Origin of the sequence: Brevibacillus nitrificans (assembly GCF_003710965.1) — a bacterium.
Classification (GTDB): domain Bacteria; phylum Bacillota; class Bacilli; order Brevibacillales; family Brevibacillaceae; genus Brevibacillus; species Brevibacillus centrosporus.
Window position 1 is genome coordinate 1 of sequence record NZ_RHHU01000017.1, and the last position, 57,671, is coordinate 57,671.

Genomic DNA, 57,671 nt, shown 5'->3' on the forward strand with positions numbered 1-57,671 from the left:
GATGAGGTTGATAGGTTCGGTGTGGAAGCGTGGTAACACGTGGAGCTGACGAATACTAATCGGTCGAGGACTTATCCACACACTCTTAGCAAACATGCAGATTCAGTTTTGAAGGCACGAACTAGAAAAGCTGCATTCGCGATTACTCCATTTGGCGAGTAATGACGAATGCAGCTTTTTGGCATTGTCGAAAAAAGAAAATAGACTGAATATTGACAAAAATAGTGGGCGCGTGTATTTTTTGAGTAGGAAATCGTTTTCCTAATTAAGGGAAAGAGAGTGAACGATCATAGCAGTTACCATTAAAGACATCGCGCAGCTAGCAAACGTATCGATCGCAACTGTCTCTAGAGTTTTGAATAATTCCAAGCCTGTTCGCCCCGAGCTGAGGGAAAAAGTGATGAAAGCAGTAGAGGAGACTTCTTTTCAACCCAACGCCATAGCGAGAAGTCTGGTAAACAAAGAAACCCGGATCATCGGCGTCATGATTCCTGATATATCCAATAGCTTCTATTCCAACCTCATTTACGGGATCGACAGTGTCATCAGCGAATACGATTACAGCATGTTTTTGGCGATCTCTGATGAAGCCGTCGAAAAGGAATTGAAGTACTTGCGGCTATTCAAGGAAAAGCAGATTGATGGCGTGATCCTGGCAAGCATTCACTTTCTCGAAGGCCATATCCAGCACTTGCATGAAATGGAGGTTCCTATGGTCGTAACCGGCCATGATTTGCACGGCTATCAGGTTCCTACCGTAAACGTGAACAATGTGCAAGCCGCCTATGACGCTACAGCCTATTTGATTTCTCAGGGGCATCGACGCATCGCCTGTGTATCGGGGCCGCTTTGGGATCCGCCATGTGGGCTGGACAGGATGGGAGGATACCGGAAAGCGATGAGGACACATGGCTTGAACGTTCCCGATGGCTTTGCGGTGGAGGGCGACTTTACACCCAAGAGTGCCTACGAAGCGGTCAAAAAAATCTTTGAAGAAAATGAGCATGAGAATGAGCTCCCGACAGCTATTTTTGTCGCTACCGATCTCATGGCAGTCGGTGTCTTGAACTATTTGCACGACGCGGGAATACGCGTACCGGACGATGTGTCTGTCATGGGCTTTGACAATCTGGAAATGGCCTCATTGGCAAGACCGATGCTGACAACCATTCACAACGATCCTTATATGTACGGTCGCGCCGCAGGGGAAAAACTGCTGAAGCAGCTGCGCAATGAGCCATTTGAGCGATTGAGCACGGTTCCGCACGATCTCGTGATCCGGCAAAGTGTGAGGGCCATTCGATGAAAACAGCATCAAGAAAAAGAACATAGATAGTGTGCATGTCAAGAAAAGGGGTGAAGAAGTGTGAAGCTTGGAGTATTTACGGTGTTATTCGGTGAAAAGTCGTTTGAGGAAATGCTGGACCACGTGCAAGCGGCAGGCTTGGAAGCAGTAGAAATCGGAACAGGCGGATATCCCGGAGATGCCCATTGCAATGTGGAGGAGCTGCTGGACAACCCGGAGAAGGTTCGTGCCTACAAAAAAGCAGTTGAAGATCGCGGCTTGATCATCAGTGCGCTCAGCTGCCACGGCAATCCATTGACTCCCGACAAGAAGTTCGCGCGTGAGTCCCATGAGACGTTTGTCCAAACTGTGAGGCTGGCAGAGCAGCTCGAGGTCCCCGTCGTCAATTGCTTTTCGGGTACGGCTGGCGATCATGAAGGAGCTGTCTATCCAAACTGGCCCGTGGCACCTTGGCCGAATGAATACCGGGATGTTTTGACCTGGCAATGGGAAAACAAACTGATCCCTTACTGGAAGGAATGGGCTGCGTACGCCGTTTCCCATCACGTAAAAGTAGCGTTGGAGCTGCATGGAGGCTTCTTGGTCCATACGCCGGGGACGCTGCTCAAGCTTCGTGAACAGGCAGGGGAAGGAATTGGCGCGAATTTCGATCCCAGTCACATGTGGTGGCAAGGCATTGATCCAGTAGCGGCAATCAAGATTTTGGGGAAAGAAAAAGCGATCTACCATTTCCATGCGAAGGATACGTACATTGATCAGGACAAAGTCAACATGTACGGACTGACCGACATGAACTCCTACGCCAATTTGAATGAACGCGCCTGGTACTTCCGCACGGTAGGCTACGGGCACGATCAGCAAACGTGGGCCCATATGATGAGCGCTTTGCGGATGAACGGCTATGATTACGTAGTCAGTATCGAACACGAGGATGCGCTCATGTCGATTGAAGAAGGCTTCCAGCGAGCGGTTCACAATCTGAAACAGGTCATTTTGCGAGAGCCCGTAAACAATCTGTGGTGGGTATAGGAGGCTGGGCATGACAAACACAAAAAAATGGAAGATTGGGATCATTGGAGCGGGCGGGATCTCAGAGGCACATCTCGAAGCGATCAAGGATGAGCCCAGGGCAGAGGTAGTGGCGATCGCAGACGTATCGCGGGAAGTAGCATCAAACCGGGCAGCTCGGCATACGATTCCACAAGTCTATACGGATTACAGGGAGCTGCTGAAAAATCCAGAGGTGAATGCAGTCGTCATCTGCGTTCCCAATTACTTGCACGCGGAAACGGCTATGGAAGCCCTGGCAGCAGGAAAACACACGCTGTGCGAAAAGCCGATGGCGATGAACGTCGCACAAGCCGAAGAAATGATCCAAGCAGCAGGGCAGGCAGGCAAGATCCTGATGGTAGCGCAGAACAACCGTTTTCGCAGCGATGCGCAGTACGTCAAAAATCTGCTGATGGAAGGCAAGCTGGGACAGGTCTATCACGCGAAGACAGGCTGGGTCAGGCGAAACGGAATTCCTGGCTGGGGCAGCTGGTTTACCCAAAAAGAGCTGGCAGGGGGCGGACCGCTGATCGACATTGGGGTACATATGCTGGACCTGACCCTGTGGCTGCTCGGTCATCCAAAACCGGTGTCGGTTCTCGGGCAGACCTACGCACAGTTCGGACCAAATAAGAAGGGCCTGTCAGAGTGGGGACGGCGTGACGAGAAGGGTACCTTTGACGTAGAAGACATGGCAGTGGCGATGATTACGTTCGAAAACGGTTTGACTCTCACATTGGAAGCGAGCTGGGCTTCTCATATTGAAAAGGAAAACGTTTTCCTCAATCTGTACGGGCAAGCAGGGGGAACATTGCTCAACCTGATGGAGGACCGGCTCACCTTGTATCAGGATTGGAACGGGACAGCGGCTACCACCGAGATTGTACCAAAGCGGGAAAAAGAACGAGTAAAGCTGTTTCAAAACTTTATCGACTCCTTGGAAGGTTCCGCAACTCCTCTTTGCACACCGGAGCAAGCGCTGTACATCAATCGCTTGATCGAGGCGATTTACGCATCTGCTGCGACGGGTGAGGCAATCCGATTGTAAAGCTGTGATGAGGAACTCCTCCAGGGGGGGGGCCTCGTAAAAATCGAATAAGGGGGTCCATAATAATGAAATTATTGAAAGGGCTTACATCTGTTGGTCTGACCTTCTCCATGCTTTTATCTTTAGCCGCGTGTTCAAGCGCTCCACAGCAATCCGCACCTACAGCAGCTCCCCAGCAGCCAGCCGCACAAACACCAGCACCTGCTGAAACGCCCAAGACCGAGCCTGCACCTGCAGCTGAAAAAGTCAAGCTGGTCTACGCTCGCGGAAAGGATTCCACCGATTCTACGAAGAAGCTGGTAGAGGCCTTTACTGCCGCACATCCCGAGATTGAAGTAGAAATCCGCGAAATGCCGTCTGACACCGGACAAAGCCATGATCAATACGTCACGATGTTCAGTGCGCAGTCTTCCGAGATAGACGTGTTTGACCTCGATGTAATCTGGCCGGCGGAATTCGCTCAAGCGGGCTACCTCCTTCCTCTGGATCGACTCATGGAGCAGGATCAAATCGATACAGGCAAATACATTAAAGGTGCCATGGACGCTGGAAACTTCGGTGGACAGCAGTGGACCATGCCGAAATTCATCGACGCCGGTCTCCTCTTCTATCGCAAGGATATGGTAAAAGAAGCACCGAAGACCTGGGACGACCTGATTGCTCAAGCAAAAGCTTTAAATGGCAAAGATGGGTTCAAGTTCGGGTATCTGATGCAAGCCAAGCAGTATGAAGGGCTCGTATGTAACTTCGTCGAGTTCAGCGCTGCGTACGGTGGCAAAATTCTCGATGAACAAGGCAACGTCGCCGTAAACAATCCGGGAACGATCAAGGGCCTGCAAAAAATGATGGAAATCGTAAAGTCTGACTTTGTCCCCAAAAATATCACCACGTTTACAGAAACAGAATCGCATACCACATTCCTCGAGGGCCAATCTCCGTTCGTTCGCAACTGGCCGTATCAATTCGCCATGGCACAGGATCAAACACAATCCAAAATCGTAGACAAAGTAGCAATCGCTCCACTGCCGGCTGGTGATGCTGGTTCCGCAGCAGCGCTCGGCGGCTGGATGGGCGGGATCAACAAATTCACCAAGCATCCAAAAGAAGCGTGGGAATTCCTGAAGTTCATGACAGGTCCAGAAGGTCAAAAAATATCGGCAGTTCACGGTGGACTCGCTCCAACCTATCTGCCCGCATACGATGAAGCCGACGTCCAAAAAGCAAGCCCATTGTTTGCAAACAAAGACTTCGTCGACGGCGTAAGCGCAGCGGTATCTCGACCAACCACCCCGATCTATCCAAAAATTTCGGAAGTCATCCAGATCGAGGTATCGAAAGCACTCGCAGGTCAGCAAACGGCTGAGCAAGCTGCGAAGAACATGGAAACCCAAATGAACGCGTTGATGAAAAAATAACGGAAAATCGTAAGGGAGGGGGTTGCTCCCGGGAGGCAAGTGGTGCTTTCCCGGGAGTCCTCTATCTTCGAAACGGCGTACACAATCATGACAACGGCGAAAAAGAGGGTGAACGGATGAAGCAAACGTCCCTTTCGGAAAAGCAGATGGGCTATTTATTGATACTACCCGCCATCGTGATCATTCTCATCATTGCTATCTGGCCCGTCATGCGTTCTTTTTGGATTAGCCTGCATGATATTCGACTGAATGATCCGACCAAAACAGAGGTGCACACCTCGTATGGATTGGATATGGAGAGATACGTCAACACCTTGCCCAATTTGCTGCGCTATTTGAAAAAGGAAGCGGACACGGCGCAGGGAGCTGCCAAGGAACAGCTGCTGACCCTGCGACAGCAGGCAGAACAAATGAATGCGACACTGCAGCAAACGGGTGAAATCGCCGCACGATACGAGAAAATTGATCAGCTGCTGCTAGAGTTCAAGCCTGTCCCAAACGAGCTGAAGTACGTAGAGCTTACGAGTGAGCAGATGGAATCGATCCAGTCTACACTCGCAGTGATCGGGACGACCCTCGGCGAAATGGGGAAGCAAAAACAGCTGAGCAAGCCAGAGGGAGCCACGGGAGTCGTACAGGGAATCTCGTCATCCGTCATCGAACCCAATTATGTAGGCTTTGCCTACTACAAAAAGTTCCTGACAGATAGCAGGATGTGGGGAGCCTTGTATAACACGCTGTTTTTTACCGTAGTCTCGGTAGCGATTGAGCTGGTACTCGGACTGTGGATTGCACTGTTGATCAACAAACAGTTCGCGGGGCGCGGGCTGGTTCGGGCGACGGTTCTCATTCCCTGGGCGATCCCAACTGTGATTTCTGCGATGATGTGGAAGTATTTATACGATGGACAAAATGGAATTGTCGCGCATCTCTTTGAAGTGACAGGGCTGGTGTCAAACATGGGTGTGCTCTTGACGACAAAAGCAGGAGCGATGTTCTCCGTTATTTTAGCGGATGTCTGGAAAACGACACCATTCATGGCGCTGCTGCTGTTTGCCGGACTGCAAACGATTCCCCATAGTCTCTATGAGGCGGCACAGGTAGACGGAGCCAGCCGCGTTCAGCAGTTTTTCCGGATTACGCTGCCGATGCTCAAGTCGACACTGCTTGTTTCCTTGCTGTTTCGCACGCTCGATGCCTTCCGGGTTTTTGACTTGATCTACGCTTTGACAGGAGGCGGCCCGGCCAATTCGACCGAAACCATATCGATCCTGGCGTACAAAACGATGTTTGCCCAAATGAGCTTTGGCGAAGGCTCGGCACTCGCCATCATCGTGTTTTTATGTGTGGCGCTGATCTCCATTGGCTATATCAAAATCCTGGGAGCAGACCTCTTGGGCGAAAGCGGCGGAAGATAAGGAGGGAGGAAGGTATGCAGAAAAAGGCGGGTCCGTTGTTCTATATCTTTTTGGTCCTTTTTATCTTTATTGTGATGTTTCCGTTTTTATGGATTCTCATCGCCGCTTTGAAGCCGCCAAGTGAGCTGTTTGGAGAGAGGGCCTTTCAGTTTATCATTTTGAACCCCAGCTTTGACAATTTTGTCAGGGTATTCACAGAGCGGCCGTTTGCGAGGTATCTGTGGAACTCGACAGTTGTGGCGACACTGACAACCTTGTACTCCATTACGATTGCTTCCTTCGCGGCGTATGCGATCGCATGGCTGTCGTTTCGCGGCAAAACGATCATCCTCGGAATCGTGCTTGCTGTCTCGATGTTTCCGCAAATCGCTACGATTTCTCCCATTTTCATGTTCATGCAATCGATGGGACTGACGAACAGCTATCTCGGTTTGATTATCCCGTATACGACCTTTGCGCTGCCGCTGGCGATCTGGAATCTGACGATCTTTTTCCGCAAAATTCCCGTGGACTTAGGGGAGGCTGCCAAAGTAGACGGCGCTAGCATTTGGCAGACCATGACCAGGGTGTTCTTTCCGCTGGCGATGCCCGGCGTATTTACGACAGCGATTCTCGTCTTTATCGCGGCGTGGAATGAGTTCTTGTTTGCTCTGACGCTCAATACGCAGGAAGCGATGAAGACAGTTCCGGTGGGGATCGTGATGTTCCAAGGGATGTTTACCATTCCATGGGGGGAAATCTCTGCAGCGTCGATCATCGTGACTGTGCCTTTGGTCATCATGGTACTGATTTTCCAACGGCGGATTATTTCTGGTTTAACTTCGGGTGCAGTGAAAGAGTGAGACGCTATTGTGCTTTGAATCCATCCAGCATCAGGCGAAGCGATGCGGTAGCCTCGATGAGAGCTTGCTGCTGGTCGGGCATCTGGGCTATCCAGAGTGCCGCCTCATTCATGGCGCCAGAGAGAAGATGAGTGAGAGCGGGGATCGACACAGGTTTGAGGCCGCCTTGCTCGTCGATGAGCAGCAGCTGCTCGTGCAGCAACCGCATGGAATGTTCCTGGTCCATCTGGCGCCAGCTTTCCCAGCCCAATACGGATGGGCCATCGATGAGCAAAATTCGCCTATTGGGAGTTTCGACCGCAGCGGAAACAAAGGCGCGACACCCCAGAACCAACTGCTCCCATCGATCTTCGCTGTGTGCTGCTTCAGATTCCACCTGTTGTGCGATTTCTGCTTGCACCATGGCAAGTACCGCATGAAACAGACCTTCCTTGTTGCCAAAATGATGGTAAAGCGCTCCCCGAGTCAATCCAGCCTCCTGAACCATTTCCTCCGTGGAAGCCTCGGCATACCCATGCGCGGAAAAATGTACTCTGGCTACTTCCGTCAGCTTGCGGATGGTCGCCTTTTTTTGTTCTTCTTTTGATCGTTTCATGATGAATTCTCCTTGTTTGTTCCCAGCGGGTCAATCGTTCTCCACGTATTGGCGAAGGAATGCTTCCGAGGGGGGGATGACGGTGATGACATCGATTAAGACCCCATTCGGATCGGACGTGATGAAGTGGCGCTGTCCGAAAGCTTCGTCGCGGATGTCCAGGTGCAGAGGAAGCCCTGATTGGACAATCAGACGCTCGTATTCCGCATCTACATTATCCACCTCAAAATTGAGGATGAGACCTTGCGTGGTTTTGCGGTACCCATCAGGAATGGTAGCGTGTGACGCATCCAAGATGGCTAACTCAAAGGAGTGCTCCGTCTGGTCGTTTTTCAGACTCACGTACCAATCCGATTCAAACGCAGGCACAAAGCCAAAATAGCCCGTGTAAAAGCGGGAGCTGTCAGCAACCTGTTCTGTCAAAATGACAGGGTATGAACTGGATATCTGCATATCAATCACTCCTTATATGGTAGATGGTACCAATTTAACATACAAACAGTATGTATGTGAATAGCCAATTGCAAAAACACAAAAAAAGAAGAGGGGACACAGCAAAGGCTGAATCCCCTCTTCCAAGCGAAGGCGTGCTATGGAGCAACTGGAGCCAGCGCCAGCTTTTCAACAAGAGCGCGGCCCTCATCAATTTCCGGATGAAACTGGATCGTGGCTCGTTGCCGTACGGCCTTTACATCCCGAATAGCGTCCGCCAGCGGGGAGGGGTCAGTCAAGGCATCGCGGGCATGCGCCATGGAGAGTCCCGCGACGTTCCCCTGCGCCATCGCGACCTTGGCACTTTCGACTCCGGTTATATTTCCAGCTACGAAAAGACCAGGCAATGCCGTTTGCATCTGTTCGTTGTGGATCGGAACGTGACCACCAAGGGAAGGCACGTAGGCAAAGGGACAGCCTGCGACCGCAGCCAGTTCGGCGAGTGGGCTCAATCCACCTGCGATACAGACGAAATCAGCAGGTATCATCTGTTCCGTTCCGGCGATGGGCTGACCGTCCGGGGTTATCTGCGCGATCCGTACCCCTTCGACTTGAGTTGTCCCAACGATTTCCAGAGCAGCTATGCGCAGCTGAATGGGAATGTCCCACATAGTGAAGCCGCGGGAAGGATAAAGCCGAACAGCCAAGCTCTGCATCCAATGGCTGTGCATGAACCGACTCCCCCAGCGAATCAAAGGGGACGGAGCCAGATGAGCGACTCGCAGCAGGGCATGCATGACTTCTTCCGGGACTCCAGCATTTCCGGTGATGGATGAAGCGGGAGGGAGAATCATCCGATCGATCTGGATCCCGGCGAGCTGCAGCTCTCGAGCAATGGCCACGGAGAGAATGTTGACCCCGATCACGACTCCGCGCTCGCCTACACGCACGCGCTGCACATTGGTCATGACTTGGGCAGCGCCGATGGACATGACGCCTGGCAAAGTCCACCCAGGTACAGGAACGGCCGTTTCAGAAGCCCCGGTTGCGATCAGCAGCAGGGGTGCTTTCATTTCCCCGGCAGTGGTAGAGACACTCCAACCGTCGGGTGTTCGGGATACATCGTAGACGGATACCCCGCAGCGTATATCGACGCCGAGTGCACGCGCCTCCCGATCCAGCCGCAGAGCTTCCTCGACGCCATTCCACCAGGTGCCATCCGGTTCCTGATGCAGCTGACCGAGTAGCCGTCCACCGGCTCGGTAAAATTCATCGATGACGACTACGGACAAATCTTGTTTGGCGCAGGCAATGGCAGCAGATAAGCCGGCAGGTCCAGCACCAATGATGAGAGCATCGATCATGAGGGATGCCCTCCTTTTTTCAGTGGAGTAGGCAGCACGGTCCCGGCACTGACCTGCATCCCGTCCTTCACTAAGGTCATACAAGCGCGGACAGTGGGAACACCATCGACGTGCACCCGGCATTCGTAGCAATGACCGATATTACAGTAAATCCCCCGAGGGGTCCCTTTTTCTTCGTGCACACGCAGCGTACGGACACCTGCGGCAAGCAGCGCGGCCGCGATGGTCTCCCCTTCGTAGGCAGTGTAAGGGTCTCCATTAAAGGTAAAATGCAAGAGTTCCCCAGGCGTCAAGGTGCCCAGGACGGGATGCTGAACAATTCGCTGACTCATTTATTTCGACCTCCCATGAGTTGAAAAGACAGGGGGCGTACGGGCGGCTGATATCCGAGCGGTACGGTATGAGAGGGTGTTTGGCCCGTTACTTTCTCGATTACCTGATCTACCAGCACCCGGCAGGTCCGACCTCCACAGCAGCCCATCCCGGCGCGAGTTCGCAGCTTTAACTCCCGGGCACTGCACTGATAGGCTTCGGCTGTCTCTATAAGCTCAGCCAAGGATACTTCTTCACAACGACAGACAATCAGCTGGTGTGCGTCCATGATGCTGTCCTCCTTTCGATCTTGTGCGAATGAAAATGCAAGTGTCATGCCATCTTGGGGAGAGAAGGTGCAGGGAGAAGGAAAATACGGGAGCAGAGAGAATGCCTAAAAAAGAGGTGCTGGCATAATGCTTGCTAGATCAGACAATGAAAGAGACTGCCTGAAAAACAGGCATGAGAGGGATGACGTAGATGGAGAAATTGAAGAAGCTTCGCCAGCAGTTCGAGGCAGCTGGAATCGACGGAATGCTGGTGACCAACGGACAAAATCGGCGTTATTTGACCAATTTTACAGGGACGTATGGCGTTGTTCTCATTTCACAGGATCAAGCGAAGCTGCTGACGGACTTCCGCTATACTGCACAGGCACGAGCCCAGGCAGCGGATTTCGGAATCGTGTTTCTGGCTGCAAAGGAATCCGTGTACAGTGAAGTTGCTCGTATTGCGGAAGAAATGGGGATTGCCAAGCTCGGCTTTGAAGAAGACAATCTGACCTATTCGCTGCATCGCAAATATGCAGAGGCGGTAAAAGGTGAGCTGGTTGCGACAGCTGGTGTGATCGAAGGCCTGCGAATGATCAAGACGACCGAGGAATTAGGGAAAATCCGTACGGCAGCGCAGATTGCAGATGCGGCATTTGCCCATATCACGAGCTTCCTTCGCCCGGGGATCACGGAGCTGGATGTGTCCAATGAGCTGGAAATGTTCATGCGTAAACAAGGAGCATCCGGCTCTGCTTTTGATATGATCATCGCCTCGGGGCATCGCTCGGCACTGCCGCATGGAGTAGCGAGCGAGAAAGTGATCCAGTCAGGGGATATGGTCACGATGGACTTCGGAGCTTTGTACCAGGGCTATCGTTCCGACATTACCCGTACCGTGGCGGTTGGCCATCCCTCCGATCAGCTGAAGGAATTTATCAAATTGTCTTGGAAGCTCGGAATCGTGCGGTAGCAGGGATTCGTCCTGGGATTTCCGGAAAAGAAGCGGATGCATTTGCTCGCGACTTTATTGCCGAAAAAGGCTACGGAGAGCGTTTTGGTCACGGGATGGGGCACGGTGTGGGCCTCGATATTCACGAGGAGCCATTCATGTCAACGAGATGTACGGCCATCCTCCAACCGGGCATGGTACTGACCGTAGAACCGGGAATCTATCTTCCGGAAATAGGCGGCGTAAGAATCGAGGATGATCTCGTGGTGACAGAGGTAGGCAACGAGGTTCTCACACATTCGCCCCGTGATTTGATCGTTTTGTAATACGAAAAGTTGGAGAGGACCCTCGGCTGGGAAAGAGCAGTCGGGGGTTTTTGCTTTAGTTAAACTGTACTGTCTAATAATCTGAGCAATAGACACGCTCGTGTATAAAAAATTAGACACAGCCAATCTTGTGGTGCTAGCACGCGCTTACCTGCGAGGCCGTTGGCATATCTCTTGCATTTTCTGTAAATTGCAAAAGTTTTGCCTAATTCAGAATAGAGGGGTTGATCGTGTGAAAAAAAGTTTATTCGCTCTCATCAGCAGTGTAGCGATGCTGGGTACAGCGCTGGCAGGATGTGGGGGAGGGCAGCAAGCATCCCAGCCTGCTGATTCAGGACAAACGCAAACACAGCCACAGGGAGGTTCACAGCCTGCACCAGCGGAAAAGCCAAAAGCCGAGCAGGTTTTGCGCTGGAATCTTCACTCCGAGCCACCGTCAGCAGATCCGGGCTTAGCGGAGGATACGACTTCAGCAGCCGTCACCAAAGCGCTTTTCGATGGACTGACGAGGATTGGTCCCGAAGGCAAACCGGTAGAGGCAGTTGCCGAAAAGATCGATGTCTCGGAAGATCTGAAAACATACACGTTTACCTTACGAGAGTCGAAGTGGAGCAACGGAGAGCCGGTGACCGCACATGACTTTGAGTACGCCTGGAAGCGAGCATTGGATCCGAAAACGGCTTCCAACTATGCCTATCAGCTCTACTACATCAAGAATGCGGAAAAAGCCAACAAGGGTGAAGGAAGCCTGGAGGATGTCGGTGTAAAAGCAGTTGATGACAAGACCTTGAAGGTAGAATTGGCAAATCCCACGCCATTTTTCTTGGAGCTGACTGCCTTCCAAACATATTTCCCGGTAAATAAAAAGCTCATTGAATCAAACCCGAATTGGGCGGGGGATGCCAAAACGCATTTGGGCAACGGTCCATTCAAGCTGGAGACCTGGGATCACAAAAGCAAGATGGTGATGGTCAAAAACGAGAATTACTGGGACAAAGACAATGTCAAACTGGACAAAATCAATTTCTCGATGGTAGAGGATGAAAACACAGAGCTGTCCATGTTTGAAAATGGAGAAATCGACTGGGCGGGATCGCCACTCAGTGCATTGCCAAAAGATGCGATGCCGGCTTTAAAAGACAGTGGCAAGCTGCAGGTGAAGCCAGTAGGCGCTACCTATTGGTATAAGTTCAACGTAGAGCAACCACCTTTTAATAACGTTAAAATTCGTAAAGCCTTTGCCTACTCTATCAATCGGCAAACACTGATCGATAACGTTCTGCAGGCAAATGAACAGCCTGCGATGGCAGCCGTTCCTCCAACGATGGCGCTCAATCAGGGCGGCTACTTCAAGGACAACGATCAAGAGACAGCCAAGCAGCTGCTGGACGAAGGGTTAAAAGAGCTGGGAATGACCAAGCTGCCCCCCATCACGCTCATCTACAACACCTCAGAAGGTCACAAAAAGATCGCAGAAGCCATCCAGGATCAGTGGCGGAAAAACCTCGGCGCCGACGTGAAGCTGGAAAACCAGGAGTGGAAGGTCTACCTCGAGACGATGCATGAAGGAAACTACCAGGTCGGCCGTCTCGGCTGGTCAGGTGACTTTAACGATCCGATCAACTTCCTGGAGCTGTTCAAGGATAAGAATGGCGGAAATAACGATACGCGCTGGGAAAATCCGAAGTTTAAGGAGCTCCTGAATCAGTCAGCGACGGAAGGAGATCTAGAAAAGCGCAAAGCCATTTTGGGAGAAGCCGAGAAGCTCATGATGGAGGAAATGCCGATCATGCCGATTTACTTCTACACGCACACATGGGTGAAAAACGACAAGGTCAAAGGAGTCTATCAGGACGGGCTGGGCGCGATCGATTGGAAATGGGCATACATCGAATAATATTCAATCGGGGGTATGGGTATGAGAAATTGGGCAAGCGTGATTACGGCTGCGTTATTGACTCTATCGCTGGGTGTGGCAGGGTGTGCGAACCAAGGGCAGTCATCCGGTGCGTCTGGCGGGGATGACATATTGGTTGGGGTGCTGCTGCCTGTGACAGGAAACAATGCCACAGACGGAAAAGACATGCAAAATGCCATCGAAATGGCTGTCAAAAAGATCAATGATGGCGGCGGCGTGCTCGGCAAGAAATTGAAAATCGAAGTGGCAGATGACGGCTGCGATCCGCAGATGGCAACTACAGCGGCAAACAAGCTCGTGTCGCAAAATGTGGTTGCGGTTGTGGGGGGGTATTGCTCCGGTGCGACACTGCCTTCCTCTGGTGTCTTTAAAAATGCCAATATTCCGATGATTGTTCCTGCCGCCAACTCCGCAAAATTACCTGCACAAGGCTACGACACCCTGTTTTTAATCAACGGCTTGACTCCCGACCAAGCACAAACGGCTGCCGATTACATGGCTGCAGGTCAGGCGAAAAAGGTCGCACTGGTTCATGACAATTCGGCCTACGCCAAAGATCTCGCCGATTTCGCCAAAGCAGCTGTGGAAAAGTCGGGAGGAACTGTTGTCGCCTATGAAGCCATTAACCCCGAAGAAAAAGATTTCAGCGCCCTCGCTACCAAATTGAAAGGGATGGCCCCCGATGCTACCTACTTCACTGGCTATTATGCAGCAGGTGGCTTGATGGTGAAGCAGTTCAAGCAAAAAGGCGTCTCTGGACTGTTCATGGTCGGTGACGGTTCTTTTAGCGAAGATATCATCAAAATAGCAGGAGCCGATCAAGCGGAAGGGCTGCTCATCACCGCAACGCCGACGGCGGAGTTCATCCCGGGCGCAGAAGCCTTCACGACAGAGTACAAGCAAACGTATAGCAACCTGGCACCCGGACCCTTCTCCGCTCTCAGCTACAACGCGGTCAATCTGCTCGCAGATGCATTGAAACGTGCAAACTCTACGGACCATGATGCGCTTAAAAAGGCCATAAAAGAGACGAAAGACTTTCAAGCGCTCGGCCAAACCATTTCCTTCAACGCGCAGAATACGCTGGATACCTCCAATTTCGCGGTTTTGAAAGTGGCAGGCGGCAAGTTCACCTTGGCCAAATAACGGAAAGGGAAGGTGGACAAATGGATATGCTGGTTCAAACGTTGGCAGACGGCTTGGTAATCGGTGCCTTCTACAGCTTAATCGCCTTGGGCTACACAATGGTTTTTGGCATTATCAAGCTGCTAAATTTCGCTCACGGAGACTTGTATATGCTGGGGGCATTTGTCGGCTACACTTTGCTCAGCCTGCTTAGCGGAAACGGCGCTGGCGCAGGTCTGATGGGGATTGTCGTCGTACTGCTGCTGACGATGGTGATCGTCGGATTGATCGGGATGGGGATCGAGCGGGTCGCTTACCGGCCACTCTTGCTCGCCCCTCGGCTTTCCATCTTGATTACGGCTCTAGGGGTCTCCCTTTTTCTGGAAAATGGCTCAATGATTGCATGGGGGGCTCAATACCAGGTCTATCCGCTTCAGCTCTCTCATGATGGCTGGAACGTGTTGGGGGCACAAATCACCTATACGCAAATGGGGCTTGTCCTCATCTCTGCGCTCCTCATGCTAGGACTGCACCTGTTCATCAGCCGGACCCTGTATGGAAAAGCCATGCGCGCGATCGCCCACGATCAGACGGCTTGTCACTTGATGGGGATCGACGTCCACAAAGTGATCGGTCTTACCTTTTTCATCGGCGCATCCTTGGCAGCGGGGGCAGGCACCATGGCAGGGGCCTACTACGGCACCGTCAATTTCATGATGGGCTTCATTATCGGGCTCAAGGCGTTTACGGCGGCAGTTCTCGGCGGCATCGGCAGCATACCCGGCGCGATGCTGGGAGGATTGCTGCTAGGCATGATGGAGACGGCCGGAACCTTTGTTTTTGGAGGCTCGTGGAAGGATGTCGTTGCCTTTTCTTTGCTCATTCTCATCCTGGTGCTGAGGCCAACGGGCATCATGGGTGAAAAAGTGACAGAGAGGATGTAGCGGATGAATCTATCGCGGAAAACTATCAGCGTTGCCCTGTTGCTCGTCGTCCTTTTCCTGCTGCCTTTTCTCTCCGATAATTATTGGCTGGATGTGGCGACTCTGGCTCTGTTTTACGTCGTTTTGGCTCAAGGGCTAAATGTCGTAGTAGGCTTTGCCGGGCTTTTGGATCTCGGCTATGCGGCATTTTTTGCGGTGGGGGCTTATACGACGGGCATCCTGATGACCGTCTATCACTGGTCATTTTGGCTGACCCTGCCGGTTGCTATGGCCATCGCTGCGGTCGTCGGTGTCATCGTAGGAGCGCCTACGCTGCGGCTGCGAAGCGATTATTTGGCGATTGTCACACTCGGCTTTGGAGAAATCATCCGCATTCTTGCCATCAATCTCTCCATCACGGGTTCGGCGTCGGGGATATACGGGATTCCTCGTCCTTCCGTCGGTGGGTACATTCTGTCAGGGCAAATGGATTTCTACTACTTGATCCTCATCGTAGCGGTGCTGGCGGTGCTGGCTGTCAGGCGTTTGGGAACGTCGCGGCTGGGCCGGGCATGGATGTACATTCGCGAGGACGAGGATGCAGCAGAGGCGATGGGAATCAACCGGATCAACATGAAGCTTTTGGCGTATTCGATTGGAGCGGTGATTGGGAGCATGGCGGGCTCCATTTTTGCTGTCAAAATGAGCGCGATTGCACCGTTGAGCTTTAGCTTTACGCAATCAATCATGATCTTGCTGGCAGTCGTCCTCGGAGGATTGGGCAGTATACCAGGCGTGGTGCTGGGCGCTGTCCTGGTGATCGCCTTGCCGGAGCTGCTGCGTTCCGTCGAGGATTGGCGCTATCTGATCTTTGGCGCAGCATTGGTCGCCATGATGCTTTTCCGCCCACAAGGCTTATGGCCAGCCCGCTACGAGATCAGCAAGACAGCGAGTAGAGTATCTCCAGCAGCTCGAAAGGGGGGAGATGCAGATGTCAGCCTTGACGCTGAAAAATATAACGCTTAAGTTCGGCGGGTTGACTGCGGTCAACGATTTGAGCTTCGAGGTTCCCGCTGGATCGATTACGAGCGTCATCGGACCGAATGGAGCAGGGAAGACCTCTGTTTTTAACATGATGACGGGCTTTTATCGTCCTACCTCTGGACGCATACTGCTCGGTGATGAGGATTTGGTAGGGAAAAAGCCGAGCCAGATAACCCGGTTGGGGATGGCCAGAACCTTTCAGAATCTGCGCTTGTTCCCGAATTTGACCGTGCTGGACAACGTCAAAGCAGGGATGCATGGCCGTACCTCACAAACCGTCTGGGGAGCGCTCTGGCACACGAGGGCTCAGCAGCAGGAGGAGGAGCTGATTACAAAAACGGCCATGGCATGCATCCAGTTTGTGGGGATCGAGGAGTATAGCGAGCGGATAGCGAAAAATTTGCCTTACGGGGCACAGCGTTATCTCGAAATCGCCCGAGCACTGGCTACCCGGCCACAGATTCTTTTATTGGATGAACCAGCAGCTGGCCTAAACTACGAGGAAAAAGAGAAACTCATCTCCTTGATCCGCCGCATCCGTGAAGCCTACCAGCTGACGGTCGTCATCATCGAGCACGACATGGCATTGATCAAGAAGATTTCCGAGCGTGTCATTGTACTCGATTATGGGCAGAAGATTGCAGAAGGGGCGCCAGCAGACGTCCTGAACAATCCTCGCGTGATCGAAGCTTACCTCGGTAAGGAGGAGGCGGCGATATGAGTACGTTGCTGAAGCTCACCGATGTCCATTCGTTCTACGGGAAAATCGAAGCATTAAAGGGGATCAGTCTGGAGGTGCGGCAGGGAGAAATCGTTGCTTTGCTAGGCAGCAATGGGGCAGGGAAAAGCACCACGCTCAAAACAATCTCCGGGCTGGTTCGGCCAGGTGGCGGTGACATTCAGCTGGAGGGAAAGAGTCTGGTAGGCCGGTCTCCTCATAGAATCGTAGAGGAAGGAATTGTACATGTACCGGAAGGGCGGCGGATCTTCGCCGGCTTGACTGTCCACGAGAATCTGGAGTTGGGCGGGTTTACGCAGAGAAAAGAAAAAGCGGTCATCGCTGAGGGCATCGAGCAGGCGTATGCGTTGTTTCCGCGTTTGAAAGAGCGAAGCCGACAGCTCGGGGGAACATTGAGTGGAGGAGAGCAGCAAATGCTGGCGATCTGCCGGGGACTCATGGCTCGACCCAAGCTGCTCATGCTGGATGAACCGTCTATGGGGCTCGCTCCGATCATTGTGCAGGAGATCATGGAAATAATCAGGAAAATTAACGGGCAAGGTACGACTATACTCCTGATCGAACAGAATGCCAAAGCAGCATTACGCTTAGCGCATCGCGGCTACGTTTTGGAAACGGGCCAGATCGTCATGGAGAATACAGCAGAAGTGCTGCGCGCGGACGAGTCGATCGTGAAGGCCTATTTGGGGGCGTAGCGGACCATATCTGCTGCACACCCAAGACAAAGGAGGAATCAATCGTGGAATGGATCCGTATTTTGTCAGAGGTGCTGCCACCGAGAAAGGGAAGTCATCGACGCATCATCTGTCGTCGTCTGCGCTCGTTTCTTTTCCGAAGCTAGCAGACCCATAAGGAAAAGGCAGCCACTTAAGATGGCTGCCTTCTTTCACCTGTTCAATTTGTTGTACAACGTAGCGCGAGAGATACCGAGGCGTTTGGCAGCTGCCTGCTTGTTGCCGTTTTCCAGCTCAATGGCACGCAGAATGACGCGGCGCTCGTGAGCTTCTAGCTCTTCCTGCAAGGAAATCAGGTCGTCAGGCAATTCCATCGGAGGGGACTTGACCTGCCCCTGGAGGGAGTAAGGCAAATCCTCTTCCTTCACGACGCCGTCCGTTGCAAAGACAACCAGGCGCTCGATAGCGTTTCGCAGCTCGCGTATGTTCCCGGGCCAGTCGTAATTCATCAGGTTTTGCATGACATTTTGCGAGATGGCATGAATGGGACGGTTGTAACGTAAAGAAAACTCATACAGGAAAAAGTGGGCCAGCTCGATTGCATCCTCGATACGCTCACGCAGCGGAGGGATTTTCAGCGTGACCACATTCAGGCGGTAATACAGATCCTCCCGAAACTTTCCTTCCTTCACGAGAGCTTCCAGATTTTTATTCGTGGCGGCAACGATGCGGAAATCGGCCTCGATCTGCTTCGTACCGCCAACCGGGTAGTATTTTTTCTCCTGCAGGACGCGCAGCAGCTTGACCTGCATATCGAGAGGCATCTCGCCAACCTCGTCGAGGAACAAGGTTCCGCCTCGCGCCAGCTCAATCATCCCTTTTTTGCCTTTTTGATCCGCCCCTGAAAAGGCCCCCTTTTCATAGCCAAACAGCTCGCTTTCAAACAGGGTCGGGGAGATTGCCCCGCAGTTGATGGGGACGAAGGGAGCGTTGGTTCCTTCCCGAACATCATGGACGGCCTTGGCAAAAAGCTCCTTGCCGACACCGCTCTCGCCCAGGATAAGAACGGTGGCTTGTGTGGCACTCAGCCTTTCAATCATGGACTTGATTTGCCGAATCGCCAGACTGGTTCCTTTGATTTGCTGGAACGGGTCTGATGCAGGGCTCATTTTGGCCATTTCCTGCTGGAGGTGATTCACCTTCTTGTTGGCGTTGAGCAGCTCCTGATTGAGCCTGACCTGACTTGTGATATCGGTCTCGGCAGCTACCGCTCCGATGATTTTGTCATGCAGGTAAATCGGATTGGTGTTGATCAAGACGACCAGATCCTCACGAGGCTGATGCTGGTGCCGGTAGAGGGACTGTCCCGTGTGCAGGGACTTCAGCGTCTCCAGCATGTCCAGCGGAAAGTATTGTGTAATCGGGTTTCCGAGCACGTCTTTGGCCTTCAAGGAAAAGATTTGCTCTGCTCCTTCCGTCCAGACCATGATTCTCGTTTCTTCATCGATGACGGAGATCGATGCGTCCATGGTCTTGATCATGGTCTCGAAGTAAGCCTCGAGGACCTCATACGCAGCAAAGATGGCTGACAGCGCACAGGAGCGGTCCAGATAGCCGGTGGGTCTGCCGGATGCGTCGATCAGCAGCAGCTTGTCAAAGTCCTGCAAAAGGGGGATCGTCTCCGAGAGTGGCGTCGTCAGCGGGATCGCCATGGCAGGTTCCCAAGGGGCTTCATTCAGGCGCCTCGGATGATCGTCTGTTAGCTGCGAAGCGCGAGCGGCATGCCAGGCGTTGTCAGTCTGAACAAAGACGGTGGTATCCGGCTGTGGCTGTGCGCTCGCAAGCTCCTCGATTGTGCAAGTCAAAAGATTGAACTGCATGAGCTCGGATAGGGCAGGCAGTTTGTGCTTCAAGCGGATCATCCTTTTTACGAGTGTATAAAAAAATAAACACATTCTTAGATATTATACATTTCCATTTTAAGTTGTAAAAGAATTTAGACAAAAGCTGAAGAAGAACCGTTCATTGTGATTGGCACGGTGTGTGCATTTAAGAAATGCTGGAAGAACACATTTGGATGGAGGAGAAGACACCATGACAGCACGTACCCAATCCCACGCTGAAATCGCAGTCATCGGTGGGGGCATCATCGGCGGAGCGATTGCGTATTACGCGGCCAAGTCTGGCCTGGACGTCGTGGTTCTGGAGCGAGGCGAGCTCGCTTCGGGTACTTCCTCCCGCTGTGACGGCAACATTTTGGCCATTGATAAAGACCCCGGCTTTGACAGCCAGATGTCGCTACAAAGCCAATTGCTCGTCGACGAGCTCAGCCGCGAGCTGGATCACTCGTTTGAGTACCGGGCTCCGGGGAGCATCCTCGTCTGCGAGTCAGAGGCTGAGATGGAGGCGGCACAGGAGTGGGTGCGACGCCAAAAGGAGGCAGGTCTGCCGTTTCGGATGCTGGATCGTTCGGATATCAGGCAGGAGTCTGTGTACTTCGCCGACGATCTGCTGGGAGGACTCGAATGTGCGACAGACTCGACCGTCAATCCATATATGCTCACCTTTGCCCTGTTTGCAGGGGCAAAAAAGCACGGGGCGAGGATCATGCAGCGGACAGAGGTGAAGTCGCTGCGGCGGGATGAAGCGACAGGCGCATTTCATCTGGAGACGAACGCAGGCAGTATGACAGCCAAGCAGGTCGTCAACGCAGCGGGTGTGTGGGCTCCAGTAGTGGGTCAGATGGTCGGCGTAGAGATCCCCATCCACCCGAGAAAGGGCCATCTGATCGTCGCCTCCAGACAAATGCCTGTCGGTGTGCGCAAGGTGATGGAATTCGGGTACCTGATTTCCAAGTTTGGTGGAACGCGGCAGGTGGATGAGGAAACGGAAAAATACGGGGTAGCGCTGGTGTTTGAGCCGACGGAAAGCCAGAACTTCCTGATTGGCTCGAGCCGCCAATTCGTAGGCTTTGACACCAAGGTCGATCTGAATGTCGTGCGCTGCATGGCGAGGCGTGCCTTGCGCTTTTACCCGAAGATTGCCGACTTTGCCATTATCCGTACTTATTGCGGGCTGAGACCGTGGACAGAGGATCACCTGCCGATCATTTCGCGTGTCGAGGAAGTGCCTGGCTACTATATCGCAGCTGGGCACGAGGGAGATGGCATCAGCCTCGCCGCCGTTACCGGAAAAGTGATTTCGGAAATGCTGCAGGGTCAAAATGACACGATCATTCCACTCGATCCGCTGCGACATGATCGATTTTCAAGCAAAGGGGTGTTGCATCGATGAAAGCAAGCCGGGTGTTTTCTACCGTCGATACGCATACCGGCGGAAATCCTACGAGGACCGTCATCAGCGGCCTGCCCAAGCTGGAAGGTCAGACGATGGCCGAAAAAATGCTGCACATGAAGGAAGAGTACGACTGGATTCGCACCCTTTTGATGTACGAACCGCGCGGACATGATGTGATGTCAGGTGCTCTCTTGGTCGAGCCGTGCCATCCTGAGGCAGATGTAGGTGTCATTTACATCGAGACAGGCGGGTACCTGCCGATGTGCGGTCACGATACAATTGGGCTTTGCACCACGCTGGTGGAGACGGGGATGATTCCCGTGATCGAGCCGATTACCAGAGTCAAGCTGGATACACCCGCTGGCTTGGTAGAGGTGGAGATAAAAGTCGAAGAAGGCAAGGCGCGTGAGGTGTCTTTCCGCAATATTCCTGCCTTTCTGTACAAACAGGATGTGACGGTAGAGGTCGAGGGCTTGGGGCAGGTCACCTGCGACATCGCGTACGGTGGCAATTTTTACGCCATCACGGATGCGCGCAAGCTGGGACTGGAGTTGACGCCAGCACATGCTTCCACGATTGTTGATACGGCGGTGCGCATCCGCAAGGCGATCAACCACACGCTGGAGGTCGTCCACCCGGATAAGCCTTTTATCCGTGGTCTGACGCATGTGGAGTTTTACACAGCTCCCAGCCACCCACAGGCTGATGTGAAAAACACGGTCGTGGTCCCGCCTGGAGGCATCGATCGCTCGCCATGCGGTACGGGTACCTCGGCGAAGCTCGCGACCTTGTTTGCCAAAGGGGAAATTGGATTAGAGGAATCCTTTGTGCATGAGAGCATCGTAGGCTCCTTGTTTACAGGCAAGGTCCTGGAAGTGACAGAGGAAGGCGGCCTGCCTGCCGTCGTAACGCAGATTGCCGGCTCGGCCTGGCTCATGGGCAAGCATACGATTTTTTATCATCCGGAAGACGAGCTGGCGACAGGCTTTTTGCTCATCCCGCCGTCAACCGATCACTAAGTATAAAAAACCAGCTCGACTGGAGAGGAGAATGAAGGATGACAAGATTTGCAGGGGTATACGTAGCGATTGTGACGCCATTTACGAGCGATTATGAGGTCGATTACAAACGCCTCACCGAGCTGTGCGAGTGGCTGATTCAAGAGGGAGTAGATGGGCTCGTGCCGTCCGGTTCCCTCGGGGAATACGCCACGATGACAGGCGAAGAGCGGGCAAAAGTCATTCAGACCGTCATTGCTGCAGCGAAAGGACGCGTACCCGTCGTCGTCGGATCGGCAGCACCATCGACACGTCAGGCGGTGGAGTGGGTACAGTTCTCCAAAGACGCAGGGGCAGCAGGCGTCATGGCTTTGCCGCCGATCAACTACAAGCCGCTATTGCCGGAGGTATTTGCCCATTACGAAGCGCTCAATACAGTAGGCTTGCCGATCATCGCCTACAACAACCCGCATGACTACAAAATTGACCTGACACCTGAGATTTTGACTGAGCTATCCAAGCTGGAAAACGTAGTCGCGGTCAAAGAGTTCTCCGGGGATTTGCGCCGTATGCAGGATATCCTGGCACAAACGGATCTGGAAGTCATGGTTGGGGTAGACGATCTGGTCATGGAAGGGGCACTGATTGGCGCGACAGGCTGGATCGCAGGTGTACCGAATGCCCTGCCAAAAGAAGGGGTGGAAATCTTCCGACTAGCCCGTGCTGGCAAGCTGGAGGAAGCACAAGCTCTCTATCGCCGCCTGCTGCCGCTGTTCCACTACGATGCTAGCCCGCAGCTGGTGCAGTCGATCAAATACATGATGGAGCTGGCAGGCTTCCCTGTAGGTCCTACTCGTCCGCCGCGCCTCCCACTGCCACAAGACTACTACGCAGGAATCAAAAAGGCGTTTGACTACGCAGTAGGAACAGCTGCTGGGAAATAAGGAGGGGCATCGATGCAGAGCAAAAACTGGATTGGCGGCGAGTGGATAGTCCCTGCCGGCAATGAGGTGACGGTTGTGAACCCGTCGCGCACAGCTGAAGAAGTAGGAGTGGTTCGTTTTTCGGATCGCTCCCACGTCTTCGCGGCAGAGCAGGCAGCGCGTGAGGCACAGAAAAAATGGTCGCAGATGACTGGTGCCGCTCGCGCAGAGATTTTGTTTCAGATGGCAATCGTTCTGGAAGCCCATGCGGAAGAGCTGGCACGACTGGCCAGCCAGGAAATGGGCAAGCAAATCGGAGAAATGCGTGGGGAAGTAGCACGGGGAGTCAGCCTGCTGCGCTACTATGCGGGCGAAGGCATGCGGGCAAACGGCAGCGTCATCCCTTCTGCGGATACAAATGTGCTGCAATACACCAAGCGCGTACCGCTCGGCGTGGTAGCGGTGATCACCCCATGGAACTTTCCGGTGGCGATCCCGATCTGGAAAATCGCTCCTGCACTAATCTGCGGCAACACGGTCATCTGGAAGCCAGCGGAAAATGGCTCTTTAACTGCGACAAGGCTGGCACAGCTGTTCGCCGAAACGAAGCTTCCAGCAGGTGTCCTCAATCTGGTGATCGGTCGAGGAAGGGAAGTCGGGTCTGCGCTCACGGAAGAAGCGGCAGTCGATGCCGTCAGCTTTACCGGCTCCTCTGCAACGGGCCGACAAATCGCCATCGCCTGCGCGGGGCGCAATATCAAGTACCAAACGGAGATGGGCGGGAAAAACGCGGCGGTCGTTCTGGCTGATGCCGATCTCGAGAAGGCTGTTCCCATCCTGCTGAGTGGGGCCTTTAAATCCGCTGGGCAAAAATGTACGGCCACCAGCCGGATTATCGTCGAAAAGGGAATCTATCAACAGCTGGCGGAGCGCTTGCAAAGTGCCATCTCCTCATGTGTGGTGGGAGAAGCGCTCGATCCTGCCGCGTACCTCGGACCAGTGGCCTCCTGCGAACAGTATGAAAAGGTGAGTCGATATGTGGAAATGGCGAGCGAGCAAGCAGCGCTGATCGCGCAAAGCCCTGCCCTGGCTATGGCCGAACAGGGATTTTACATCCGTCCGATGATTGTGGAGGGAGTCAAAGCTACCCATGCCTTGGTACAGGAGGAAGTCTTCGGGCCGCTGGCTGTGTTGCTCCCGGCTGAAGATTTTGCCGAGGCTGTTGACTTGTGCAACCAAACGGTATACGGGCTGAGCGCTTCCTTGTTCACGCGTGATCTGACAAGCGCGCATCGGTTCCTGGACGTGGCACAGGCAGGCATGGTCAGGGTCAATCAGGAGACAGCAGGTGTGGAATATCAAGCACCGTTTGGCGGAATGAAGCAGTCCAGCTCCCATACCCGCGAGCAGGGACAGGCAGCGCTTGATTTCTACACGGAAATCAAGACGTGCGCGATCAAGTACGCCTGGTAGGGATAGCTAGCAGAGAATGGGGAGGCTGTCATGAACATCAATCAGTTATTTACGACAATCGATGCTCATACTGGGGGTGAGCCGCTGCGGATCATTACGGGCGGCATTCCTCCGATCAAAGGCGAGACGATCCTCGAGAAGCGAAAATATTTTCGGGAGGAGCTGGATTACGTTCGTCGTGTGCTCATGTACGAGCCGCGTGGACATCACGGCATGTACGGCTGCGTAATGACAGCCCCGGTGAGTCCGGATGCGGACTTTGGAGTCTTGTTCATGCACAACGAAGGATACAGTACGATGTGTGGCCATGGGATCATAGCCGTGGTGACGGCTGCCTATGAAACCGGCTTGCTTCGGGCGGATGACATCAAGGCTGACATCGTGATTGACAGCCCCGCAGGGAGAATCCTCGCTCGGGCCAACGTAGAGAATGAGCAGGTGAGGTCCGTTTCGTTTGAGAACGTCGCGTCCTTTGTACTTGCCCAAGACTTCCCGATCGAATGGGAGGGGCGCACCATCCTCGTTGACATTGCTTTTGGCGGAGCCTTTTATGCCGTGGTGCAGGCAAAGGACTTGGGTGTGCAGGTAGAAATCGAGCAGCTGCCGATCCTTCAAGAGTGGGGGGCACGGATCAAGGAACAAATTGAAGCCAAGAGGCATGTCGTCCATCCGCTTGAGCCAGAGCTGACCGGCATTTACGGAGTCATCATTTCCGACGAGCCGAAAAGGGCGGATTCGCACCTGCGCAATGTCACGATTTTTGCGGATAAACAGGTGGATCGCTCGCCATGTGGGACGGGTACAGCAGCCCGATTGGCAACGTTGTTTGCGCGAGGGGAGCTTGCAATCGATGAGCCGTTTGTCCATGAGGGGATCGTAAACAGCCAGTTTATTGGGACCGTAGTCGGAAAAACGCAAGTGGGCGAGTACGCCGCCGTAATCCCCACCATCGAAGGAAGAGCATTCATCACAGGGCTGCATCAGTTCGTGGTGGATCCTACCGATCCGTTGAAGGATGGATTTTTGCTGCGCTAAGGGGAGATTATGGGTGCCAGAGGCTGCACGATATGTGCAGTCTTTTTTGACGAAGGCGATGCAGCATCATCTTGCTCCTGTTGTCACAATAATGCCATGTGTCCGAGCGTCTGCATTTTACCGACACTTCTGTTATAATGTCGAGGACAGGCATTCAATAAGGATCGAGGAGTTGATTTTCATATGGGTTATGCGTTGTTAAAAGCGCACGTAGGTGGCTGGGAGGCTGCATTTGTCCTCTTGATCATCGGGTACATTCTATACCGCGCAGGCAAGACAACAGTAGCAAAAGTACTACATATGCTGCTGCGCTTGATGATGGTCATTATTTTGGTAACTGGCGCATGGATGCTGTTCCAATTCCACACGACCGACGTCTACTATTATGTAAAAGGCGTGCTCGCCATCGTGTCGTTTGGTTTGATCGAAATGTGTATGGGGCGTGCCCGCAGACAGGATGGAAGCCTTGGCTTTTTCATCGGGGCACTGGTCGTGATGGTTGTCGTCATCATGCTCGGCTACCGTGTATTTGCGTAACGGAACAGAATGAATTGGCAAAGGCATTTGCTCACCTTTTTACGTGGGCAGATGCCTTTTTTCATGTGAGACAAAAAAGGCTGAGCCCGAAAAGCGGATTAGCAAGAAAAAAGAAGAATAACTCCACTTTTCATTTAAAATATGGCGGATAACTCCATTTTGTGTATAATGGCTGTAGAAGAACTACAGCCTTTTTGTACGAATAGGCATTCATACAGTTCTATCGTACAAGTCCAACGAAAGCTACGCTTCAAGCTTGGTGTAGCCAAGTTTTCAAGTACGAAGGAGGAAGTCGGTTGATGGAGCAACAGGATCAGGGTCTGGAGGCTTTCTCTGCAACGGCTGCGAAAACGAATACGCTGCTGCAAATTCAAAGCTTGCTGCCATCCTTTACAAAATCGGAGCAAAAGGTAGCCCACATCGTGCTGAATCAAACAGAGAGTGTGATCTACTCCTCTGTCATCGATTTGGCGGAAAAGGCAGAAGTGGGCGAGACGACGGTCTTGCGTTTCTGTAGGAAAATCGGTTTTCGCGGCTACCAGGAGTTCAAGCTCGCATTGGCGCAGGAGCTGGTAAACCCGGTGAAAAACCTGCATGGCGAAGTGGGCGAAGACGATTCCTTGGGGATATTGACACAAAAGGTAACGGCGACGAATCGCCAGGCCATTGAAGATACGAGTGCCTTATTCGACTTGGAGCTGCTGGAGCGTTGCATCGAGCTGCTGGGGAATGCGGGTACCATCCACTTTTACGGAGTAGGTACTTCTGCTGTAACCGCCCAGGATGCCAAATACACGTGCCTGCGGATCGGCCTGCGGGTGGACGCCTTTACGGAGTCCCATCTACAGGCGATGGCAGCGGCGACTTTGGGTCCAGGCGATGTAGCGGTCGGGCTTTCAGTTTCCGGGAGCACCAAAGACACCATTGATTCATTGAAGGTAGCGAAGGAAGCGGGCGCAACGGTCATCTGCATCACGCATTACCGGCGCTCACCGATTACAAATGTGGCGGACATCACCTTGTTGACAGCTGCCCAGGAAGGTCCCCTGCAGGGTGGATCACTGGCAGCCAAAATGGCGCAGCTGCACGTGCTCGACGTCATCGCTACCGCATTGACCATGCGAAACAAGGAAAAGGCTTTGATGTACAAGGAACGGACGGCAAAAGCAGTCCTTGCGAGAAAGTATTAACAGGAGGGAAATGAAAGTGAAGCTGGTCATCGTAAAAGACTACAACGATATGAGCAAACAGGCGGCAAAGCTGATCGCAGAAGAGGTCACTCGCAATCCGAAAACGGTATTGGGGCTGGCAACAGGTGGGACGCCAGTCGGGATGTATCGGGAGCTTGTTTCCCTGCACCAGCAGGAGGGCGTCGATTTTTCTCAGGCACAAAGCTTTAACCTCGATGAGTATGTCGGACTGCCAAGCCATCATCCGCAGAGCTATCGGACTTACATGAATGAAAATTTGTTTGCGCACATCAACCTTCCAGCGGAAAAAACGCATGTTCCGCAAGGCGATGCCGTAGATCTGGAAGCAGAGTGCAAGCGTTACGAGCAGGCGATCGCACAGGCAGGCGGCATCGATATTCAAGTGCTGGGGATCGGCAACAACGGTCACATCGGCTTTAACGAGCCAGGCTCTGCGAAGGACACGACTACGCGCGTCGTTGCGTTGACACAGAGCACGATTGAGGCAAATGCTCGGTACTTCGACAGCATCCAGGAAGTGCCCACGCAGGCTGTTTCGATGGGGATTCAGACCATTCTCGGAGCGAAGAAGATTATTTTGCTGGCGAGTGGCGAAGCGAAAGCACAAGCGGTTTCGCAAATGCTAGAGGGGGAAATGACCGCTGACGTCCCTGCGTCCTTGCTGCAGCAGCATCCTAACGTGACCGTCATCGTGGACGAGGAGGCAGCGTCAGCCCTCTCCGCCAAGCTGCGATCCTGACAAAAGGGGAAAAGCTTTGTGTTCACGAATCTGTTCCGAATATCGACCATCTCCTTATGCTATACTGGGAATGTTGCAGTCGGGATAACCAGATATTTCAAAGGAGCTGAATTCCATGAGCGCGAATGAAGCGTTGCTTACATTGGAAGGTTGGTATACGTATCATAATTTCCGCACAATCAATTGGGAAAAGTGGAGAGCGGCATCTGAGGCTGAGCGCCAAGCTGCTTTGGACGAGCTGAATACGCTGATCCGTACATGGGAAGCGAACGAAGCAGAGGCGCAAGGCAGCACGGCCGTCTACTCCATTTTGGGGCATAAGGCTGATCTGGTGTTCATGTTCCTGCGCCCAACCATGCAGGAACTGGACGAGATCAAAACGGCGTTCAACAAAACCCGTTTCGCTACATATACGGAAGCTCCTTATTCCTACGTATCCGTCGTGGAGCTGAGCAACTACGTCAACAATCCAGGAGAGGATCCAAAGGCGAACCCGCACGTACGCGATCGTCTGTACCCGATCCTGCCAAAGTGGGAGCACATTTGCTTCTACCCGATGAACAAAAAACGCGACCTGCAGGACAACTGGTACATGCTGACTATGCAGGAGCGCCAGGAAATGATGCGTTCTCACGGCATGATTGGCCGCAAGTATGCAGGAAAAGTAAAACAAATTATCGGTGGCTCCGTCGGCTTCGACGATTGGGAATGGGGCGTTACCCTGTTTGCCAACGATCCACTGGAATTCAAACACATCGTCTACGAAATGCGCTTTGACGAAGTCAGCGCACGCTTCGGCGAATTCGGCAACTTCCTGGTAGGAAACGTGCTGAATGTAGAATCACTCGGCAAAATGCTTGAGGTGTAGTTCATAGAGTCAAAAGAGGTCTGCCTGCGCGAGATTCGCAAGGGCAGATTTTTTTGCGTCTGAAGCGCTGTTTGTTCCAAATACATGATAAAATGGACATTATGTCCAGATAGATCGTGTAACCAGAAATCGCGCGTACAAGGGTGGGGAGCGAAATGAAGGTCAAACGCATCGTTGCCAATATCGCAACATCGGATGTGGCAGAGGCGAAAAGGTTTTATCAAGACGTGCTGGGCTTGGATGTTGTCATGGATCACGGGTGGATCGCTACATACGGCTCAAAGGAAGAGATGCGTGTTCAAATCAGCTTCGCTACCCAAGGGGGTTCAGGTACTTTGACACCGGATTTGTCTGTGGAGGTCGATGACGTCGATGAAGCGTGGAGGCGCGTCAAGCAGGCAAAAATTCCGGTTGAATATGGCCCAGCCGATGAGCCGTGGGGCGTTCGGCGTTTCTACGTGCGAGATCCGTTTGGAAAACTGGTAAACATTCTGGCTCATGTCTCTGCAAATGGGACGGAAACGGCAGAGTAGAGCCGGGCGTGCCACAGGAGAAACCGTGCCGAATACGAAAATGCGCGGCAAAAGGCAAGAGGTAGCATGCATAGAGGCACAGGAGATCTACCTGGATGAAATTCGCGAGGGTAGCTCCTTTTTTTTGTGTTGTTTTGTCTATTGATTTCCAAATTAATGGTGAAATGGGTGATGTGACCAAATGGAAGGCGGAAGGAGAGCTTGATTATGCAAGGAAAAAAGATTCACCAAATGACGTTGAAGATGTCGACAATATCGATGCTGTCTGCCTTGTTTGATAACTGGAGGACTCGACCATGATTCAAAAGCAATCCTATCGAAAATTTGCCCCTGCAATAGTGTCCCTTCTCCTTGGCGTATTTTTGGTATACGGCATCACCGCTGAAAGGACACCGCTCGTGTATGCGGCAGAGCAAAAGTCCGAAAAAATCATTACCGAGGATGAAGCGATACATTTTGCAAAAAAATGGCTGCCGATCCCAGCGGGCTATACATATGGATACGGAAACTACGTTGAGCCAGATGGTGAGATAGAGTTCCCTTATGGTGCTTGGTCACTCTATTGGTCCAAAGGAGATCAGGATCGTATCATTTACAATATCCACCCGGTTACGGGACAGCTGCTGCGCTACCTCAATCAAAACCAGATCAGCGCCACTCCTGCCTCTGTAAATGCCGATCGGCAGCGTTTCGCACGTGAACGAGCGAACCAGTTTCTCGCCCATGTGATCCCGCCTGAAGAGCGGTCAAAGCTGACAGCACCGAGTGAAAGCATCGTAAAGAGCGACAACCCGGAAACGTATCAGTTCGTCTACAAAAGGATCGAGAATAGTATTCCTTTTGATGGCAATTACATTGTAATTAGCGTGAGTGGAGACGGAAAAATAGTGAGTTTCAAGCGTTTGTGGTACGAAGGGGAGCTGCCAGATGCGAGCCGCGTCATATCTGAAACGAAGGCACGAGAACTATTGCAGCAAAACACGGAGCCAACCCTGATCTATCGGGATAAACCAGAGTACTTCAAAAGCGATAGTTCAAACGAGCAGAAATACATGCTCGTCTATGAATACCAAAGGAAAGACCCGCAACTCGTCGATGCGATCACAGGGGAAATGGTCGATGCAAACGCAGAACCTGTAAAGCCCAAGCAAACGATCAACAGCTTGAAGGCAATGGCTCCCGCTGTCCCGCCAAATACGGGTAGAGGGGAAGACGGAGTGTTCACCCGCGAACAGGCGGAGGCAAGTGCTCTTCATTTCGTGCAAAAGACACTCTCTGCCCAGTTAGAGAATCTTTACATGCTGAATCCACAGCCCTATGAATGGAGCACAAGCGACTTACTAGCACATCGGATGTCTTACGAAGTACATTTTAGCTGGCTGAAAAACGGGATTCCTGTCAAGGATGCTACGTTTCAAGTTCGCGTTAGCCCGCGTAAAGGCTCCGCCAGTTTTGTAGACAAGGAACCGGTTCAACCACCTGTAATCGTTGACAATGACCCCAGGAGAGTAGATGTGGCGACAGCGAAAAAGACGGAGCAAGCAATGAATCCGGTTCTTAAGCTGTACTACAAGCAGCCTTTCGGATTCGACGAGGAAACGGGCGAGCCAAAGCCGATTCTCGTTTATAGCCTGACAGGAGACGGGGGAGTCGTAGACGGCCATACAGGCAAGTGGATCAGCTTTGATCAGATGCGGGAAGCGCGGACAAAACAGTAATTTCCCCCGCTTCGATTTGAGACTCCCCCCGTTATCAGCTAAGATAGGAAAAGGAGGGGATATTTTGAAAAGCATAAAACCTGGTCGCGGGCCATCTACTATGGGGGCAGCTGGCAGTATCGTCGTCGCCATTTTCGGGATATTCTGGACGATCATGGCGTTCACCATTACCCGTGATGCCCCATTCCCCATCGGCTTTATTTTTCTGGCAGCGGGGATTCTCTTTGTGGGTTTCGGGATATTTCAAGCCGTCTATCATTACAAGAACGCGACGTCCAAACAGAGAATGTCCTTGTTTGATATAACGGATTCAAAAGAAGAGCCTGATCCGCTCGATGTACGGTTCGGGGGAGCTGAAACAGCAAAAGATCCGGCAGAACGTACACAGAAGCTGTCGCCAGAGCGAGCATTTTGTCCCTATTGTGGGCAAAGTGTACAGTCGAGCTTTCAGTACTGCCCGAAGTGCGGCAAAAAGCAGTGAATGATTGGAGCAAAGAGGATGTCCTCAAAATGGACGTCCTTTTTCATTCCCTTAACAAAGTCGTAACTTTGGTTCGTTCACATTTTTTGGTACAGTGGAAAGAGGAAAGAAAGTGGGAGCATATTCTATCAGCAAGGAGGGAGCAGGACTGAGATTCCTATCACTAAAAATCGGCTATCGCACATTAAAGACGGCAGTTGGTACAGCCGTATCGATCTTGCTCGCCCAGCAGTTTGACCTGATGTTTCCCGCATCGGCAGGGATCATTACCATTCTCTGCATTCAAGTAACGGTAAAACAATCGTTTCGAACCGTCGGAAACCGGATCCTCGCCAGTTTACTGGGATTGGGGATCGGGATGGCACTGTTTGCCTTGCTCGGATACTCGCCGCTGGCTATCATGCTGGCGATTCTGATCTTTTTGCCATTGGCTGTGCGCTTTAAGATTCAGGAAGGCTTCATCAGCAGCATGGTTGTCATGATGCATTTATACTCCTCGCAGCGAATGGATCTGGCCCTCATTCTCAACGAATTGGCGCTGCTGCTCATTGGGGTAGGGGTAGCTCTGATCGTCAATTTGTACATGCCGAGCTTGGACAACGAACTGAAGGCCATGCAATCACAGATCGAGCAAAACTTCATGAAGATCCTCAAAGAATTTGCCTATTATTTGCGTCATGGGGAGAGCAATTGGGATGGTCACGAGATGATCGAAACGCCAGGCTTGCTGGGGAAAGCGGTGCAGCTCGCCTCTCGCTCCGTTGACAATCGGCTGGGAAAAAGGGAAGACGATCCGTACTACCAGTATTTTGTGATGCGCGAGAAGCAGTTCGAGCTTCTGGAGCGGATGATGCCGATCGTCTCCACGCTTGATATCCAGGTACCGCAGGGGCATCAGATGGCAGACTTTTTGGAGCGGCTCAGTGACTCGGTCCATCCGGGGAATACGGCTTATCGTTTCCTCGATCAACTGCGCGTCATGCGATATGAAATCAGGGAGACAGGTTTGCCGACCTCGCGCGAGGAGTTCGAGACACGCGCTTCGTTGTTTTATTTGCTGCGTGAAATAGAGCGGTACTTGTTCATCAAGCATGAGCTGGGAAAAAATACGGATGAAGCAGCCGATAAAAATGTGGCTGCCGCCAAGTAAGAGAAGAAACGACTGTCACGGATGGCAGTCGTTTTTGATTGACAGGGGTTCTGCTGCTCCTTCGTCACCATTTTCGTGCCAAGGAAAGGACGTTTTCCTTCTGGCGAAAGTGAGTAAGATGGAGGTGCGCTTACCATTAGAAAAGGACAATAGGGGGGCAGACAAACAAATGGCGACAATAGCAGGTGACAAGGAGTATGGGCTTGAGGTCAGGGAGGTCTCTGGTCTGGATGAGGAAGACTTGGACAAAGTGAAGCAGCTGTTCTTAGAGTATGCCCACTCCCTCGATATCGATCTTTCCTTCCAAGACTTTGAGGCGGAGTACAAAGCACTGCCTGGAAAGTACGGCCCTCCGGATGGCGTGCTGCTACTGGCAAAAGTGGATGGACAAACCGCGGGATGTATTGCTCTTCGCAGGATCGGAGAGGGCATCTGCGAGATGAAGCGACTCTACGTCCGCGATTCATTTCGGGGGTTGAAGATCGGGAAAATCCTGATTCAAGCCATACTGGAGAAGGCTTCCGAGCTTCATTACGATGTGATGCGACTGGATACGCTCCCGACGATGGCCAAAGCGCAGGCATTGTATCACTCATTCGGTTTCTATCACATTGAACCTTATGTATTTAATCCGATAGAAGGTGCTGTATTTATGGAAGTAAAATTGAACGAGGATGATCGAAAAGCAGATTAGTAAAAGGAAACAAAAGCCAAATTTCTCTGAGTGTACGAGAGGGGATTTGGCTTTTTTTAGTATGATAGAAACATATTCAATTCTGATGCATCTAAATAGTTTGACTATTCAAAAATGGGCAGGTATAATTTGGTTAACTTTGTTAGTAAACTTAACTAACTGCATGGTGGTGAGCGAAAAAGAGTGCGTGTCCCTAAGAAAACTGGCAGCAGCAAACGGGTAAAAAACCTGAACAAAGAAGAGGTATTGCAGCAGGTTATTTTGCACGGGCAGATTTCCCGAGCTGACATTTCCAAAGAGACACAGTTGAGTCGGCCGTGTGTATCCGCTCTGGTTGATGAAATGATCCAGGAAGGTCTGCTGTGCGAAGTAGGCATGGGGGACTCCAAGGGAGGGCGCAAGCCGATTCTTTTGGAGTACAACTACCAGGCGTACGCGATAGCAGGAGCGATCTTTGACGGGTCGACACTGGAAATGGCGATCGCTGACCTGAAAGGTGAGTTTTTAGCTCGCTACAGCAAGAGATTGGCGAGGCCGGAAGATGGCGAGACCGTCATCGAAGACCTGGCTGGGGGACTTACGCAGCTGCTTGCGAAAAGCAGCATCTCTCGTGACCGACTGCTCGGTATGGGGGTCGGTGTGCAGGGTGTTACGCAGCGCAACAGCGGGACCGTCAGTTTTTCGCCCAGTACCGGGTGGATGGGCTCTCCGATTCAGCAGACGATCCAGGCTCGTTTAGGGGTGCCCGTTATCCTCGACAACGACGTGAACATGATGACACTCGGGGAGTACGTGCGAGGAGCGGGTGTTGGACACACGCATGTCGTCAACATGTACGTCGGAACCGGGATTGGATCAGGGATTATTTTGGATGGTCAGTTTTACCGGGGCAGCCGGGAAGCGGCCGGAGAAATTGGTTTTATGATGATTGGGCCCGTACATAACCGCACGAAAAAGGCATCTGGCGTATTTGAGACCCATTATTCCGTCCCGGGGATTCGGCAACAGGCAAAGGGATTACTCTCTGACCTTCAGGAAGGGTCGAGTGTCATAAAAGAGCTCATCCGCCTCGCTCGCAATGAAAACGTCGATGCACAACAGCTGTTAGAGGATGTGTATCGGCATTGGGCGTACGGAATGGCCAACATCGTCAGTGTATTGAACCCGGAGCTTTTGATCCTGAGTGGGGAGATGGTCCATGTCGACGAAGAAGGGGTGAAGCGGATTCACGATTGGCTGACCGAGTGGGTGCCAGAGGTACCTTGTCTCGAAAAGGCAAGTCTTGGTGAACAGGCGGGGTTGATCGGCGCTGTACACAGCGTACTGGAAGCGTTTCCGTCGACGAGACTTCTGGAAAAAGAGTAAAAAGAGGGGGAGTAGTTTTGAAAAAGTCAAACAGCAAGCTGAAAAAATGGATGCAGGGCATGTTCGCCGGATCATTGGCCCTGACGGTAGCTGCATGCTCGGGGGGAGGTCAGGAGGCAAAGCCTGCGGATAACAGTAACGCTGGCGGACAAGGAACCCAGCCCGCAGCTCAGCCCGCGGCGACAACACCGGCTCCATCTGGAGAACCGCAAAAGCTGGTCATTTACACCGGCCGCGACAAAAATATCTTCGAGGTCGTCCTGCCGAAATTCAAAGAGAAGTACCCGAATATCGAAGTGGAAACACTCGAGATGGGTGCCCAACAAATCTTGGAGCGTGTGCGGGCAGAAAAAGCCAACCCGCAAGCAGACTTCTGGTGGGGCGGCACACAATCTGCTTTGAGCACAGCAGCTGACGAAGGCTTGCTCGAGCCATACAAGCCTACGTTTGCAGACAAAATCCCAGATCTGTACAAAGACCCGCAGGATCGCTGGTATGGGGAAATGCTCTTGCCAGAGGTCATCATGTACAACTCGCAGGCGCTCAAGCCAGAAGAAGCGCCGCAGGATTGGGACGAATTGCTGGATCCGAAGTACAAGGACAAGATCGTTATCCGTAACGTACTGCCATCCGGAACGATGCGCACCATTTATTCTGCCATGATCTATCGTCAAGGCGCAGACACGCCGGAAAAAGGCTACGACTGGCTGACCAAGCTGGATGCAAATACCAAGGAATACACACAAGACCCAACCAACCTCTACCTCAAGATGGACCGTCAGGAAGGTGTCATCTCCCTGTGGAACCTTCAAGATGTCCTGCTGCAAAGCAAACAAAACAACCATCCGTATGACTTCATTTATCCGAAGAGCGGGGCGCCAATCCTCGTCGACGGAATCGCTCTCGTAAAAGGTGCGAAAAACCTGGAGGCGGCGAAAAACTTCATGGAGTTCCTGATGAGCCCTGAGATTGCCTCCACGCTCGCCAAGGAGCGCTTCCAATTCCCTGCACGTACCGATATCAGCAAGGATGAACTTCCTGATTTCATGAAAAACCTGGAGCTGAAGCCTTTGGAGCTCGACTGGGCAGTCATGGCAGCGAAAGAAAAAGAGTGGATGCAGCATTGGGATGAAAACATCAAGGGCAAAGGGAAGAAGTAATGTGACAAGCTGGACGGGAAGGAGTGCTCCTTTCCGTCCAGTCACTTATCCCTCAAGCGCCCAGACTCGCTACGAAGGAGGATACAGAAACGGATGAGCAGCGTAACACTCGAACACGTTCACAAACGTTTTGGCCAGGCAAAAGGAGTAGAAGATGTACACATTCATATTGAGTCTGGTGAATTTTTCACCTTTCTTGGGCCGAGTGGATGCGGAAAGACAACGACGCTGCGGATGATCGCAGGCTTTTACTTTCCAACTGAGGGGCAAATTCGCTTTGGCAGCAGGGAGGTTACCTCGGTGCCACCGCACAAGCGAAACACGGGAATGGTTTTTCAAAACTACGCGCTGTTTCCGCATATGACGGTGTTTGAAAACATTGCCTTTGGGCTGCAGGTTCGCAAGCTGTCCCGAACAGAGACCCAAGAGCGTGTGGAAAAAATGATGAAGCTGGTTCGCCTGGAAGGGTACGGGGAGCGCAGGATCGATCAACTCTCCGGTGGACAGCAGCAACGGGTGGCACTCGCACGGGCGCTGGTCATCGAGCCGCAGATTCTGCTGTTGGATGAGCCGCTGTCCAATCTCGACGCCAAGCTGCGGGAAGAGACGCGCTTTGAAATCAAAAGACTCCAGCTGGAGCTTGGAATTACGACGATTTACGTCACGCATGACCAGGCGGAAGCGATGTCGATGTCAGATCGGATCATGGTGATGCAGAGTGGCGAGGTGCAGCAAATCGGCACACCGCATGATATTTATCATCGTCCCGTCAATCGGTTTGTCGCATCCTTTATCGGAGAGACCAACCTTTGGGAAGGTACGGTGGCTGGCTTCGAGGGGGACGAGGTACAAGTGCGTGTTTCCTCCGGGCAGATTTTGACTGGTTTGAAAAAGAATGCTTCCCCGCAAGTAAGGCTGGTTGCAGGTGAAAAAGTGACCCTGTCCATTCGCCCGGAATCGGTGATGGAGAGCGCGACTGGGGAAGAGGCGAATACAGTCACAGGCGCTGTGGTTCTGGCTGAATTCACAGGGGCATGCGTCAACTATGTGACGAGTGTTGGGGATGAGCAGCTGCGCAGCATGTCCATCAATTTGGGAAGACCTGTCAAGCAGCGTGGAGACACGATCAAGCTGCACATTCCGAAAGAGAGCATTTACTTTGCTGGATAAGGGAGGGAGAAGCGATTGAAAGCAGAACTGCAGCAGGCGCCAGCAGCGACCAGACGGAAGTCCATCATGGCTTCGCCTTCCTTCGTCTACGTGCTCGTTTCGCCACTCTTTTTGATTTTACTTGCCTATGTGATATATCCGTTGTTTGAAACCTTTGTTGCCAGTATCAAAGTCGATGAAGTCATCACCTGGAAAAACTATGCGCGCTTCTTCAGTCTGGAGCATACCGCCAATCTGGAGGCGCTGTGGACCAGTATCTACATCTCGGTTTTGAGTGTCATCTCCTGCGGCATCGTCGGAGTGACCATGGCGTTCCTCCTGGAGCGTTATGAATTTCCGGGCAGAAAAATCCTGTCTGTGCTGGCACTGGTGCCGATGGCATTGCCGCCGTTGATCGGGGTATTGTCCTTTACGTTTTTGTACGGGGAGAGCGGGATCTTTCCACGTGCGATCAAAGAACTGCTAGGACTCTCGCAGGTACCGTTTCCGTTAAAAGGCTTTTGGGGCGTCGTCGTCGTCCATACCTTTACGATGTACACCTACTTTTTTATGACGGCCACTGCAGCGATCAAAGGACTTGATCCGTCCTTGGAGGAAGCGGCAGCCAGTCTCGGAGCGAGCCGTCTGACTGTCTGGCGGCGTGTCATCCTGCCGATGCTGACACCGGCGATGGTAGCTTCGTCCCTTTTGGTATTCATGGTTTCTATGGCTTCCTACACAGCACCGCTCATCTTCGGGATCGACAGGACGATGACGATGCAGATCTACCTTTCCCGTACGAACGGGGATTTGGACATGGCGGCGACGCAATCTACGATTCTCTCAATAGTCTCGGTTCTCTTCCTTTTGATCATGCGCTGGTACCAAGGCGTGCGCAACTACCAGAACCTGAGCAAAGGAGTTAGTGTACACCGCACGGAGATCAAGAGCAAAGCTGTCCGTTACATAGCGATGGTGCTTTCCTTTATCGGCACGATCATCCTGATGCTGCCCATTCTCGTCCTGGTCCTCATCTCGTTCTCGGTTGACGGTACCTGGACGGTGCAAATATTGCCTCCGCAGTACACGCTCGACCATTATCTCGACCTGTTTACAGACAGCAAGACTTGGCGTCCGATCGTAAACAGCTTGCAGCTCTCTGCCATCGCCTGCGTGGGTATCGTCTTGTTCGGCGTGGCGGCTGCGTATTCGATGGTTCGTCTGAAGTTTCGCGGCAAGACCTTGCTGGACGTGCTGATCATGCTGCCTTGGGCGCTGCCAGGTACAGTTGTAGCGGTAAACCTGATCGCAGCGTTCAGCCAACCGACCGTGTTCAGCTTTGGGCAGGTGCTGATCGGGACGTTCTGGATCATCCCGCTCGCGTACTTTGTCCGGCATCTGCCTCTCGTCTTCCGTTCTACGTCCGCAACGTTGATGCAGATGGATCCATCCGTAGAGGAAGCGGCGCGTAATTTGGGAGCATCGTGGTGGTACAGCTTCCGCCGAGTCGTCTTTCCGATGGCGTTGGGCGGGATTCTGGCTGGAACGCTGCTGGCTTTTGTCCAGTGTATCGGAGAGTTCGTCGCATCGATCCTGATCTTTACGCCGCGAACGACTCCACTGTCGGTAGCCGTGTTCCAGCGAATGTACAGCTTTGAGTTTGGAACGGCGTGCGCGTATGGAGTGCTGCAGATTATCGTCATCATCGTGGTTCTGTTCATCTCCAGAAAGCTTGGCGGGGACAAAGCAGGTACCGCTATCTAGTAAAAGCTTGTCGAGAAAAGATTCGCTTGGGGGCGGGTCGAGGTTTTCTAGTACTCCGCTATCTTCCTAGGGTCAATCCATGGCTGCAACAGGGGATACTACGAAAGAGTGCCGTGATTGATATAGACGTCAATCTGAGTAGGGAATGGAGGAACGTTCATTGAGAAAGGGGAAACTTGCCAAGCTGTACACTCTCACGACAGCGGCGGCGCTCGTCGGCAGTATGATCATGCCGCTTGCGCCCCAGACTGCCCATGCTGACCGGGGGGTTGTCGATCTGTGGAAAGCGATCAAACCGTTGACCACAATTGCCAGCGCCATGAATACCGGGGCCCATCCAGACGACGAGCACAGTGCGGTGCTTGCGTATCTGTCACTGGGAAAAGGCGTGGACACGTCCAGTATCATTGCCAATCGAGGCGAAGGCGGCCAAAACGAAATCGGCAGCGAGCTGGGCAATGCGTTGGGCATTATCCGCACACGCGAATTGCAGGAGGCTTCCAAAATCACGAACATTCACCTAGAGAATCTCAGTGAGAAGATCGACGACCCGATCTTCGACTTCGGCTTTTCCAAGAGCCCGGATGAGACCTTGGAAAAATGGGGAGAAGACGTGGCGTATGAGCGGCTGATCCGCAAAATACGGACACTTCGGCCAGATGTAGTAATCCCCGCATTTTTGAACGAGCCATCCACTCACGGGCATCATCGGGCGATTAATGTCATCACGGTTCGGGCGTACAAAGACGCGGCTGATCCGACCGTTTTCCCCGAACAGCTGAAGGAAGGCTTGACGCCATGGCAAGTGAAAAAGCTGTACCTGCCTGCCACGCAGAAGGATTACAACGTCAGCGTTCCCGTCGGAGCCTACGACGAGGTCTACGGCGCGTCCTATGTGCAGCTCGGGGAAGAATCCCGCTTTATGCACAAGAGCCAAGGGATGGGGCGTGTCTATGACGAAGGACCGAGCTCCAACTACTACAAGCTCGATCAGTCTGTCGTGAAAGCGAAGGACAAGGAAACGGACTTTTTCGATGGCATCGCGTACACCTTTACCGATCTGGCGAAAGAAGTAGCCGGTCAGTCAGGTGGAGCAAAAATTGCCAGCGATTTGCAAAAGCTGCAGAAAGACGGAGAAGAAGTCATCGCCGCTTATCCGCATTTTGAAGCGGTGGCAAAAGAAGTGCACGAAATGATTACAGATGTCGCAAAGGCAACGGCAGATGTGCAGGCTTCGGGCCTCTCCAGCGAGTCCAAAACAGACCTGCTGCACCGCCTGAATGTCAAGCAGGCACAGCTCAACAAAGCGAGCGCGGAATCCCTGTCACTCGTCACCAAAGTGAAACCGGAAACGGGCGAGCTGGTGGCAGGTCAGACGACAAAAGTAACGGTATCTGCCTACAACGGCGGTCAAGTCAAGCTGGGCAAAGTGAACCTCGCGTTGAACGTACCGAAAGGCTGGAAAGCGACGCCGCAGGGAACGACCAGCTTCAACCAGCTGGGCTACAACGAGACAGTCAAGACGACGTACGAAGTATCGGTACCAGCAGATGCAGACTTGTTCCAGCCGTATGCAGCACCGGCACTTACGGCGGATGTTTCGTACAGCTTCTCTGGCGCGACTGCCACGAGCCATGCTGTGCCAAGTGATGCTGTTGCGGTATTGCCGGCATTTGCGCTGTCTCTTTCTCCGAGTGCAACCGTTTTGAACACACGGAAGCCGCAGGATCCGATCCCGGTCAAAGTAACCGTCAAAAACTACAACCCGGGAGAAGCGAAGGCGAATATCTCTCTCGACGTACCTGCAGGCTGGAGCGTGGAGCCGAAAGCGACGCCGCTTGATTTTGCAGCAAAAGGAGAAACGAAATCGGTGGCGTTCACTGTCAAGGCAGCTTCCTCCGTCAAACCGGATTCGTACAAAGTGACAGCCGTCGCGACAGGTGGTGGAAAAGAAAGTCGACATGGAGCACAGGTCATCCGTTATCCACATATCGGGACTACTTATTTCGTTCAGCCAGCCGAATTGGCGATTCAAGCCTTTGACCTGAAGGTTCCAGAAGGACTGAAGGTCGGCTATGTCTCCAGCGGCTTTGACAACATCGATCAATACCTCCAGCAGCTGGGTGTACAGGTGACAAACCTGACAGCGAAGGATATTGAGTCGGGTGATTTGAGCCAATACGATACGATCGTCTTGGGAATTCGTGCGTACGGCTTCCGTCCGGAGCTGATTCCGAGCAATGCACGTTTGCTGAAATACGTAGAAAACGGCGGCAATCTGGTCGTGCAGTACCACAAGCCGGAAGACAAGTGGAAGCCAGAGCTCGCTCCGTATCCGATCAAGATCGGGGAGCCGTTGATTCAATGGCGGGTAACGGATGAAAACTCCAAGGTGACCATGCTGGCGCCTGATCATCCGCTGTTCACGACCCCGAACAAGATTACCGAGCAAGACTGGAACAACTGGATTCAGGACCGCTCTGCCTACAACCCGGCACAGTGGGGCAAAGAGTATACCGAGCTGATTTCCAACGGAGATGCAGGAGAGAAAGAATTTACAGGCACATTCCTCTCGGCCAAGTACGGCAAAGGAACGTATACCTACAGCTCCCTCGTCTGGTACCGTGAAATTCCTGCTCTGGTTCCTGGGGCGATCCGCTTGTTCGTCAATATGGTGAGTCTCCATCAGTAGCCATTCAGTTTGATCCGCCAAAGGGAAGAGGCAGAATGCCTGCCTCTTTTCCTTCCCGGATCGACGCGAGAATCTTTCTAATAATCGTAGTAGCCAGCCGATACAGCAGGGAAGGAGATGCAAGTCAAATGAATTATAGAGAGCGTATTTTTCAGCAGGAGGGAGAAAGCTTCCCCGGAAAGACCTATGTGGAGGTAGTTCTTGCACCTGCCTTTCATGAAGCCAAAAACCATCTCCTGCAACCGATGATGGCCATCAACAAGGCGCATCTGGTTATGCTGCGCGAACAGGAGCTTTTGACGGATACGGAAGCAAAGGCGATTGCCCAAGCTCTGGTCGGCATTGAGATGGAAGAGCTGCGCCACTCCGCGTACACCGGGCAGTTTGAAGATTTGTTCTTTCAGGTAGAGAGCCGTCTCTTGGAGTTGGCCCCGGACGTGGCGGGCAATCTGCATCTGGCGCGAAGCCGCAACGACATGGGAATCGCCATATATCGCATGGTGCTGCGGGAAAAGCTGCTGGTAACCTTGGAATCTGCCCTCTATCTGAAAGAGCATTTGCTCCTTTTTGCACAAGAGCATGCGGAGACCGTGATGATCGGCTATACCCATACGCAGCAGGCACAGCCCACAACCATGGCCCATTACATCATGGCAGCAGTCGATTTGCTCAGCCGCGATATCAAGCGGCTCTTGAACGCTTATCGGACGTGCAATCGCAGTCCGATGGGAGCGGCCGCTTTGACCACTTCGGGATTTGCAATCAGCCGGGAGAGGATGAAGGAGCTGCTTGGCTTTGATGAGCTGGTAGAAAACTCGTACGACGCCGTTTGCGGAGCCGATTACCTGGGGGAGGCTGCCACGGCGATTCAGCTGGCGGCGATTAATTTGGGACGTACGGTTCAGGATATGCTGCTGTGGTGCACACAGGAGTTTTCGGGTTTAAAGGTAGCGAGCCCCTACGTGCAGATCAGCTCGATTATGCCGCAAAAACGCAACCCGGTGTCCTTCGAGCACATGCGCTCCCTTCTGTCCAGCAGCGCGGGAAATGCCCAAACGGTGCTGACGATGATGCACAACACGCCATTTGGCGACATCGTGGACACAGAGGATGACATGCAGCCGTATGTCTGGAAGAGCATGTCGGTGCTAGAGCAGATGTATCGACTGATGGCATGCGTAGTAGGAACGATGGAAGTAAACAAAGCAGGTCTGCTGGAACGGGCAAAAGGCAGCTTTGCGACCGTGACGGAGCTGGCAGATACACTCGTGCGCACAGATCATCTCTCGTTTAGAAACTCCCACCACATCGTCAGCAAAGTGGTAAAAGAAGCGATGGCAGCCGGGCTTAAAGCGGATCAGATCAGTCTGGAGCTGGTCAATCGTGCGGCTTTGGACGTGATTGGCAAAGAGCTGGCCATCACGGCAGAAGAGCTTCGCCTCGCCTTGGATCCGGTTCATTTTGTCCGCATCCGCAAGCTTCCGGGAGGACCGAATGCCGATGAGATCAAGCGGATGATTCAGGAGCGCACAGCTTCCTTGCGGGCAGAAACGTCCTGGCTTTCGCAGGAGAAACAGGAGAGAGAACAAACGTGGAAGCGGCTGGATCAGATCATCGCTGATTGGAGTGTGGGGTGATGGCAGCTGTACGGATTCCCCTTTTGGCAGTAGACGGAGGGGGCACCAAGTGCTTGGCCGTGCTGGTGGAACGATCCGGGCAGGAAGTCGGCTCCGGACGATCCGGCTCATGCAATTACCAGGGAAGCGGGGAGGAGGCAGCCGCGCGGGAGCTGATGCAGGCGATCTCCCAGGCTCTGGAGGAGGCTTTAACCCACTATCCAAACGTGCCAAGCACGCCCTCAGCAGAGTGGGAGGTTGAGTGCGCTGTCTTCGGGATCGCTGGCCTTGATACCGAGCATGATCGCCAGGTGATAACGGGGATGGTTCAGCGCGTATTGCAGCAGCTGCACGTGCACGTCCGTCATTTAATCGTCGAAAACGATGGCTTCGCTGCTTTGCTCGGTGCGACTGGCGGCAAGCCAGGCATCCTGGTGATCGCTGGCACCGGCTCCATCGCTTTTGGGGTAAACGATGCGCAGGAGACGTCACGGGCAGGGGGCTGGGGTCATCGCGTCGGGGATGAAGGAAGCGGCTACTGGATTGGTAAGCGGGCGATTGTCGCTGTCCTAAAAGCGGCTGATGGCAGGGGAGCACCCACTCTTTTGAAAGATTTGCTGCTGCCCTTCATCGGATTGTCTCGCGTAGATGAGCTTTTTAACTGGACGTACGGCTCATTCTATTCCGTGGACAAGGTAGGCGAGCTGTCCGTCTTGGTCAGTCAGGCAGCCGATCAAGGAGATCCTGTAGCCTTGGAAATCTTGCAGGACGCAGGGGAAGAGCTGTTCCTTGCCGTTCGTGCCGTCATAGAAGCCTTGCATATGAAGAATAAACCGTTTCAGCTGATTCTGCAGGGCGGTGTTTTGCAGAATGACGATCGGGTCAGAGAAATCGTCATAGATCGAGTCAACCGCTACGCGTCGTCGGTCGTGATCGAGAATGCACAGAACGATCCGATTTACGGGGTCATTGCAAAAGGATTGGCGTATTTGGACAGCCAATCCGAACAGTAAAAGAGGTGCCAGTTGAGATGAAAAAAGTAATGGTAGTGTTTCCTCACCCTGACGATGAATCGTTTGCCTGCGGTGGTACCTTGGCAAAGTGCCGGGATGCCAGTCAAATGACGTGTTTAGTCTGCGTCACTTCCGGCTGCAAAGGGCGGACGGGGCCGTTTGAAATCGATTGTGGCGAGAAATTGGCACGCCATCGTGAACAGGAGCTGGAGAGAGCTGCCGAGGTGTTGGGGATTGACCGCTTGGATCTGTTCCGCTATCCGGATGGCTCGCTGGTGCAGACGAATTTCGATGAGCTGGTCGGGCGAATACGCGAGACGATTGTGGAATGGAAGCCGGATGTCGTGGTGACCTTTCCGCCAGATGGTGTGACAGGTCATCCCGATCACATCGTCACGTGCAAGGCGACGACAAGGGCAGTAGAACTGGCTGAGGAGGCGCTGTCAGCCAAAGAATACCCGGATCTGTACTACGTTTCCATTCCCCACTACTACGATCATTGCCCGGATCGGGGGCCGCAGCCGGCCGTGCCCATTACGGGAAAAGTCGATATTACCTCCTACCGCCTGCAAAAAGGCGAAGCCCTGCGCGCCCATCAAAGTCAGAGCTACTCGGTGAATCGGGCCTACCCGGGTGTGATTGACGGCGACTTTGGCGTGATTGGCTGCTACGAATACTACACACTCATTCGTTCAGGAGGAAAAAGGGTAGAGCCGTTGCCATCAGAAACCGAGATTCCGGTGATCGAGCTGTGAGTGACAAGTTCAACGGCAAAAATAGCACAAGGGTTGGTCAGCGTAGTGCTGGTTAATCCTTTTTTTATTCCATGTTAGAAACCAATTTTCCCCACCCCCGTATATCCTTAAGAGGGAAGGGAGGGATACATAGTGAGTCTATTCCAGTTTTTGTTTTCCCGGCACAAGAGCTTGATCTATACGGCTTTTGGCAGTCAGGACTACTTTCGGGTGATTTACAGGCTGGAGGCGGCTGGCGTCTCGTTTCGGACCCGAACTCATCAGGATCCTAGGCATCACACAGGCTCGTTTTCCTTCTCCACCAGAGATTTTACGCAGTACGATATCTATGTAACCAAAGCAGACGAGTATAAAGCCCAAATGGCGATTCACGGGAACTGACACCAAGGCCATGGGAGCGGCTGCATAGGGAATTCGGCGTTTCTTTCTATACGGCGGGTAGGTATCTTAGATATAATGATGGTAAAATTTGTCCTGATAGGTAGTAGAGGAGGAACCGCGTCATGTCCGTTCGTCAAGCCTTGCAAGAGAGAAGAGCTGTGCGAAATTATTTGCCAAAAGAGGTAGAAACCGAAAAGATCGAGGCGCTGCTGGAGTGTGCTGTGCTCGCGCCGAATGATCGACTGCGCCAGCCATGGCACTTTTATGTGATCAGAGGAGAGGCGAAGGAGCGATTCGAGGCAATCGCCAAACAATTTTTGCTGGAGCGCTTCCCAACCAAGCCTCATCTCGTCGCGGAATCGCTGGCTGTATTGGAAAAAACGCCACTGGTCATCGTGGCGACAGCGGATATCATTCCCGGTGATGAAGCGTCGTCAGAAGATAACGAATACGCTGTCTGCTGCGCGATTCACTCGATGTGGCTGGCAGCTAAAGAACTGGGACTGGGCATGGTCTGGCGCACGAGAGGCGTGGGACTGGTACGAGACGAACGATTGATGACGTTCCTCGGATCACCGGAAAATCAAAAGGTTGTCGGGACTCTATTTATCGGGTATCCAGAAGCGGACGTTCCTACTACGGCTCGCGCAGAGGTTGCAAGCAAGACGACGTGGCTGTAGTTGATACAAGAAGAGGGAAGAAATCACCAGCAGTGGTGCTTCCCTCTTTTTTTACTGATTCATTTTCGGGACGATCAGGAATACGAAGAATATGCGTAATGTTCAACCGACTATTTTTATGCTGGACGCGTAGTGTAAAATCGAATGTAACATGAATAAAAGGGGCTGGGATTATGATTTTCTGTTCGGATCGCTTAAAGGACTTTCACTCCTATAAACTTGATTCAAGCAAAGGGGAAAACAATGGACAGAAACAAATTCTCTGCGATAGCCCACAGGAACCATGCATTTAGCAATCCGATCAGTGAAAGCAAGATCAATATGGTTATGAATCATACAAAGCTGAATCCAAATGACAAAGCGATTGACATTGGAGCTGGAACAAGTGAATTGCTTATTCGTTACCCCTCTCTTCTCAGCAGTAGCAAGTGAGGATGATTGGGATGCTTACGAAGGTCTTTATGCAAGCTCCATTGAAGAGTATTGTTATGAAAACCCGGATGATCCTGATGTTGAAGCGATGCTCACAAGAATCAGGAGTTGGAGAAATACGTATCTGGAATGGGGAAGAGATACATTAGGTTTCGGCCTATATCTCTTTAGAAAGTGATACGGAATCAAACGAACAGTTAGAACAACGTTACCTCTTTTACACGTATGGAGACGATAGGGCAATAAAGACAGGACGGCAACTGGTCATAACGATCAGGGGCCGTTTTTCTTTGAGGGAACGGGCAGATAAGCGCAAGGTAGTTATTTAGTCTGTGCTACGTTCCGTCCGTATCTTCAACGACAGCAATTCCATCTATTTCAAGAAGGCAAGATGGACGCGCCAATTCCGAAACAAATAAAACGGTGACCAAAGGTGGATTTTCTAATACACCAGCCACCTCTTGGAAGGCTTTGTAACCGATTCGCGGGTCGCTCCCCCTGACTAAATAGATATTGAGTTTAACCAGATTGGCGAAACTTGCATTTTCAGAAGCTAAAATCGTTGCGATGTTAGTAAGCGCCTGCTTGGTTTGCAATTCCAAATCACCAGCTCCAATCAGCTCACCGGAGGAATTCGTAGCATTTTGTCCGCCTATATAAATGGTTTTTGCCTTTCCACTTACGGTAATCGCTTGACTAAATGCTTGGGAAACAAATAAACCTTCTGGGTTTTTATGCTCCATTTTGAAAGTAGTCATTTGGTTTTCCTCCTTAAAAATGGTGCTTTATCTACTTAAGTATAAGCAACTTCACTGACAGTTACTGTCAATGGTGTTCATTTGACGGGAAAACGTTACAAACGCTGACGCCAAGGCCGGTTCAATAGAAAAGGAACCGCATAAAGAGAGCAAAGGCTGTCTTTATAACGGTTCCTTTTTATTCAAGCATGATGGAGCAGCACTCTTCAGCAGTCAGGATTGCGAACGCCAATGAGCAAGCAATTTTTCCAGATATCCCTCAAAATGCACGGCGCTCTCTTTCATGGACGCAAAGCGCTCTGACAAGACTTCGTTTTTTTTCACGCTCTCAATCTGTGCTCCCTTTTCCAGGATGGTCTGCAGAGATGCCGTTCGCTTCAGGGCAGAGAGAACCTCCTTTTCCATGGCAGTAGGAGAAAATATATAGTAAGTGACACGGTCTCCCGTCACACTCTTTTTTTCCACGTGTCCGGTTTGCAGCAATAAGCGGATGTTGGTAGAAACGCTGCCAAGGCTTACTTGCAGGGAGGATGCGATCTGTTCGGCGGAAAGAGCGCCTTCTGTCACCATCAACAGGCCCAGTATCCGTCCAGCAATTCGGGAAATACCTTGGCTCTCATGGTGGAGTCCGATTTCTTCAATATAAGTCAAAAGCTCTGGAGATAACTTATCACTCAATATCATTACTCCCTTTGGGAAAAACGCTCAGACGTTTTTCAAGCATCTCGGATAGTTTTCAGTAATCTATTATACCAATACTTCGAACGGTTGGGTAAGGGAGAATCCCGTTCCTCTGCCCGATTACACGCAAAGAGAGCCTGTCAATAGCAGCAGGCTCTCTCCTTGTTGGTAGGTAGATTTACACGTCGGAACGGCTTGTTTTTTTCAATTGCCGATAGCCAAACAGAATACGGCTAACCTGACCTTGTTCGTCACGGATAAAGCGAACAGGGTTTGATGTCGTGGCGCTCATGGACATGAGGAACTGATCCAATCCGACTGCTTTTAGGGGAATGACACTGTCCAATTCACCCAAGGTGGCAACGATCTTCACTGTACCTTCCTCGGTTTTGACGATGATTTCATTGCCTTCAGGCGAAGCGTATTTCCCACAATAGTCGGTGAAAAGCGCGGATTCGGGTTCATAGGATGGATAGCTAAGCTCGGGTAGGTCTAGCGGCCGACCGTGCAGGGAATTGAGAGAGGACGCCAGCAAATCCCTGACCACAAAAGCACCGTCAAGGTTGGTCAAAGCGACCCCTGTGATGCCCTCATCCGGAAGAATGTACATCTGCGCAGAGATTCCTTTCAGACCGCCGGAGTGTTCTACTAGCGTGCCGCCGTGATAGTACGGCGCTGGTGTGACGACCAAGCCGTAGGCGTAATGAGTTTGTGAGTCAATCGAAATCTGAGGTGTCATCATTGATGCTACGCTTTCTTTGGAAAGAATCCGGTTTGTCCCAACACATCCGCCTGTGCGGAAAATTTCCGTATAGCGTAGCATGTCCCGTACGGTCGACTTCAAAAATCCGGCTGCACGCTGGGAGGGAGCATCCCACCAGCACGGTGAGGCAAAGACTTCGGGTTTGCCGTTTACGACTTTCCGTGTATGGAGAGTAGAGATGTCCGTCTTTTTATCGAGATCGTCGAGAAAAAAGGCAGTATGGGTCATACCGGCAGGGTGGAGGATATACTCGCGTACGTATGCTTCATAAGACATACCACTGACTCGCTCAACAATAGCGCCCAATAATCCAAAGGCATCATTGGAGTAGCTGAATTGGGTTCCTGGCTCACCTAGCAGTTCAATAGGGGAAGCAGCCAAGTAGGAGAGCAAATCCTCATACGTATCGATGAAAGGCAGCTTGCTCATATGGGCGGGATCAAACGGAGGGAGCAAATCCGTGTAATCAGGATCGTCCACGATGCTTCGCTTCATCGCGCCGAAAATACCAGCCAATGGGGGAAGGCCTGCCGAATTACTCATGAAATGATGGATGCGGATACGTTTGGCAGCTGATTCATCCGCTACCGTAAACGCAGGCAGATATGTGATGACAGGGTCCTGCACGCAAAGCTTCCCTGCTTCTTGTAGCTGCAGGATGGCGATGCAACTAAACGACTTGGTAATAGAGCCGATGCCAAAAACAGTATCGAGCGTGACTTCTTTCTGCTGCTCGGCATCGCTGTGACCAAACGCTTTCTGGTAAAAAATCTCTCCGTCTTTGGCAAGAGCAAGCATTGCTCCGGGCAGTGCACGAGGATTGACGAGTTTCTTGGCATATTCTTCAAAGGCGGTAGTCCAGGGTTGGCGATTCATTTGCGTTCATCCTTTCTCCAGAGAAATTTGTATGACTTTCCTGTTTTGAATGCTCCTGTAAGATGAGCAGAAACGGTGCGAAGGTCGCGGACCTGCCCAGCGAGGCGCTCGCATTACGCTCCCGGAGGCAGCTTGTGGACCTGCTTGCTTTCAAAAGGCTTTATGCGTATTCCAAGAGAGGTGACGACGGCAAGGGCAAGACCCAGCATGAGAAAGCCAAAGCCTGCTTCAAAGGAAAAGTGAGTAATGATGGCTCCCATGGCAACCGGAGTGATAATACTGGCTGTCTTTGCCCCGGATAGAAGGATGCCGCTGCCTGTTCCGAGCACATGCGCAGGTATGATGCGCATCGTCAGCCCCATGATGGGCTGGCTTGTCAGAGAGAGAAAAAGAAGAATGGCAGATTCGTATAGGACAAACTCAACAACGCTTCCTGAACGGATCATCAAAACAAGAAAGAGAGAGGCGAGCAAGAGCGCAGGAATGACCATCAGGCGAAACTTATCACGGAAAAATCGGTCGTAGAGCCATCCGCCAGCAATATTGGCCAGCATCGCCACCAGGAGAGGGAGCGACGCAGCAAATCCGGTTTGGGTGAGCTCCAAATGCTTGACGGTCGTTAAATAGGTCGGAACCCACGTGAGGAACCCCGTCATAACAAGGCTTATCCCAAACAGCATCAGGGTCAGCCGCCAAATCTGTCCATTTCGCAAAACGTCCGTAAGCTTCATAGCTAAAGGTGATGATTGCCCGTCGCTCTGTTGTGCTGGCTGTTTAGGAGATGGGCCAGCCGGAAGGGAGCGAGGGAGAAAGAAATAGATGACAGGGGCCATGATCAGTCCGAGAAGAGCCAAGAGTAAGGACGTCTTGTGCCATCCAGTCATCGCGATCAGCGGGGCAACGATCAGCGGCGCGATTGCAGAACCAAAAGGATCAGCAGCCAGCACAACTGCATTGGTCGTCGTCCGATATTCCAGCGTCGTTCTTTCTCCGACAGCTTTGAGGATGGAGGGTGACATCGGAGCCTGGATTACACCCAAAAGGAAACGAACGGCAATCAGCATGGCAAAGCCCGTCACCAAACCGGTACATGCTGTGAAGAGCGCCCACAGCACCAAGCCGATCGATATGATTCGCTTCGATCCGACTTTGTCAGCAGCCACACCGCCTGGAATCGTAAAAAGAGCAAAGCCCAAAAAATAAGCGCTTACAATTGCCCCTAGCTCTACCGAGTTAAGTCCGAATTCCTCACCGATCAACGGCAGAGCCATTATAATGCCAAACGTTCCGATCACCTCTACAAGAAGAGTCAAAAAGAGAAGCAGGGCACTGATCGAGGCTGTTTTTTTCACTTGCATCACCACCTTTTCGAAATATGTAGTTAATCTTAATGAATTTCAGTCATTTTAGTCAATATTAAAATAATTAAAATAAAATCGTTGCGAGTTGCCCAACTATCCATTATATTTTTGCTTAATCAGCTGGAAGAGGTATACAGGTATCAAAGATGGAGGGTCGACAATGGAGAATTTTACGAGGAACCTGGAGAAGTATGCTGAGCTTGCCATACAAATGGGATTGAATGTACAGCAAGATCAGACGGTCGTTATTTTCGCTCCGCTAGAGTCCGTACAATTTGTTCGTCTCTTAGTCAAAAAGGCATATGAACAGGGAGCCAGGGAGGTGCATCTTGAGTGGAATGATGAACAGCTTACCCTCATGAAGTACAAGCTGGCACCGGATCAAGCCTTTGAAGAATACCCAGCATGGCGGGCAAATGGGTACGCAGAATGGGCGGAGAACGGAGCAGCTTTTTTAACCCTGTATTCACCGGCTCCGGGATTGTTGAAGGAGGTTGACCCATTGCGAGTGGCTGCGGCAGCCAAAACGAGTGCGATGGCGCTGGAAAAGTATCGATCCTATACGAAAGCGAACAAGGTATGCTGGACGATTATTGCTTACCCAACAGTTGAGTGGGCCAAACAGGTATTTCCTGATATTTCGGCGGGCGAAGCGATTGCTGCCTTGTGGGATATCCTTTTCAAGGTGACTTACACAAATCACGATAGCCCGACGAAGACATGGCAAGGGCACAATCACAAGCTTTCGCAAATCGTTAACTATCTGAATGAAAAGCAGTACAAGCAGCTCTCCTATGAAGCGACAGGGACAAAGCTGACGGTGGAATTACCCAGGGGGCATATCTGGAAGGGAGGAGAAGCTTACAGCGAGTCAGGTACCCGCTTTAATCCCAATCTTCCGACAGAGGAAGTATACACCATGCCGCACAAAGACGGAGTCAATGGGGCTGTCCGCAGTACGCGGCCTCTCAACTACGGAGGGATGCTCATCGAAAACTTTACGCTGGTGTTTGAAAAAGGAAAAGTGGTCGACTACTCTGCTGAGCAAGGCTATGAAACGCTCAAGCATTTGCTTGAGACGGACGAGGGGTCACGCCGTTTGGGGGAAATTGCATTGGTCCCCTATTCATCACCGATTTCCCTGTCCCAGCTGGTTTTCTATAATACGCTCCTTGATGAAAATGCCTCCTGCCACTTTGCTCTTGGTCAATCTTATCCGACGACGATAGCGGGTGGGAACGGGATGTCTGATGCGGAACTTGCCAGTCATGGAGGGAATAAAAGCCATGTCCATGTTGACTTTATGATAGGCTCAGCCGAACTGAACGTCGATGGAATGACGGCGGATGGAAAATGCGAAGCCATTTTCAGGAAAGGGAACTGGGCTTTTTAAAGCTGCTAGAAAGAAGCTCCCTGTGCTGCTGTTCCGAGTGACAGGGAGTATGTTTCACTAAAATCATCGGTTATAGAGGCTTTTAGAAGGATGAAAGGGGGAGTGTTCCGTGTAAAAGGTTTGTCTATCCGTGCTTTTTGTCGTACTTCTGAGAAAAAGAGGATAAGGGAGGGTCTAGGGTATGAAAAAGAAAAAGAAGCAGCTTGTTTTTTCGTTAGCTTTTTTCCCCTTGTTATTTGCAGGGATATCAGCAGTATCCACCGGGTACGCGTATGCTACGGAAGAGCAGGCAGTTGCAGAGGCAGAGCTGTTAACGATGGAAAAAGCCATTATGTATGTACAGCATGCAAATCAAGAGGTGGCAACCGCCAAGCTGGATGCGGAGAATGCTGGCATCAATGGGCGTCTGACCCTCGGGCAGCTGCGGGGCATCCCGGCCGAAGAGATTGATTCGCTGCAGCTTGCCCAGCAAAAATATGTCACGAAAGCCCAAAGTGAAATGAACACCCGAATAACGAGCATCTATGCGCAAGCCTTGGATGCCGATGTCCGGTACCGTGCCATTCTCTCCTATTACGATCTGCTGAATGCGTATAAAGCGCGGGAATGGAAGAAACACCGATTCCAACGAACGCTGGAGCTAGTCCAGAGTGCGAGCGCCAGCACAGGTCCAAAACGGTTGGCTAGTGATCGATTGCAAGCCGAGGTGCGAGCGAATGGAGCGCAGGCTGAGCTAGCTTTTGCCCAGCTCAACTGGGAAGCGGAAAAAATCAAGCAGAACGAATTTCTCGGTGTAGCGGCTGATAAAGAGTGGCGTTTTTCCGAGGAGGAGGGAGTGGCACCAGAGCTTCCTGTGAAAATCGAGGATGCCATCGAGTCAACGAAAATCCATAAATTTGCCGTCCAGCAGCGAAAGGAAGAAATGCAGATAGCCCAGTTGGGTGTTTCGATGATCAGCCAATACTCAGCCCTTTCTACCTTCCCGGGAAAAATGGCAAGAAACAATCTTGAAAAAGCCGAGATAGCACTGGAGACAACGGTACGCTCTGCGCTATTTGAACTGTACGCGGCTTTTCAGCGCTACGAAGATGGCAAACAGCTTGTTCAAGTGAGCAGAAAGGGCATGGATCTTGCTACGAACTACTACGAGGAGAAAGTGAAGCAGTATCGACAGGGAGGAATTTCTCTAAACGAAGCGCTTCAGGCAGAACAGGATTTGGCGGATCAGGAGACGCTTTATGTGGCTGCCATCCATGATTTCAACAAAAATTATGCGAAGTTTCAGTAAATACCAGCAGGGAATCATCCTATCTCATTCGATATTCGTAAAAAGGGAATGGCAGCACTGCCAGCCTAAAAACATGTAATGGAGATTCCTAGATTAGGGAATAGCTAAAAGGAAACTTCTACATGCTGGAGGGAAACGATGGCAACTTTTTATGACAAATATGGCGGTGAAGAAACGATTGCCAAGGTCGTTGATTACTTTTACGATCTGATATTGGCAGATGAAACCGTGAACCAATTTTTCAAGGACACCGATATGGAAAAGCAGCGGAGGCACCAAACCAAGTTCATCAGCTATGCGTTAGGCGGTCCCAATCAGTATACCGGTCAGTCCATGGCAAAGGTCCATGCAGGGATGAACCTGCAGCCGGAGCATTTTGACGCGATCGTAAACCATTTGCAGGCAGCGCTTGAGCATTTCGGAGTCGGAGCGGGAGATATCGACGAGGCTTTGACAAAAGTAGGCGCACTACGAGACGATATCTTGTACAAGTAAAGTGTTCGCGTTAGGTCCATCTTGCATGGACCTATTTTTATACAGTAAGAATTTATATAATTCTTAGCCAGTATAAGTGCAACTAAGGCTCCGCCACAAACCTGGCGGGGCCAAGTTTTCTAATTTTTAGCGGCCGCCCAGGAAATGGTCCGTGTGGTAAAATCACTCTAATACGGTCAGGGTCAGCCTGATGCTGTCATCTGTGTAAGGGGCTGAAATTTTCGGGAGGGGGAGCGGATTCATGAATTTTAATCGGCAGGAAGCGATCGAGATTCTGGAGCGGACGCCACAGACATTGAAGCAATTCCTATCGGGGCTATCGGACGGGTGGCTCGGGTCCCATGAAGGCGAGGGAACCTGGAATCCCGTACAGGTCATTGAGCATCTCATCGAGGGCGAAAAAACGAACTGGATCCCCAGACTGGAATTCATCCTGCAAGAGGGGGAAAGCAAGCCATTTCCACCGTTTGATCGTTTCGCGCACATGAAGGAAGAGGCTGCTGCAAAGTCGCTTGAACAATTGCTGCTTGCGTTTCAAGAGATAAGGGAACAGAACATCATGAGGCTAGGGAGCCTTGTCGTGGCTGAGTCGGACCTGGAGAAAACAGGATTTCATCCGGCATTTGGCGTGGTAAAAGTAAGAGAGCTGATCTCGACGTGGGCGGTCCATGATTTGACGCATATCGCTCAAATCGTGAGGGTGATGGCACAGAGGTATAGGGCAGATGTTGGGCCCTGGAAGGAATATTTGGGGATACTGAATCAAAACAGAGGATAAGCCGAAGCAAAACCAGTGAAAACTCGCTCGAAGGGGGCGGGAATTGACTGGTTTTTTTGATGAGAAAACGGCTTGTTTTGGAAATATTGACACGATGTCAACTTGTCAGTATATTATTGATATAATGTCACATTTCCAGTAGGGGCATTTATCTGGCAAGACTTGAAAGAAAATTCGCCATAGTAAAAATGATCGGAGGAGATGTGGCGCCAATCACTTGAGCGGATTATTGAAAGGGCTTACAGCGGGGTTGAATATTGCTAGTTAGGGAGATGACATATGGAGAATCTCAATCGGGAATCAGGATTAAAGCGCGAGTTGAAAACGGGGCAGCTCACCATGATGGCGATGGGCTGTGCGATCGGTACGGGCCTGTTTCTAGGAAGTGGCCTTGCGATCGGGACAGCAGGGCCAGGAGTTTTGATCAGCTATGGACTGGGCGCTATTATTGTTTTGCTATTAATGGGCTGTTTGGCGGAAATGACCGTGGCCCATCCGACCTCAGGTGCGTTTGGTACGATCGCCGAAAAATACATAAGTCCTTGGGCTGGCTTTATCGTGCGCTATTCCTACTGGATGTCCAATGTGCTGGCAGTTGGGGTGGAAGTCAGCGCGATTGCTGTTTATATGAATTACTGGTTCCCGAATGTGCCAGGAATTGTATGGATTTTGTTTTTTGCCGTTGTGCTGATTTACGTCAATTCGACCAATGTCCACACTTTTGCTACGTTTGAATATTGGTTCTCCATGATTAAAGTAAGTGCCATTGTCTTGTTCATTCTTTTAGGGGCGTACATCTTGGTAGGTGGGCCTGAGGAATCGAAAGCTGGTTTCGAAAATTTCGCGAATTCTGGACAGTTCATGCCATTTGGCTGGTGGGGAATATGGGTGGCCGTCTTTATTTCCTTATTTAGCTTTCTAGGCACAGAGCAGATTGCCGTGACAGCCGGCGAAGCCAAAGAGCCAGATGTTGCTGTGCCAAAAGCGCTCAAGGCCACTGTTTTCCGTCTTTCCTCTTTTTATGTGCTCACGATGGGGATCATGCTGTTGATCGTTCCATGGCAAACGGCGGGAGTAGACAAGAGTCCGTTTGTCAAAGTCATGGAGATTTTGAACATACCGGGCGCCTCCGGAATCATGAACTTTATCATTTTAACCGCGGCCCTCTCTGCGATGAACAGCCAGCTGTACGCATCTACTCGTTTGATGTACTCGCTGTCTTTGGAAAAACAGGCTCCTGCCGTCCTGGGAAAAGTGAGCAAAAAGGGCATCCCTACATGGGCGCTCGTTATTTCCACACTCGGTATTTTTGTCGCAGCAGGCGTGAATGCCGTCTTGCCTGATTCCTCCTACGCTTTCATGATGGGAATCTCCATGTTCGGCTCTATTTTTACCTGGCTGATGATCTTTGTCTCGCACCTGTTCTTCCGCAAGCAATGGGAGAAAAACGGCGGGCGCAAACTGCCGGTGAAAATGATCGGCTTCCCCTATTTGACCATACTGGGAGGGGTTCTGCTGCTCAGCCTGATCGTGACTACTTGGTTTACGCCATTTAAAATGATGCTGCAATTTGGCATACCGTGGTTGATCTTCCTCGTGATTGCATACTGGATCTGGAAGAAGAAAAACGTCAACCGTCATGGCCGTACAGAAACGGCTGCGAAAAAGTTTGTTCACAAGGGATAGACACAAACAAAATGAGCGGTTGTTCCGGAACCTGCATGCCAGCAGGAGGGGGATTACGAAGGATACAGTCCGCTCGTGTACAGGATAGTCATGTTTCGAACGATTTCTTGAACAGCGTGCTTGTTTTTGCCGTTCACAAGGTCCCATAGCTGTGTCTCGTTGAGGGAAAACCAGTTGCGGGCAATCAAATCGCGATCTACATCCGTACGAGCGAGGCCTTTTGCCTGTGCGTAGGCTACGTCACTCGCGATTCTCGCTACGAATTTTTCCCGGATTTCGTCCCACTTTTGATGGGCTTTGTCTGAAAAGCGAATGGCCTCGACAAATACTTGCAAGATCGCTTTTTGCTCGATCGCATTTTCCAAAAACAGGCTGGCTTGCGTCGTAATCATCGAGATCGCCTCTTGCTTGGTGGACGGCTCATAGCTCATTTCGGCAATCTCGTAGAACCGGTTCATGATGTCATCCATCAAAACAATCAGCAAGTCGTCTTTTCCCGAAAAGTGGACATAGGCTGTACCATATCCGGTCTTTGCTTTCTTGATGATTTGGGTGATCGTTGCCCTCTGGTATCCATTTTCAATGAAAACAGCTTGAGCGGCTTCCAGCAATTTATGACGAGTCTGGAGCGAACGCAGATTTCTCCCATCGATTCGTTCAGTTGTTTTGCTCACGATTTTCCTCTTTTCCGCGCATTCTTTTCCTATTAGTATACGAGAGATTTCAATTGTGCGCGATCTCACGTTATCATGAAAATAGACAGACTCAAGGATAATGGAACGAAATAGAAGGGGGAAGAAAACCATGGAGGAATACGGTATGATTCAGGTGACGATCCCACTGCCTTACTGGAACGATAACGTACACTGTTATCTGGCAAAAAGAGAAGGAAAATGGGTCATTGTGGACACGGGGCTGAAATGGGAGGCTACACGGAAAACGTGGGAAGAAGTCTTTGCCAAGCATGGAATTGACCCGACAAAGGATATCGAAAGCATCGTTTTGACGCATCAGCATGGCGATCATTTCGGATTTTCCGGTTTGCTTCAGGAATGGACAGGGGCACCCGTTCACCTGAACGAAATCGACCGCGAGCTGTCCCTCTATGGCTGGACGCCCGAGACGTTCCAGGCGTATTACCTATCAGCGGGGCTGCCGCAAGAGAGTGTCCTTCAG

General features: G+C 51.8%; 54 protein-coding genes and 1 pseudogene (1 of these 55 running past the window's edge). 44 read left to right on the forward strand and 11 right to left on the reverse strand.

Going from position 1 to position 57,671, the window contains the following annotated elements; translation table 11 throughout:
• Positions 1–310: 310 nt before the first annotated feature.
• From EDM59_RS23260 to EDM59_RS23285, 6 genes are all read left to right on the forward strand, one after another.
• Positions 311–1,306 carry a LacI family DNA-binding transcriptional regulator gene (locus tag EDM59_RS23260; RefSeq protein WP_281274593.1) on the forward strand — a complete coding sequence of 332 codons (996 nt, stop codon included), beginning with the start codon at positions 311–313 and terminating at the stop codon, positions 1,304–1,306.
• 60 nt (positions 1,307–1,366) lie between these two features.
• Positions 1,367–2,335 carry a sugar phosphate isomerase/epimerase family protein gene (locus EDM59_RS23265; protein WP_122925803.1) on the forward strand — a complete coding sequence of 323 codons (969 nt, stop codon included), beginning with the start codon at positions 1,367–1,369 and terminating at the stop codon, positions 2,333–2,335.
• Between the two features lie 10 nt (positions 2,336–2,345).
• Positions 2,346–3,404: a Gfo/Idh/MocA family protein gene (locus EDM59_RS23270; RefSeq protein ID WP_122925804.1), complete on the forward strand. Its 1,059-nt coding sequence runs from the start codon at positions 2,346–2,348 to the stop codon at positions 3,402–3,404.
• A 65-nt stretch (positions 3,405–3,469) separates the two neighbouring features.
• The gene (locus EDM59_RS23275; protein ID WP_122925805.1) at positions 3,470–4,819 is read left to right on the forward strand and encodes an extracellular solute-binding protein; all 1,350 of its coding nucleotides are present in this window, start codon (positions 3,470–3,472) and stop codon (positions 4,817–4,819) included.
• Positions 4,820–4,935: 116 nt separating this feature from the next.
• Complete coding sequence (locus EDM59_RS23280; protein ID WP_122925806.1) at positions 4,936–6,237, forward strand: carbohydrate ABC transporter permease; 1,302 nt, start codon at positions 4,936–4,938, stop codon at positions 6,235–6,237.
• Between the two features lie 14 nt (positions 6,238–6,251).
• A complete protein-coding gene (locus tag EDM59_RS23285) occupies positions 6,252–7,079 on the forward strand; it encodes a carbohydrate ABC transporter permease (protein WP_092274381.1) in 828 nt (275 codons plus the stop codon).
• A 4-nt stretch (positions 7,080–7,083) separates the two neighbouring features.
• Here EDM59_RS23285 and EDM59_RS23290 read toward each other — a convergent pair whose 3' ends face one another.
• The 5 genes from EDM59_RS23290 to EDM59_RS23310 form a co-directional block, all read right to left on the reverse strand.
• Positions 7,084–7,674: a TetR/AcrR family transcriptional regulator gene (locus tag EDM59_RS23290; RefSeq protein WP_122925807.1), complete on the reverse strand. Its 591-nt coding sequence runs from the start codon at positions 7,672–7,674 to the stop codon at positions 7,084–7,086.
• Positions 7,675–7,704: 30 nt separating this feature from the next.
• Positions 7,705–8,127, reverse strand: a complete 423-nt coding sequence (locus EDM59_RS23295; RefSeq protein ID WP_122925808.1) for a VOC family protein — start codon at positions 8,125–8,127, stop codon at positions 7,705–7,707.
• Between the two features lie 137 nt (positions 8,128–8,264).
• Complete coding sequence (locus EDM59_RS23300) at positions 8,265–9,470, reverse strand: NAD(P)/FAD-dependent oxidoreductase (RefSeq protein ID WP_122925809.1); 1,206 nt, start codon at positions 9,468–9,470, stop codon at positions 8,265–8,267.
• Positions 9,467–9,802, reverse strand: a complete 336-nt coding sequence (locus tag EDM59_RS23305; protein ID WP_122925810.1) for a (2Fe-2S)-binding protein — start codon at positions 9,800–9,802, stop codon at positions 9,467–9,469. Before EDM59_RS23305 ends, EDM59_RS23300 begins: the two co-directional genes overlap by 4 nt.
• Positions 9,799–10,071, reverse strand: a complete 273-nt coding sequence (locus tag EDM59_RS23310; RefSeq protein WP_122925811.1) for a (2Fe-2S)-binding protein — start codon at positions 10,069–10,071, stop codon at positions 9,799–9,801. The genes EDM59_RS23305 and EDM59_RS23310 overlap by 4 nt, the downstream gene beginning before the upstream one ends.
• 191 nt (positions 10,072–10,262) lie before the next feature.
• Between EDM59_RS23310 and EDM59_RS23315 the strand changes: the two are divergent.
• The 7 genes and pseudogenes from EDM59_RS23315 to EDM59_RS23345 all read left to right on the forward strand — a co-directional run bounded on the left by EDM59_RS23315 (position 10,263) and on the right by EDM59_RS23345 (position 17,773).
• A pseudogene (locus EDM59_RS23315) lies at positions 10,263–11,329 on the forward strand (M24 family metallopeptidase).
• Positions 11,330–11,561: 232 nt separating this feature from the next.
• The gene (locus tag EDM59_RS23320; RefSeq protein WP_122925812.1) at positions 11,562–13,226 is read left to right on the forward strand and encodes a peptide ABC transporter substrate-binding protein; all 1,665 of its coding nucleotides are present in this window, start codon (positions 11,562–11,564) and stop codon (positions 13,224–13,226) included.
• 21 nt (positions 13,227–13,247) lie between these two features.
• Complete coding sequence (locus tag EDM59_RS23325; RefSeq protein ID WP_122925813.1) at positions 13,248–14,393, forward strand: branched-chain amino acid ABC transporter substrate-binding protein; 1,146 nt, start codon at positions 13,248–13,250, stop codon at positions 14,391–14,393.
• Between the two features lie 20 nt (positions 14,394–14,413).
• Positions 14,414–15,316 carry a branched-chain amino acid ABC transporter permease gene (locus EDM59_RS23330; RefSeq protein WP_122925814.1) on the forward strand — a complete coding sequence of 301 codons (903 nt, stop codon included), beginning with the start codon at positions 14,414–14,416 and terminating at the stop codon, positions 15,314–15,316.
• A 3-nt stretch (positions 15,317–15,319) separates the two neighbouring features.
• A complete protein-coding gene (locus EDM59_RS23335) occupies positions 15,320–16,321 on the forward strand; it encodes a branched-chain amino acid ABC transporter permease (RefSeq protein ID WP_122925815.1) in 1,002 nt (333 codons plus the stop codon).
• Entirely contained in the window at positions 16,287–17,060 is a 774-nt protein-coding gene (locus EDM59_RS23340; protein WP_122925816.1) for an ABC transporter ATP-binding protein, read from the forward strand. Before EDM59_RS23335 ends, EDM59_RS23340 begins: the two co-directional genes overlap by 35 nt.
• Positions 17,057–17,773 (forward strand): ABC transporter ATP-binding protein, encoded by a 717-nt coding sequence (locus EDM59_RS23345; RefSeq protein ID WP_122925817.1) that lies wholly within the window; start codon positions 17,057–17,059, stop codon positions 17,771–17,773. Before EDM59_RS23340 ends, EDM59_RS23345 begins: the two co-directional genes overlap by 4 nt.
• Positions 17,774–17,964: 191 nt before the next feature.
• On the opposite strand, the gene EDM59_RS23350 is transcribed toward EDM59_RS23345, so the two are convergent.
• Complete coding sequence (locus tag EDM59_RS23350; RefSeq protein WP_246011202.1) at positions 17,965–19,674, reverse strand: sigma-54 interaction domain-containing protein; 1,710 nt, start codon at positions 19,672–19,674, stop codon at positions 17,965–17,967.
• A 172-nt stretch (positions 19,675–19,846) separates the two neighbouring features.
• On the opposite strand from EDM59_RS23350, the gene EDM59_RS23355 reads away from it, so the two are divergent.
• The 25 genes from EDM59_RS23355 (at position 19,847) to EDM59_RS23475 (ending at position 45,984) form a co-directional block, all read left to right on the forward strand.
• Positions 19,847–21,046 (forward strand): NAD(P)/FAD-dependent oxidoreductase, encoded by a 1,200-nt coding sequence (locus tag EDM59_RS23355; RefSeq protein WP_122925819.1) that lies wholly within the window; start codon positions 19,847–19,849, stop codon positions 21,044–21,046.
• Positions 21,043–22,068 (forward strand): 4-hydroxyproline epimerase, encoded by a 1,026-nt coding sequence (locus tag EDM59_RS23360; protein WP_122925820.1) that lies wholly within the window; start codon positions 21,043–21,045, stop codon positions 22,066–22,068. Before EDM59_RS23355 ends, EDM59_RS23360 begins: the two co-directional genes overlap by 4 nt.
• 38 nt (positions 22,069–22,106) lie before the next feature.
• Positions 22,107–22,991 carry a dihydrodipicolinate synthase family protein gene (locus tag EDM59_RS23365; protein WP_092274428.1) on the forward strand — a complete coding sequence of 295 codons (885 nt, stop codon included), beginning with the start codon at positions 22,107–22,109 and terminating at the stop codon, positions 22,989–22,991.
• A gap of 12 nt (positions 22,992–23,003) precedes the next feature.
• Positions 23,004–24,443, forward strand: a complete 1,440-nt coding sequence (locus EDM59_RS23370) for an aldehyde dehydrogenase family protein (protein WP_122925821.1) — start codon at positions 23,004–23,006, stop codon at positions 24,441–24,443.
• 30 nt (positions 24,444–24,473) lie between these two features.
• On the forward strand, positions 24,474–25,478 hold the full coding sequence (locus tag EDM59_RS23375) for a proline racemase family protein (protein WP_122925822.1): 1,005 nt from the start codon (positions 24,474–24,476) through the stop codon (positions 25,476–25,478).
• Positions 25,479–25,661: 183 nt separating this feature from the next.
• Positions 25,662–26,015 (forward strand): DUF1516 family protein, encoded by a 354-nt coding sequence (locus tag EDM59_RS23380; protein WP_122925823.1) that lies wholly within the window; start codon positions 25,662–25,664, stop codon positions 26,013–26,015.
• Between the two features lie 299 nt (positions 26,016–26,314).
• Positions 26,315–27,205: a MurR/RpiR family transcriptional regulator gene (locus EDM59_RS23385; RefSeq protein WP_425456022.1), complete on the forward strand. Its 891-nt coding sequence runs from the start codon at positions 26,315–26,317 to the stop codon at positions 27,203–27,205.
• A gap of 16 nt (positions 27,206–27,221) precedes the next feature.
• The gene (nagB, locus tag EDM59_RS23390; RefSeq protein ID WP_122926225.1) at positions 27,222–27,965 is read left to right on the forward strand and encodes a glucosamine-6-phosphate deaminase; all 744 of its coding nucleotides are present in this window, start codon (positions 27,222–27,224) and stop codon (positions 27,963–27,965) included.
• Between the two features lie 115 nt (positions 27,966–28,080).
• Entirely contained in the window at positions 28,081–28,833 is a 753-nt protein-coding gene (gene hemQ, locus EDM59_RS23395; RefSeq protein WP_122925825.1) for a hydrogen peroxide-dependent heme synthase, read from the forward strand.
• Between the two features lie 155 nt (positions 28,834–28,988).
• Positions 28,989–29,366, forward strand: a complete 378-nt coding sequence (locus tag EDM59_RS23400; RefSeq protein ID WP_122925826.1) for a VOC family protein — start codon at positions 28,989–28,991, stop codon at positions 29,364–29,366.
• 95 nt (positions 29,367–29,461) lie between these two features.
• A complete protein-coding gene (locus tag EDM59_RS23405; protein WP_122925827.1) occupies positions 29,462–29,644 on the forward strand; it encodes a hypothetical protein in 183 nt (60 codons plus the stop codon).
• An 18-nt stretch (positions 29,645–29,662) separates the two neighbouring features.
• The gene (locus tag EDM59_RS23410; RefSeq protein WP_122925828.1) at positions 29,663–31,084 is read left to right on the forward strand and encodes a YcdB/YcdC domain-containing protein; all 1,422 of its coding nucleotides are present in this window, start codon (positions 29,663–29,665) and stop codon (positions 31,082–31,084) included.
• A gap of 64 nt (positions 31,085–31,148) precedes the next feature.
• Positions 31,149–31,565, forward strand: a complete 417-nt coding sequence (locus EDM59_RS23415; RefSeq protein ID WP_183193017.1) for a zinc-ribbon domain-containing protein — start codon at positions 31,149–31,151, stop codon at positions 31,563–31,565.
• A gap of 112 nt (positions 31,566–31,677) precedes the next feature.
• Positions 31,678–32,715: an aromatic acid exporter family protein gene (locus tag EDM59_RS23420; protein WP_246011204.1), complete on the forward strand. Its 1,038-nt coding sequence runs from the start codon at positions 31,678–31,680 to the stop codon at positions 32,713–32,715.
• A gap of 169 nt (positions 32,716–32,884) precedes the next feature.
• Positions 32,885–33,409, forward strand: a complete 525-nt coding sequence (locus EDM59_RS23425; protein ID WP_122925829.1) for a GNAT family N-acetyltransferase — start codon at positions 32,885–32,887, stop codon at positions 33,407–33,409.
• A gap of 183 nt (positions 33,410–33,592) precedes the next feature.
• Positions 33,593–34,774 carry an ROK family protein gene (locus EDM59_RS23430; protein ID WP_122925830.1) on the forward strand — a complete coding sequence of 394 codons (1,182 nt, stop codon included), beginning with the start codon at positions 33,593–33,595 and terminating at the stop codon, positions 34,772–34,774.
• 17 nt (positions 34,775–34,791) lie between these two features.
• On the forward strand, positions 34,792–35,934 hold the full coding sequence (locus EDM59_RS23435) for an extracellular solute-binding protein (RefSeq protein ID WP_122925831.1): 1,143 nt from the start codon (positions 34,792–34,794) through the stop codon (positions 35,932–35,934).
• Between the two features lie 93 nt (positions 35,935–36,027).
• Positions 36,028–37,104, forward strand: coding sequence for an ABC transporter ATP-binding protein (locus EDM59_RS23440; RefSeq protein WP_122925832.1), 1,077 nt, complete (start codon positions 36,028–36,030; stop codon positions 37,102–37,104).
• A gap of 15 nt (positions 37,105–37,119) precedes the next feature.
• A complete protein-coding gene (locus tag EDM59_RS23445; RefSeq protein WP_092274463.1) occupies positions 37,120–38,847 on the forward strand; it encodes an ABC transporter permease in 1,728 nt (575 codons plus the stop codon).
• A gap of 160 nt (positions 38,848–39,007) precedes the next feature.
• Positions 39,008–41,539 (forward strand): NEW3 domain-containing protein, encoded by a 2,532-nt coding sequence (locus EDM59_RS23450; protein WP_122925833.1) that lies wholly within the window; start codon positions 39,008–39,010, stop codon positions 41,537–41,539.
• A 128-nt stretch (positions 41,540–41,667) separates the two neighbouring features.
• On the forward strand, positions 41,668–43,176 hold the full coding sequence (gene argH, locus EDM59_RS23455; RefSeq protein WP_122925834.1) for an argininosuccinate lyase: 1,509 nt from the start codon (positions 41,668–41,670) through the stop codon (positions 43,174–43,176).
• A complete protein-coding gene (locus EDM59_RS23460) occupies positions 43,176–44,168 on the forward strand; it encodes an N-acetylglucosamine kinase (RefSeq protein WP_122925835.1) in 993 nt (330 codons plus the stop codon). Before argH ends, EDM59_RS23460 begins: the two co-directional genes overlap by 1 nt.
• 17 nt (positions 44,169–44,185) lie before the next feature.
• Positions 44,186–44,923 (forward strand): PIG-L deacetylase family protein, encoded by a 738-nt coding sequence (locus EDM59_RS23465; protein ID WP_122925836.1) that lies wholly within the window; start codon positions 44,186–44,188, stop codon positions 44,921–44,923.
• 132 nt (positions 44,924–45,055) lie between these two features.
• Entirely contained in the window at positions 45,056–45,304 is a 249-nt protein-coding gene (locus EDM59_RS23470) for a hypothetical protein (RefSeq protein WP_122925837.1), read from the forward strand.
• 122 nt (positions 45,305–45,426) lie between these two features.
• Positions 45,427–45,984: a nitroreductase family protein gene (locus EDM59_RS23475; RefSeq protein WP_122925838.1), complete on the forward strand. Its 558-nt coding sequence runs from the start codon at positions 45,427–45,429 to the stop codon at positions 45,982–45,984.
• A 767-nt stretch (positions 45,985–46,751) separates the two neighbouring features.
• On the opposite strand, the gene EDM59_RS23485 is transcribed toward EDM59_RS23475, so the two are convergent.
• From EDM59_RS23485 to EDM59_RS23500, 4 genes are all read right to left on the reverse strand, one after another.
• Positions 46,752–47,174: a RidA family protein gene (locus EDM59_RS23485; protein WP_122925839.1), complete on the reverse strand. Its 423-nt coding sequence runs from the start codon at positions 47,172–47,174 to the stop codon at positions 46,752–46,754.
• A 213-nt stretch (positions 47,175–47,387) separates the two neighbouring features.
• On the reverse strand, positions 47,388–47,858 hold the full coding sequence (locus EDM59_RS23490) for a GbsR/MarR family transcriptional regulator (protein ID WP_246011205.1): 471 nt from the start codon (positions 47,856–47,858) through the stop codon (positions 47,388–47,390).
• A 175-nt stretch (positions 47,859–48,033) separates the two neighbouring features.
• On the reverse strand, positions 48,034–49,494 hold the full coding sequence (locus EDM59_RS23495; RefSeq protein WP_122925840.1) for a serine hydrolase: 1,461 nt from the start codon (positions 49,492–49,494) through the stop codon (positions 48,034–48,036).
• A gap of 113 nt (positions 49,495–49,607) precedes the next feature.
• Entirely contained in the window at positions 49,608–50,846 is a 1,239-nt protein-coding gene (locus EDM59_RS23500; protein ID WP_122925841.1) for an MFS transporter, read from the reverse strand.
• Positions 50,847–51,015: 169 nt separating this feature from the next.
• Here EDM59_RS23500 and EDM59_RS23505 point away from each other — a divergent pair, with 169 nt between their 5' ends.
• The 5 genes from EDM59_RS23505 (at position 51,016) to EDM59_RS23525 (ending at position 56,495) form a co-directional block, all read left to right on the forward strand.
• Entirely contained in the window at positions 51,016–52,248 is a 1,233-nt protein-coding gene (locus tag EDM59_RS23505; RefSeq protein ID WP_122925842.1) for an aminopeptidase, read from the forward strand.
• A 181-nt stretch (positions 52,249–52,429) separates the two neighbouring features.
• Positions 52,430–53,536: a TolC family protein gene (locus EDM59_RS23510; protein ID WP_122925843.1), complete on the forward strand. Its 1,107-nt coding sequence runs from the start codon at positions 52,430–52,432 to the stop codon at positions 53,534–53,536.
• Between the two features lie 138 nt (positions 53,537–53,674).
• Positions 53,675–54,031, forward strand: coding sequence for a group I truncated hemoglobin (locus EDM59_RS23515; protein ID WP_122925844.1), 357 nt, complete (start codon positions 53,675–53,677; stop codon positions 54,029–54,031).
• 241 nt (positions 54,032–54,272) lie between these two features.
• Positions 54,273–54,809 (forward strand): DinB family protein, encoded by a 537-nt coding sequence (locus EDM59_RS23520; RefSeq protein WP_122925845.1) that lies wholly within the window; start codon positions 54,273–54,275, stop codon positions 54,807–54,809.
• Positions 54,810–55,088: 279 nt separating this feature from the next.
• On the forward strand, positions 55,089–56,495 hold the full coding sequence (locus EDM59_RS23525; protein ID WP_122925846.1) for an amino acid permease: 1,407 nt from the start codon (positions 55,089–55,091) through the stop codon (positions 56,493–56,495).
• A gap of 53 nt (positions 56,496–56,548) precedes the next feature.
• Here the strand turns inward: EDM59_RS23525 and EDM59_RS23530 are convergent, their stop codons facing one another.
• Positions 56,549–57,169 (reverse strand): TetR/AcrR family transcriptional regulator, encoded by a 621-nt coding sequence (locus tag EDM59_RS23530; RefSeq protein WP_246011206.1) that lies wholly within the window; start codon positions 57,167–57,169, stop codon positions 56,549–56,551.
• A 130-nt stretch (positions 57,170–57,299) separates the two neighbouring features.
• Here EDM59_RS23530 and EDM59_RS23535 point away from each other — a divergent pair, with 130 nt between their 5' ends.
• Positions 57,300–57,671, forward strand: partial view of an MBL fold metallo-hydrolase gene (locus EDM59_RS23535; RefSeq protein ID WP_183193018.1) — the start only. Its footprint extends 576 nt past the window's final position; only the first 372 of its 948 coding nucleotides appear in the window; the start codon lies at positions 57,300–57,302; the stop codon falls past the right edge of the window.

Coding starts and splice junctions, on each gene's coding strand:
- EDM59_RS23290 (WP_122925807.1), bottom strand. CDS start 7,674: ATGAAACGATCAAAAGAAGAACAAAAAAAGGCGACCATCCGCAAGCTG.
- EDM59_RS23335 (WP_122925815.1), top strand. CDS start 15,320: ATGAATCTATCGCGGAAAACTATCAGCGTTGCCCTGTTGCTCGTCGTC.
- EDM59_RS23330 (WP_122925814.1), top strand. CDS start 14,414: ATGGATATGCTGGTTCAAACGTTGGCAGACGGCTTGGTAATCGGTGCC.
- EDM59_RS23345 (WP_122925817.1), top strand. CDS start 17,057: ATGAGTACGTTGCTGAAGCTCACCGATGTCCATTCGTTCTACGGGAAA.
- EDM59_RS23400 (WP_122925826.1), top strand. CDS start 28,989: ATGAAGGTCAAACGCATCGTTGCCAATATCGCAACATCGGATGTGGCA.
- EDM59_RS23310 (WP_122925811.1), bottom strand. CDS start 10,071: ATGGACGCACACCAGCTGATTGTCTGTCGTTGTGAAGAAGTATCCTTG.
- EDM59_RS23275 (WP_122925805.1), top strand. CDS start 3,470: ATGAAATTATTGAAAGGGCTTACATCTGTTGGTCTGACCTTCTCCATG.
- EDM59_RS23285 (WP_092274381.1), top strand. CDS start 6,252: ATGCAGAAAAAGGCGGGTCCGTTGTTCTATATCTTTTTGGTCCTTTTT.
- EDM59_RS23300 (WP_122925809.1), bottom strand. CDS start 9,470: ATGATCGATGCTCTCATCATTGGTGCTGGACCTGCCGGCTTATCTGCT.
- EDM59_RS23375 (WP_122925822.1), top strand. CDS start 24,474: ATGAACATCAATCAGTTATTTACGACAATCGATGCTCATACTGGGGGT.
- EDM59_RS23340 (WP_122925816.1), top strand. CDS start 16,287: ATGTCAGCCTTGACGCTGAAAAATATAACGCTTAAGTTCGGCGGGTTG.
- EDM59_RS23280 (WP_122925806.1), top strand. CDS start 4,936: ATGAAGCAAACGTCCCTTTCGGAAAAGCAGATGGGCTATTTATTGATA.
- EDM59_RS23475 (WP_122925838.1), top strand. CDS start 45,427: ATGTCCGTTCGTCAAGCCTTGCAAGAGAGAAGAGCTGTGCGAAATTAT.
- EDM59_RS23370 (WP_122925821.1), top strand. CDS start 23,004: ATGCAGAGCAAAAACTGGATTGGCGGCGAGTGGATAGTCCCTGCCGGC.
- EDM59_RS23490 (WP_246011205.1), bottom strand. CDS start 47,858: ATGATATTGAGTGATAAGTTATCTCCAGAGCTTTTGACTTATATTGAA.
- EDM59_RS23460 (WP_122925835.1), top strand. CDS start 43,176: ATGGCAGCTGTACGGATTCCCCTTTTGGCAGTAGACGGAGGGGGCACC.
- EDM59_RS23380 (WP_122925823.1), top strand. CDS start 25,662: ATGGGTTATGCGTTGTTAAAAGCGCACGTAGGTGGCTGGGAGGCTGCA.
- EDM59_RS23410 (WP_122925828.1), top strand. CDS start 29,663: ATGATTCAAAAGCAATCCTATCGAAAATTTGCCCCTGCAATAGTGTCC.
- EDM59_RS23365 (WP_092274428.1), top strand. CDS start 22,107: ATGACAAGATTTGCAGGGGTATACGTAGCGATTGTGACGCCATTTACG.
- EDM59_RS23515 (WP_122925844.1), top strand. CDS start 53,675: ATGGCAACTTTTTATGACAAATATGGCGGTGAAGAAACGATTGCCAAG.
- EDM59_RS23510 (WP_122925843.1), top strand. CDS start 52,430: ATGAAAAAGAAAAAGAAGCAGCTTGTTTTTTCGTTAGCTTTTTTCCCC.
- EDM59_RS23355 (WP_122925819.1), top strand. CDS start 19,847: ATGACAGCACGTACCCAATCCCACGCTGAAATCGCAGTCATCGGTGGG.
- EDM59_RS23520 (WP_122925845.1), top strand. CDS start 54,273: ATGAATTTTAATCGGCAGGAAGCGATCGAGATTCTGGAGCGGACGCCA.
- EDM59_RS23495 (WP_122925840.1), bottom strand. CDS start 49,494: ATGAATCGCCAACCCTGGACTACCGCCTTTGAAGAATATGCCAAGAAA.
- EDM59_RS23485 (WP_122925839.1), bottom strand. CDS start 47,174: ATGACTACTTTCAAAATGGAGCATAAAAACCCAGAAGGTTTATTTGTT.
- EDM59_RS23360 (WP_122925820.1), top strand. CDS start 21,043: ATGAAAGCAAGCCGGGTGTTTTCTACCGTCGATACGCATACCGGCGGA.
- hemQ (WP_122925825.1), top strand. CDS start 28,081: ATGAGCGCGAATGAAGCGTTGCTTACATTGGAAGGTTGGTATACGTAT.
- EDM59_RS23325 (WP_122925813.1), top strand. CDS start 13,248: ATGAGAAATTGGGCAAGCGTGATTACGGCTGCGTTATTGACTCTATCG.
- argH (WP_122925834.1), top strand. CDS start 41,668: ATGAATTATAGAGAGCGTATTTTTCAGCAGGAGGGAGAAAGCTTCCCC.
- EDM59_RS23305 (WP_122925810.1), bottom strand. CDS start 9,802: ATGAGTCAGCGAATTGTTCAGCATCCCGTCCTGGGCACCTTGACGCCT.
- EDM59_RS23505 (WP_122925842.1), top strand. CDS start 51,016: ATGGAGAATTTTACGAGGAACCTGGAGAAGTATGCTGAGCTTGCCATA.
- EDM59_RS23425 (WP_122925829.1), top strand. CDS start 32,885: ATGGCGACAATAGCAGGTGACAAGGAGTATGGGCTTGAGGTCAGGGAG.
- EDM59_RS23295 (WP_122925808.1), bottom strand. CDS start 8,127: ATGCAGATATCCAGTTCATACCCTGTCATTTTGACAGAACAGGTTGCT.
- EDM59_RS23525 (WP_122925846.1), top strand. CDS start 55,089: ATGGAGAATCTCAATCGGGAATCAGGATTAAAGCGCGAGTTGAAAACG.
- EDM59_RS23385 (WP_425456022.1), top strand. CDS start 26,315: ATGGAGCAACAGGATCAGGGTCTGGAGGCTTTCTCTGCAACGGCTGCG.
- EDM59_RS23405 (WP_122925827.1), top strand. CDS start 29,462: ATGAAATTCGCGAGGGTAGCTCCTTTTTTTTGTGTTGTTTTGTCTATT.
- EDM59_RS23270 (WP_122925804.1), top strand. CDS start 2,346: ATGACAAACACAAAAAAATGGAAGATTGGGATCATTGGAGCGGGCGGG.
- EDM59_RS23440 (WP_122925832.1), top strand. CDS start 36,028: ATGAGCAGCGTAACACTCGAACACGTTCACAAACGTTTTGGCCAGGCA.
- EDM59_RS23350 (WP_246011202.1), bottom strand. CDS start 19,674: ATGATCCGCTTGAAGCACAAACTGCCTGCCCTATCCGAGCTCATGCAG.
- EDM59_RS23465 (WP_122925836.1), top strand. CDS start 44,186: ATGAAAAAAGTAATGGTAGTGTTTCCTCACCCTGACGATGAATCGTTT.